Source organism: Blastococcus sp. URHD0036, from assembly GCF_000701365.1.
In the GTDB taxonomy this organism is placed as follows: Bacteria; Actinomycetota; Actinomycetes; order Mycobacteriales; family Geodermatophilaceae; genus Trujillonella.
In genome coordinates this window covers 228,735-283,630 of the sequence record NZ_JNIK01000018.1, presented here as the reverse complement: position 1 = coordinate 283,630, position 54,896 = coordinate 228,735, and the positions used below count along the sequence as shown (strand labels likewise).

At 75.0% G+C, this 54,896-nt stretch carries 63 protein-coding genes (2 of these 63 cut by a window edge); 38 read left to right on the top strand and 25 right to left on the bottom strand.

The annotated features are described in order from the left end of the window. The 3 genes from N555_RS0121770 to N555_RS0121760 all read right to left on the bottom strand — a co-directional run. On the bottom strand, positions 1–524 hold the 5' portion of the coding sequence (locus N555_RS0121770) for a sensor histidine kinase (protein ID WP_051684334.1). 976 nt of this gene lie to the left of the window's left edge; the window shows 524 of its 1,500 coding nt (coding positions 1–524); its start codon is at positions 522–524; its stop codon lies off the left edge, out of view. Beyond that, positions 521–1,261: a response regulator transcription factor gene (locus N555_RS0121765; RefSeq protein ID WP_034511861.1), complete on the bottom strand. Its 741-nt coding sequence runs from the start codon at positions 1,259–1,261 to the stop codon at positions 521–523. The genes N555_RS0121770 and N555_RS0121765 overlap by 4 nt, the downstream gene beginning before the upstream one ends. Positions 1,262–1,444: 183 nt before the next feature. Then, positions 1,445–2,221: a siderophore-interacting protein gene (locus N555_RS0121760; protein ID WP_034511857.1), complete on the bottom strand. Its 777-nt coding sequence runs from the start codon at positions 2,219–2,221 to the stop codon at positions 1,445–1,447. Between the two features lie 320 nt (positions 2,222–2,541). On the opposite strand from N555_RS0121760, the gene N555_RS0121755 reads away from it, so the two are divergent. Next, positions 2,542–2,751 carry a hypervirulence associated TUDOR domain-containing protein gene (locus tag N555_RS0121755; protein ID WP_029433602.1) on the top strand — a complete coding sequence of 70 codons (210 nt, stop codon included), beginning with the start codon at positions 2,542–2,544 and terminating at the stop codon, positions 2,749–2,751. Positions 2,752–2,791: 40 nt separating this feature from the next. Then, positions 2,792–3,223, top strand: coding sequence for a DUF2795 domain-containing protein (locus N555_RS0121750; RefSeq protein WP_051684333.1), 432 nt, complete (start codon positions 2,792–2,794; stop codon positions 3,221–3,223). A 22-nt stretch (positions 3,224–3,245) separates the two neighbouring features. On the opposite strand, the gene N555_RS0121745 is transcribed toward N555_RS0121750, so the two are convergent. Beyond that, positions 3,246–4,133: a hypothetical protein gene (locus tag N555_RS0121745; RefSeq protein WP_029433600.1), complete on the bottom strand. Its 888-nt coding sequence runs from the start codon at positions 4,131–4,133 to the stop codon at positions 3,246–3,248. Positions 4,134–4,683: 550 nt separating this feature from the next. Here N555_RS0121745 and N555_RS0121740 point away from each other — a divergent pair. After that, a complete protein-coding gene (locus tag N555_RS0121740) occupies positions 4,684–6,378 on the top strand; it encodes an LCP family protein (RefSeq protein ID WP_231503080.1) in 1,695 nt (564 codons plus the stop codon). A 62-nt stretch (positions 6,379–6,440) separates the two neighbouring features. On the opposite strand, the gene pstB is transcribed toward N555_RS0121740, so the two are convergent. The 6 genes from pstB to N555_RS0121710 form a co-directional block, all read right to left on the bottom strand. Further along, entirely contained in the window at positions 6,441–7,220 is a 780-nt protein-coding gene (gene pstB / locus N555_RS0121735) for a phosphate ABC transporter ATP-binding protein PstB (protein WP_029433598.1), read from the bottom strand. A gap of 25 nt (positions 7,221–7,245) precedes the next feature. Then, the gene (gene pstA, locus N555_RS0121730) at positions 7,246–8,325 is read right to left on the bottom strand and encodes a phosphate ABC transporter permease PstA (protein ID WP_029433597.1); all 1,080 of its coding nucleotides are present in this window, start codon (positions 8,323–8,325) and stop codon (positions 7,246–7,248) included. After that, positions 8,325–9,278 (bottom strand): phosphate ABC transporter permease subunit PstC, encoded by a 954-nt coding sequence (pstC, locus tag N555_RS0121725; RefSeq protein ID WP_029433596.1) that lies wholly within the window; start codon positions 9,276–9,278, stop codon positions 8,325–8,327. The genes pstA and pstC overlap by 1 nt, the downstream gene beginning before the upstream one ends. An 85-nt stretch (positions 9,279–9,363) precedes the next feature. Continuing rightward, the gene (gene pstS, locus N555_RS0121720; RefSeq protein ID WP_029433595.1) at positions 9,364–10,488 is read right to left on the bottom strand and encodes a phosphate ABC transporter substrate-binding protein PstS; all 1,125 of its coding nucleotides are present in this window, start codon (positions 10,486–10,488) and stop codon (positions 9,364–9,366) included. 242 nt (positions 10,489–10,730) lie between these two features. Next, entirely contained in the window at positions 10,731–11,633 is a 903-nt protein-coding gene (mshD, locus tag N555_RS0121715; RefSeq protein ID WP_029433594.1) for a mycothiol synthase, read from the bottom strand. Positions 11,634–11,676: 43 nt separating this feature from the next. Continuing rightward, positions 11,677–12,432, bottom strand: a complete 756-nt coding sequence (locus tag N555_RS0121710) for a winged helix-turn-helix transcriptional regulator (protein WP_029433593.1) — start codon at positions 12,430–12,432, stop codon at positions 11,677–11,679. 225 nt (positions 12,433–12,657) lie between these two features. On the opposite strand from N555_RS0121710, the gene N555_RS0121705 reads away from it, so the two are divergent. From N555_RS0121705 to N555_RS0121660, 9 genes are all read left to right on the top strand, one after another. Beyond that, entirely contained in the window at positions 12,658–13,500 is an 843-nt protein-coding gene (locus N555_RS0121705; protein WP_029433592.1) for a hypothetical protein, read from the top strand. A gap of 8 nt (positions 13,501–13,508) precedes the next feature. Continuing rightward, entirely contained in the window at positions 13,509–14,198 is a 690-nt protein-coding gene (locus N555_RS0121700; protein WP_029433591.1) for an LmeA family phospholipid-binding protein, read from the top strand. 41 nt (positions 14,199–14,239) lie between these two features. Continuing rightward, entirely contained in the window at positions 14,240–14,701 is a 462-nt protein-coding gene (locus N555_RS0121695; RefSeq protein WP_231503078.1) for a TlpA family protein disulfide reductase, read from the top strand. Positions 14,702–14,852: 151 nt separating this feature from the next. After that, positions 14,853–15,326 carry a DUF4395 domain-containing protein gene (locus N555_RS0121690; RefSeq protein WP_034511846.1) on the top strand — a complete coding sequence of 158 codons (474 nt, stop codon included), beginning with the start codon at positions 14,853–14,855 and terminating at the stop codon, positions 15,324–15,326. A gap of 36 nt (positions 15,327–15,362) precedes the next feature. Continuing rightward, a complete protein-coding gene (locus N555_RS0121685) occupies positions 15,363–16,190 on the top strand; it encodes a sulfurtransferase (protein ID WP_029433588.1) in 828 nt (275 codons plus the stop codon). Positions 16,191–16,201: 11 nt separating this feature from the next. Next, on the top strand, positions 16,202–16,489 hold the full coding sequence (locus N555_RS0121680; RefSeq protein WP_029433587.1) for a DUF1416 domain-containing protein: 288 nt from the start codon (positions 16,202–16,204) through the stop codon (positions 16,487–16,489). 212 nt (positions 16,490–16,701) lie between these two features. Next, positions 16,702–17,238, top strand: coding sequence for a heme-binding beta-barrel domain-containing protein (locus tag N555_RS0121670; protein ID WP_029433586.1), 537 nt, complete (start codon positions 16,702–16,704; stop codon positions 17,236–17,238). Next, complete coding sequence (locus N555_RS0121665) at positions 17,235–18,911, top strand: DUF885 domain-containing protein (protein ID WP_029433585.1); 1,677 nt, start codon at positions 17,235–17,237, stop codon at positions 18,909–18,911. The genes N555_RS0121670 and N555_RS0121665 overlap by 4 nt, the downstream gene beginning before the upstream one ends. 42 nt (positions 18,912–18,953) lie before the next feature. Continuing rightward, a complete protein-coding gene (locus N555_RS0121660; RefSeq protein WP_029433584.1) occupies positions 18,954–19,289 on the top strand; it encodes a VOC family protein in 336 nt (111 codons plus the stop codon). 9 nt (positions 19,290–19,298) lie between these two features. On the opposite strand, the gene N555_RS0121655 is transcribed toward N555_RS0121660, so the two are convergent. Both N555_RS0121655 and nhaA read right to left on the bottom strand, forming a co-directional pair. Then, on the bottom strand, positions 19,299–20,003 hold the full coding sequence (locus tag N555_RS0121655) for a hypothetical protein (protein WP_029433583.1): 705 nt from the start codon (positions 20,001–20,003) through the stop codon (positions 19,299–19,301). A gap of 337 nt (positions 20,004–20,340) precedes the next feature. Continuing rightward, a complete protein-coding gene (gene nhaA / locus N555_RS0121650; protein WP_029433582.1) occupies positions 20,341–21,660 on the bottom strand; it encodes a Na+/H+ antiporter NhaA in 1,320 nt (439 codons plus the stop codon). Positions 21,661–21,811: 151 nt separating this feature from the next. Here nhaA and murD point away from each other — a divergent pair, with 151 nt between their 5' ends. The 11 genes from murD (at position 21,812) to N555_RS0121590 (ending at position 30,946) form a co-directional block, all read left to right on the top strand. Then, positions 21,812–23,182, top strand: coding sequence for a UDP-N-acetylmuramoyl-L-alanine--D-glutamate ligase (gene murD / locus N555_RS0121640; RefSeq protein ID WP_081866400.1), 1,371 nt, complete (start codon positions 21,812–21,814; stop codon positions 23,180–23,182). Further along, a complete protein-coding gene (locus N555_RS0121635; protein WP_051684328.1) occupies positions 23,179–24,501 on the top strand; it encodes a hypothetical protein in 1,323 nt (440 codons plus the stop codon). The genes murD and N555_RS0121635 overlap by 4 nt, the downstream gene beginning before the upstream one ends. Positions 24,502–24,504: 3 nt before the next feature. After that, positions 24,505–25,467 (top strand): glutamate cyclase domain-containing protein, encoded by a 963-nt coding sequence (locus N555_RS0121630; RefSeq protein ID WP_081866399.1) that lies wholly within the window; start codon positions 24,505–24,507, stop codon positions 25,465–25,467. Beyond that, positions 25,398–25,856, top strand: coding sequence for a Fur family transcriptional regulator (locus tag N555_RS0121625; protein WP_029433578.1), 459 nt, complete (start codon positions 25,398–25,400; stop codon positions 25,854–25,856). The genes N555_RS0121630 and N555_RS0121625 overlap by 70 nt, the downstream gene beginning before the upstream one ends. Next, positions 25,853–26,956, top strand: a complete 1,104-nt coding sequence (locus N555_RS0121620; RefSeq protein ID WP_051684326.1) for a CAF17-like 4Fe-4S cluster assembly/insertion protein YgfZ — start codon at positions 25,853–25,855, stop codon at positions 26,954–26,956. The genes N555_RS0121625 and N555_RS0121620 overlap by 4 nt, the downstream gene beginning before the upstream one ends. After that, positions 26,953–27,693 carry a 3-keto-5-aminohexanoate cleavage protein gene (locus N555_RS0121615; protein WP_051684325.1) on the top strand — a complete coding sequence of 247 codons (741 nt, stop codon included), beginning with the start codon at positions 26,953–26,955 and terminating at the stop codon, positions 27,691–27,693. The genes N555_RS0121620 and N555_RS0121615 overlap by 4 nt, the downstream gene beginning before the upstream one ends. Beyond that, a complete protein-coding gene (locus N555_RS0121610; protein ID WP_029433575.1) occupies positions 27,690–28,250 on the top strand; it encodes an RsiG family protein in 561 nt (186 codons plus the stop codon). Before N555_RS0121615 ends, N555_RS0121610 begins: the two co-directional genes overlap by 4 nt. Next, complete coding sequence (locus N555_RS0121605) at positions 28,247–29,215, top strand: asparaginase (protein ID WP_029433674.1); 969 nt, start codon at positions 28,247–28,249, stop codon at positions 29,213–29,215. The genes N555_RS0121610 and N555_RS0121605 overlap by 4 nt, the downstream gene beginning before the upstream one ends. Before the next feature lie 78 nt (positions 29,216–29,293). Then, complete coding sequence (locus tag N555_RS0121600; protein WP_029433574.1) at positions 29,294–29,800, top strand: helix-turn-helix domain-containing protein; 507 nt, start codon at positions 29,294–29,296, stop codon at positions 29,798–29,800. Then, positions 29,797–30,549: a hypothetical protein gene (locus N555_RS0121595; RefSeq protein ID WP_029433573.1), complete on the top strand. Its 753-nt coding sequence runs from the start codon at positions 29,797–29,799 to the stop codon at positions 30,547–30,549. Before N555_RS0121600 ends, N555_RS0121595 begins: the two co-directional genes overlap by 4 nt. Before the next feature lie 112 nt (positions 30,550–30,661). Further along, on the top strand, positions 30,662–30,946 hold the full coding sequence (locus N555_RS0121590) for a DUF2516 family protein (RefSeq protein ID WP_029433572.1): 285 nt from the start codon (positions 30,662–30,664) through the stop codon (positions 30,944–30,946). Positions 30,947–30,953: 7 nt separating this feature from the next. Here the strand turns inward: N555_RS0121590 and N555_RS0121585 are convergent, their stop codons facing one another. Genes N555_RS0121585 through N555_RS0121575 form a run of 3 tightly spaced genes read right to left on the bottom strand, consistent with a single transcriptional unit; the run spans position 30,954 to position 32,901 of the window. Then, on the bottom strand, positions 30,954–31,145 hold the full coding sequence (locus N555_RS0121585) for a PspC domain-containing protein (protein ID WP_029433571.1): 192 nt from the start codon (positions 31,143–31,145) through the stop codon (positions 30,954–30,956). Between the two features lie 32 nt (positions 31,146–31,177). Continuing rightward, complete coding sequence (locus N555_RS0121580; RefSeq protein ID WP_029433570.1) at positions 31,178–32,038, bottom strand: spermidine synthase; 861 nt, start codon at positions 32,036–32,038, stop codon at positions 31,178–31,180. Further along, positions 32,035–32,901: a class I SAM-dependent methyltransferase gene (locus tag N555_RS0121575; RefSeq protein ID WP_029433569.1), complete on the bottom strand. Its 867-nt coding sequence runs from the start codon at positions 32,899–32,901 to the stop codon at positions 32,035–32,037. Before N555_RS0121575 ends, N555_RS0121580 begins: the two co-directional genes overlap by 4 nt. A gap of 34 nt (positions 32,902–32,935) precedes the next feature. On the opposite strand from N555_RS0121575, the gene N555_RS0121570 reads away from it, so the two are divergent. Beyond that, on the top strand, positions 32,936–33,943 hold the full coding sequence (locus N555_RS0121570; RefSeq protein WP_029433568.1) for a UDP-N-acetylmuramate dehydrogenase: 1,008 nt from the start codon (positions 32,936–32,938) through the stop codon (positions 33,941–33,943). Positions 33,944–33,985: 42 nt separating this feature from the next. Here N555_RS0121570 and N555_RS0121565 read toward each other — a convergent pair whose 3' ends face one another. Further along, positions 33,986–34,759, bottom strand: coding sequence for an SDR family oxidoreductase (locus N555_RS0121565; RefSeq protein WP_051684324.1), 774 nt, complete (start codon positions 34,757–34,759; stop codon positions 33,986–33,988). 99 nt (positions 34,760–34,858) lie between these two features. On the opposite strand from N555_RS0121565, the gene mshA reads away from it, so the two are divergent. Genes mshA through N555_RS0121550 form a run of 3 tightly spaced genes read left to right on the top strand, consistent with a single transcriptional unit; the run spans position 34,859 to position 37,479 of the window. Further along, positions 34,859–36,181 carry a D-inositol-3-phosphate glycosyltransferase gene (gene mshA / locus N555_RS0121560; RefSeq protein ID WP_231503076.1) on the top strand — a complete coding sequence of 441 codons (1,323 nt, stop codon included), beginning with the start codon at positions 34,859–34,861 and terminating at the stop codon, positions 36,179–36,181. After that, the gene (locus N555_RS0121555; RefSeq protein WP_029433565.1) at positions 36,178–36,705 is read left to right on the top strand and encodes a YbjN domain-containing protein; all 528 of its coding nucleotides are present in this window, start codon (positions 36,178–36,180) and stop codon (positions 36,703–36,705) included. The genes mshA and N555_RS0121555 overlap by 4 nt, the downstream gene beginning before the upstream one ends. A 15-nt stretch (positions 36,706–36,720) precedes the next feature. Next, on the top strand, positions 36,721–37,479 hold the full coding sequence (locus tag N555_RS0121550) for a phosphoglyceromutase (RefSeq protein ID WP_029433564.1): 759 nt from the start codon (positions 36,721–36,723) through the stop codon (positions 37,477–37,479). An 18-nt stretch (positions 37,480–37,497) separates the two neighbouring features. Here the strand turns inward: N555_RS0121550 and phoU are convergent, their stop codons facing one another. Beyond that, positions 37,498–38,151, bottom strand: a complete 654-nt coding sequence (gene phoU, locus N555_RS0121545) for a phosphate signaling complex protein PhoU (protein ID WP_029433563.1) — start codon at positions 38,149–38,151, stop codon at positions 37,498–37,500. A gap of 224 nt (positions 38,152–38,375) precedes the next feature. Between phoU and N555_RS0121540 the strand changes: the two genes are divergently transcribed. Next, positions 38,376–39,626, top strand: a complete 1,251-nt coding sequence (locus tag N555_RS0121540) for a sensor histidine kinase (protein WP_051684323.1) — start codon at positions 38,376–38,378, stop codon at positions 39,624–39,626. Further along, on the top strand, positions 39,623–40,303 hold the full coding sequence (locus tag N555_RS0121535; RefSeq protein ID WP_029433561.1) for a response regulator transcription factor: 681 nt from the start codon (positions 39,623–39,625) through the stop codon (positions 40,301–40,303). Before N555_RS0121540 ends, N555_RS0121535 begins: the two co-directional genes overlap by 4 nt. Before the next feature lie 126 nt (positions 40,304–40,429). Here the strand turns inward: N555_RS0121535 and N555_RS0121530 are convergent, their stop codons facing one another. Next, complete coding sequence (locus N555_RS0121530; RefSeq protein ID WP_029433560.1) at positions 40,430–40,651, bottom strand: DUF3072 domain-containing protein; 222 nt, start codon at positions 40,649–40,651, stop codon at positions 40,430–40,432. A 10-nt stretch (positions 40,652–40,661) separates the two neighbouring features. Next, positions 40,662–40,916, bottom strand: coding sequence for a hypothetical protein (locus tag N555_RS0121525; RefSeq protein WP_034511831.1), 255 nt, complete (start codon positions 40,914–40,916; stop codon positions 40,662–40,664). Positions 40,917–40,997: 81 nt separating this feature from the next. On the opposite strand from N555_RS0121525, the gene N555_RS0121520 reads away from it, so the two are divergent. After that, entirely contained in the window at positions 40,998–42,005 is a 1,008-nt protein-coding gene (locus N555_RS0121520) for a helix-turn-helix domain-containing protein (protein WP_029433558.1), read from the top strand. An 8-nt stretch (positions 42,006–42,013) separates the two neighbouring features. On the opposite strand, the gene N555_RS0121515 is transcribed toward N555_RS0121520, so the two are convergent. Continuing rightward, complete coding sequence (locus N555_RS0121515) at positions 42,014–44,203, bottom strand: bifunctional MFS transporter/dTMP kinase (RefSeq protein ID WP_051684322.1); 2,190 nt, start codon at positions 44,201–44,203, stop codon at positions 42,014–42,016. A gap of 60 nt (positions 44,204–44,263) precedes the next feature. Beyond that, positions 44,264–45,127, bottom strand: coding sequence for a hypothetical protein (locus N555_RS0121510; RefSeq protein ID WP_034511828.1), 864 nt, complete (start codon positions 45,125–45,127; stop codon positions 44,264–44,266). Between the two features lie 61 nt (positions 45,128–45,188). Between N555_RS0121510 and N555_RS0121505 the strand changes: the two genes are divergently transcribed. Together N555_RS0121505 and N555_RS0121500 are read left to right on the top strand one after the other, a co-directional pair. After that, positions 45,189–46,133, top strand: a complete 945-nt coding sequence (locus N555_RS0121505) for a Ppx/GppA phosphatase family protein (protein WP_029433555.1) — start codon at positions 45,189–45,191, stop codon at positions 46,131–46,133. Further along, positions 46,134–46,904: a hypothetical protein gene (locus N555_RS0121500; RefSeq protein ID WP_029433554.1), complete on the top strand. Its 771-nt coding sequence runs from the start codon at positions 46,134–46,136 to the stop codon at positions 46,902–46,904. On the opposite strand, the gene N555_RS0121495 is transcribed toward N555_RS0121500, so the two are convergent. After that, complete coding sequence (locus N555_RS0121495) at positions 46,901–47,479, bottom strand: type 1 glutamine amidotransferase domain-containing protein (RefSeq protein WP_029433553.1); 579 nt, start codon at positions 47,477–47,479, stop codon at positions 46,901–46,903. The genes N555_RS0121500 and N555_RS0121495 overlap by 4 nt on opposite strands. A gap of 72 nt (positions 47,480–47,551) precedes the next feature. Here N555_RS0121495 and proC point away from each other — a divergent pair, with 72 nt between their 5' ends. The 5 genes from proC to N555_RS0121470 all read left to right on the top strand — a co-directional run bounded on the left by proC (position 47,552) and on the right by N555_RS0121470 (position 51,351). Continuing rightward, positions 47,552–48,406, top strand: a complete 855-nt coding sequence (proC, locus tag N555_RS0121490) for a pyrroline-5-carboxylate reductase (RefSeq protein WP_231503074.1) — start codon at positions 47,552–47,554, stop codon at positions 48,404–48,406. Positions 48,407–48,786: 380 nt separating this feature from the next. Beyond that, complete coding sequence (locus tag N555_RS29290) at positions 48,787–49,002, top strand: helix-turn-helix domain-containing protein (RefSeq protein WP_029433551.1); 216 nt, start codon at positions 48,787–48,789, stop codon at positions 49,000–49,002. Between the two features lie 232 nt (positions 49,003–49,234). After that, entirely contained in the window at positions 49,235–49,333 is a 99-nt protein-coding gene (locus tag N555_RS27565) for a 30S ribosomal protein bS22 (RefSeq protein ID WP_012854759.1), read from the top strand. Positions 49,334–49,343: 10 nt separating this feature from the next. Next, positions 49,344–50,450, top strand: coding sequence for an NAD-dependent epimerase/dehydratase family protein (locus tag N555_RS0121475; RefSeq protein WP_029433550.1), 1,107 nt, complete (start codon positions 49,344–49,346; stop codon positions 50,448–50,450). Further along, positions 50,443–51,351 carry a lysophospholipid acyltransferase family protein gene (locus N555_RS0121470; protein ID WP_029433549.1) on the top strand — a complete coding sequence of 303 codons (909 nt, stop codon included), beginning with the start codon at positions 50,443–50,445 and terminating at the stop codon, positions 51,349–51,351. The genes N555_RS0121475 and N555_RS0121470 overlap by 8 nt, the downstream gene beginning before the upstream one ends. Positions 51,352–51,558: 207 nt before the next feature. Here the strand turns inward: N555_RS0121470 and N555_RS0121465 are convergent, their stop codons facing one another. The 3 genes from N555_RS0121465 to N555_RS0121455 all read right to left on the bottom strand — a co-directional run bounded on the left by N555_RS0121465 (position 51,559) and on the right by N555_RS0121455 (position 54,552). Further along, positions 51,559–52,503 carry an HAD family hydrolase gene (locus N555_RS0121465; protein WP_081866398.1) on the bottom strand — a complete coding sequence of 315 codons (945 nt, stop codon included), beginning with the start codon at positions 52,501–52,503 and terminating at the stop codon, positions 51,559–51,561. Positions 52,504–52,589: 86 nt separating this feature from the next. Further along, positions 52,590–53,726 carry a hypothetical protein gene (locus tag N555_RS27090; protein WP_051684321.1) on the bottom strand — a complete coding sequence of 379 codons (1,137 nt, stop codon included), beginning with the start codon at positions 53,724–53,726 and terminating at the stop codon, positions 52,590–52,592. Positions 53,727–53,877: 151 nt separating this feature from the next. Further along, a complete protein-coding gene (locus N555_RS0121455; RefSeq protein ID WP_231503072.1) occupies positions 53,878–54,552 on the bottom strand; it encodes a sigma-70 family RNA polymerase sigma factor in 675 nt (224 codons plus the stop codon). A gap of 321 nt (positions 54,553–54,873) precedes the next feature. Here N555_RS0121455 and N555_RS0121450 point away from each other — a divergent pair, with 321 nt between their 5' ends. Beyond that, positions 54,874–54,896 carry the 5' end (the start) of a class I adenylate-forming enzyme family protein gene (locus N555_RS0121450; protein ID WP_029433545.1) on the top strand. The gene runs 1,528 nt beyond the window's last position, so the window shows 23 of its 1,551 coding nt (coding positions 1–23); its start codon is at positions 54,874–54,876; its stop codon lies off the right edge, out of view.

The window sequence follows — 54,896 nt, the reverse complement described above, 5'->3', positions numbered from 1 at the left end:
ACGACGAGCCCGACGAGCACCTCGATGCGGACCAGCCGGGCGATCGCCTTCTGGTCGCCCTCCAGGTCGGAGCCGACCACGAGGGTGAAGCCGCCGGGCAGCTCTCCCGAGGCCATCCGCCACAGCTCGCCGTCCACCCAGACGTTCGTCGGCCGGGTGTGGCCGCGCAGCTCCGCCACCTCGCCGGCGTCGAGCGGGAGCATGTCGTCGCCGTCCGGCCCGCGGGGCGCGCTGAGCAGGACCGGCACGTCGTCGTCCGGCGTCAGGCAGGCGATGTAGAGGGTGGTGCTGGGGCGGGCGTAACCCGGGTTCAGGCAGGCGCGCACCACCTCGGGTCGCAGGTTCCGCTCGACGGTGGCCTGCAGCTCGTCGTCCTGCTGGTCGAGGAGGTAGCCCTTGAGCAGCGACGTCGCCGCGAAGCCCGTGGCGAGGAGGGCGAGCGCCACGAGCGCGACGAGCAGGGCGACGAGGGTGACCCTGAGCGGGACCCGCGGGCCCCGCAGTACGGGAGCGGGTGGCGTCATGCGCCCCGCGGCAGCCGCAGGGTGTAGCCGACCCCGCGGATGGTGTGCAGCAGCCGCGGCTCGGTCGTGTCCACCTTGCGCCGCAGGTAGGAGATGTAGGACTCGACGACGTTGGCCTCGCCGTTGAAGTCGTAGTTCCACACGTGGTCGAGGATCTGCGCCTTCGACAGCACCCGCCCGGCGTTGGCCATGAGGTAGCGCAGCAGCTTGAACTCGGTGGGCGACAGGCTGATCAGGGTGCCGGCCTTGAGGACCTCGTGGGACTCCTCGTCCAACTCGATGTCGGCGAACGTGAGCCGGGGCGCCTCCGCGGCGCGCTGGGCGGCCACGCTCGTCCGGCGCAGCACCGCCCGGATGCGGGCCAGCACCTCGTCCAGGCTGAACGGCTTGGTCACGTAGTCGTCGCCGCCGAGGGTGAGGCCGGAGACCTTGTCCTCGGGGGCGTCGCGGGCGGTCAGGAAGAGCACCGGCGTGTGCCGGCCGGTCTCCCGCAGCCGGCGGACCACGCCGAAGCCGTCGAGGCCCGGCATCATCACGTCGAGCACCAGCAGGTCGGGCCGGAACGACGCCGCCATGGCCAGGGCCTGCTGGCCGTCCGCCGCCGTCGCCACCTCGAAGCCGGCGTAGCGCAGGCTCGCCGACAGCAGCTCACGGATGTTGGGCTCGTCGTCCACCACGAGCAGCCGCGCCTCGGGCGCCCGCCCGGTCGAACCGCCCGTGTCCCGGGTCCCCTGCACTGACCCTCCCGCAGAACGCACCGATGCCGTCGTCATGGCCCCAGGTTCCGGTCGACGGCTGGCGTGGCACTGGACGCTACCTGTGAACTCCCTGGACGCCGCTCATCCCGCTCCGTACCCCGGCCGGCTTCCGCGCCGCGGTCCGCTCCTCGCTCGTTCCTCGCTGCGATGCTCCCGCGGCTGTCAGCCGGCGGGCGCCATCGCGCGGCCGCGGCGCCAGTAGCCGATCGCGTGGTGCCCGGCGCGGCCGAGGCCCCACCGCGAGCGCAGATCGGTACGGATCGCCCGGACGGCGGCGGACTCCGCGCCCACCCAGGCGAAGACGTCCTCCCCGGTCGGGGGCTCCAGTGCCGCGACCGCGTCGACGAGCAGCGTGGTCTCCCCGGGCGGCGTCCCCCCGCGGTGCAGCCAGCGGACGGTCACGCCCGGCGGCGTCACGAGCGGCTGCTCCTCCTCCGGCCCGGCCACCTCGACGAGCGCGAGCCCGGTGGTGGTCGGCTCCGCCTCGGCGAGGATGCGGCTGATCGCGGGGAGCGAGGTCTCGTCGCCGACCAGGAGCAGCCAGGACGCCGGCCGGAGGGCGAGGTCGCCGCTCCCGGCGACCCCGAGGAGGGCGCCGGGGCCGGCGGCGGCCGCCCAGGACGCCGCCGGACCGTCCCCGTGGAGGACGAAGTCGATCTCCACCTCGCCGCGCTCGGGGTCCTGCCGCCGCGCGGTGTAGCTGCGCAGGGCGACGCCGTGCGAGCCGGCCGGCCAGACCACCCGGCCGTCGCGCGCCACCTGCGGCCAGCGGGGGGCGGCGTCGTCCGCCCTCGGCACCAGCACGTTCACCGTCGGCCCCGCGGCGGCGACGGCCTCCGGCGACCCGGTGAGCGTCACGCGGCGGACCGTGGGTGTCACCGACGCCACCGAGACGACGGTCAGGACGTCGACGTTCCGCAGGTCGCCGGGAGCTGTCACACGGCAGAGCGTAGGCAGCCGGCGCCCCGGCGCGCCCGTGCGGTGCCCGGAACGGGCCGACCCGGCCGACCCCGGGGGAATGGAGTCGACCGGGCCGGCGATCGAGGACGACGAGGTGACGGTCGGTAGTGGTCGACCCTGCTCTGACCAGCTCCGACCGGGATGCACTCCGTGTCGATGGCCACGCTACGTGAGCGAGCCGCAGGAGGCAGCGCCCGCAGGAGTGAACCTGCGGTCCGTCCGGGTGATGTGTGTCCCCGCGTCTGCGGGGGCAGGCAGCGGAGGACGGACGCGACGGCGCCCGAACCGGGGAGGACGACATGGCGGACAACCTCAGCAAGGGCGACCACGTCACGTGGAAGAGCCACGGCGGCGAGGCCGAGGGCACCGTCCAGAAGAAGATCACGAAGGACACGGAGGCCGCGGGCCGGAAGGTCAAGGCCAGCTCGGACGAGCCGCAGTACGAGGTGAAGAGCGAGAAGAGCGGCGGCACCGCGGTGCACAAGCCGTCGGCGCTGAAGAAGAAGTGACGCCCGGATCCACCGCACGACCAGCACACAGGAGGCAACCGTGAGTGAGACCGACGACCAGTTCGCCGGCGTGTCATCACGCAGCACCAAGCACAACCCGCGCCTCGACGAGGAGCTCGAGCACGAGATCCAGGGGATGCTCAAGGCCGAGCACGCCACCCGCTCCCACGAGTGGCGCGAGGCCGAGCCGGTGGCCGAGGGCGAGCCCGACCTGACCAGCGACCCCGCCGGCACGCTGGTGGGCGGGGTGCCGGTCGGCATGACCGAGGACGCCGTCGTGGCGCGCGCCGAGCTGGCCCGCTGGCTGGACCGCGCCGACTTCCCCGCGGACGGCCCGACGCTGGTGGAGGCCGCGCTGGACCACCGCGCCACCGACGCGGTGGTCGACGAGCTGCGCAGACTCCCCGAGGGGGAGACGTTCGAGCGCATCGGCGACGTCGTCCGGGCGCTGGGCTACCCGACCGAGACGTGAGCCCCCGGAGGAGCGGGCCGGTTCAGGAGCCGGCCTGCTCCTCCTCCTGCTCCTCCTCGGCGATCTCCTCGGCCCCGCGGCGACGGAAGAGCCGCGACCCCGGGAAGCCCTTCACCACCTGACGCAGGTCCTGCATGGTGTCCAGCAGGTCGTGCACGTCGGGTCCGACCCCGTCGAGGGTCTTGAGGATCGGCAGCACGTCGTCGTCCAGGTGGCCGAGCAGGACGGGCAACCGGTCGATCATCGAGACCAGCGCCTCGACCTCGTCCGGCTCCATCGTCTCCGCCAGTCGCTGCACGATCGGCACGAGCTGCTTCAACGGGCCCTCGAAGCCGGCCAGGAGCGGGTCGACGCGGGAGACGAGGTCCTCCGCCCGCGTCACCGCCCCCTCCGCCTGACCGATGGTGTCGCCGACCGCGGAGATGGCCTGGTCGGCCTTCTTCTGGGTCTCGCCGACGGCGCTGATCGCCTCGTCGGCCTTCCGCTGGGTCTCCCCCACGGCGCTGATCGCCTCGTCGGCCTTCCGCTGGGTGTCGCCGACGGCGGAGATGGCCTCGTCGGCCTTCTTCTGGGTGTCCCCGACGGCGCTGATCGCCTCGTCGGCCTTCTTCTGGGTGTCGCCGACGGCGCTGATCGCGTGGTCGGCCTCCGCCAGCGTGTCGCCGGCCCGGGTGATGGTCTCGTCGGCGCGACGACGCGTCTGCTCGAGGTCCCCGACGGTGCGGTCGACCCGGGCGAGCAGGCCCTCGGCGGTGGTCACCACCGCGCCCACCCGGTCGAGCAGCCCCTCGATGCTGGCGACGGCACCCACCACGCGCGGGACGAGGGCGACGGCCTCCGACAGCCCCTCGCGGAGGCCGTCCACCGCGGCGAGGACGTCGGACGGACCGGGGATGGAGGGGAGTCGCACACCGGCGACGCTACGTCCGTGACCCATTCGACGCCGGACGATCTCCGCGCGTCACCCGTCGGGATGGTCGTGGGGACGTATCGTGAGGGGCCGCCCACGAAGCGTGTGCGGGGTGCTCGTGTGCGCGCGGGTAGGGGAACAGCACGGACCACGACGATGGGATGTCGACGCGGTGGGGGACTCGCGAGCGGGGGGCGGCGCCGGCGACGGCGCGTCCGGTCGTGACGGTGAGCCCCTGACCCTCGAGCAGTTCATCGCCCGACAGGGCGCCGGTCCCAGCGGCCGCCGCGCCGCCCGCCGCACCGGCGAGGTCCCGATCCCTCTGCTGCCGGGCGAGTCCCTGCCGGCGCATCGCGGTCCCCGCCCCGCGGTCCCGCCGCCCGGCCGGGGTCTGCCGGCGGTGCCGGCCGCCCCGTCCGTACCGGCCACCCCCTCTGTGCCCGCCACCCCGCCGCAGCGGCCGACCGTCGTCGGCTCCTCCGTCGGCACCGGGGCACCGGCCCGACCGCTGCCGTCCGCCCCGCCCGCCGGCGTCCGGTACAGCCAGCCCGTGCCCCCGCTGCCCGGTGGCGGGCCGGGGGTCCAGCGCAGCGGACCGGTGCCGCCGCTGCCGGGCGTGCGGCACAGCCAGCCGGTCCCGCCGCTGCCCGGCCGCCCCCCCGCCGGCGGGGAGCGGCTCGACCGCCGGGGCAGGCCCCTGCCCCCCATCCCCGGTCTCGAGGCGCCGGGCCGGTCCGGCGCGACGGCGGCACCACGGCCGCCCCGCAAGGAGACCCGCGCCGCCCGCCGGGCCGCGCGCAGCCCGGGCCGGCGGCGGATGGTGCGCCTGGCGCAGGGGGTCGCGGCGCTGATGGCGCTCGTGGTCGCCTACCACCTGGGCCTCTACGTCTACGTCGACAACAGCATCGAGCGCGTCGAGGCACTGGCCGTCGACGGTCCCGAGCTGGTGGCCCCGCAACTCCAGGAGGGGGCCGCCACCTATCTCGTGGTCGGCACCGGCCTCCCGGGTGCCGAGGGGCCCGGGAGGGTCGCGCCCCTGCTGGCGCGGGTCGCCCCGGACGAGGAGTCCGCGGTGCTCGTCAGCCTGCCGCCCACCGCACTGGTCGACACCCCGTCCTGCCGAACGTCCGACGGCGACATCCGGGAGCCGGCGACGGAGGCCCTGGGCGAGTCACTGCTCGACGGCGGCCCGGCCTGCATGGTGCGGGCGGTGCAGCAGCTCTCCGGTCTGCGGGTGGACCACTACCTCGGGGTCGACCTCGCCCGCCTGCCCGACATGGTGGACAGCCTGAACGGCATCCCGGTCTGCCTCCCGACCGTCACCGACGCCTGGGCCGCGGCCGCCGCCCCCCTGCCGGCCGGCGCCTCGGAGCTCGACGGCGAGCGGGCCGCCGGCTGGCTGGCTCCCGGCGACGCCACGGCCGACGTGGCCGGCACCGCGGTCGCCGAGCGTGCGCAGGTCCTGCTGACGTCGACGCTGCGGGAGGCGATGTCCTTCGGCGTGCTGGGCAACCCGGCCCGGCTCACCTCGTTCCTGACGACCGCGGCCGACGCCCTCACCGTCGACGAGTCCACCAACCTCGGTGACCTGCGCACCCTCGCCGGCACCCTCGGCGACCTCTCCGGGGACGCCGTCCAGCGGACCGCGCTGCCGGTGACCGAGGTGGGCTACGTGCCGGTCGGCCGCGACGAGCCCTACGTGCTGCTCGACCGCGCGGCCACCCGCACGCTCTTCGAGACCGTCATCGAGGACGGCCGGCTGCCCGCCGAGGCGCTGCCGCAGGAGACCGCACCGGCACCGGCCCCGGTGGAGGCGGCGCCCGCCGCGGCCCCGGCCGAGCCGCCGCCCGCGGCCCCGCTGCCGTCGGCGGTCACGCTCGACGTCCTCAACGGGACGGCGACGGCGGGACTGGCCGGCACGGTCGCCGACGCGCTGCGCGCCGAGGGCTTCGTCGTGGCGAGCGTCGGCAACCAGCAGGGCGGGGTGGACGCCACCGTCGTCCGGCACGGCCCCGGCGCCCTGGCGCAGGCCCAGACGCTGGCCTCCGCGGTGCCCGGCGCCGTGCTGCAGGCCGACGACGCCCTCGGCGACGGCGTGCAGCTGGTGGTCGGGCCCAACTACACCTCGGTCGTGCCGGTCCCGCCGCCGGCCCCGGCACCGGCTCCCGAGGCCACGGCGGCTCCCTCGGCCGACACCCTCGCCGCCCAGGCTGCGCCGGCGTCGGCCACCGTCAGCTGCGGCTGACCCCCACACGCCGACGGCCCGCCCCCCGGAGGGGACGGGCCGTCATCAGGGCGCAGCTCGGATCAGCCGAAGCGGCCGGAGATGTAGTCCTCGGTCGCCTTCTGGTCGGGGTTGCTGAAGATCTTCTCGGTCGGGTTGAACTCGATCAGCCGGCCGGGCTGGCCGACGCCGTTGAGGTTGAAGAACCCGGTCTGCTCGCTGACGCGTGCCGCCTGCTGCATGTTGTGCGTGACGATGACGATCGTGAACCGCTCCTTGAGCTCGGCCATCAGGTCCTCGATGGCCAGCGTGGAGATCGGGTCGAGCGCCGAGCACGGCTCGTCCATGAGCAGGACGTCGGGCTCCACGGCGATCGCCCGGGCGATGCAGAGCCGCTGCTGCTGCCCGCCGGAGAGACCCGAGCCCGGCCGGTCGAGGCGGTCCTTGACCTCGTTCCAGAGGTTGGCGCCGCGCAGCGACTTCTCGACCAGCTCGTCGGTGTCGGCCTTCTTCATCCGCTTGTTGTTCAGGCGGTTGCCGGCGATGACGTTGTCGTAGATCGACATGGTCGGGAACGGGTTGGGCCGCTGGAAGACCATCCCGATCTGCCGGCGGACGTCGACCGGGTCGACGTCGGCTCCGTAGAGGTCCTGGCCGTCCATGACGACCTTGCCCTCGACCCGCGCGCCGGGGAGCACCTCGTGCATCCGGTTGAGCGAGCGCAGGAACGTGGACTTGCCACATCCCGACGGGCCGATGAGCGCCGTGATGCTGCGCGGCTCGATGGAGACGTTGACGCCCTCCACGGCCAGGAAGTCGCCGTAGTAGATGTTGAGGTCGGAGACCTCGATGCGCTTGGCCACGTGGATGTCCTCCTGCTCGGTGCGGTCAGCGACCGGTCTTGGGGGCGAAGAGACGGCTGATCAGGCGGGCGACGATGTTCAGCGCCATCACGAAGATGATCAGGACGAGCGCCGCCGTCCACGCCCGATCGAGGAATGCCTGCGTGGCCGTGCCCGGCTGGGTGAGCTGGTAGTACGCGAACACCGGCAACGTCGCCATGCGTCCGTCGAACGGGTTCAGGTTGGTGCCGGTGATGAGACCGACCGTGATCAGCAGGGGAGCAGTCTCACCGATGACGCGCGCCACGGACAAGGTGATGCCGGTCCCGAGTCCGGCGACCGCGGTCGGCAGCACGACCTTGACCACGGTCCGCCACTTCGGGATGCCGAGGGCGTAGCTGGCCTCGCGGAGCTCGTTGGGGACGAGCTTGAGGACCTCCTCGCAGGAGCGGACGACGACCGGGATCATCAGCACCGAGAGCGCGACGGCGCCCATGATCCCGGCGCGGAAGTCGTTGCCGAAGAGCAGCGTGAAGAGCGCGTAGGCGAACAGGCCGGCGACGATCGAGGGGATCCCGGTCATCACGTCGACGAAGAACGTGATCGCCTTCTTGAGCCGGCCGGAGCCGTACTCCACCAAGTAGATCGCCGTGAACAGGCCGATGGGCACGGAGATGACCGTGGCCACCAGCGTGATGATCAGCGTGCCGACGATCGCGTGGTAGGCGCCGCCCCCCTCGCCGACGACCCGGAACATCGACATGCTGAAGAAGTCGCCGTCGAAGCGGGCCAGCCCCTTGGAGAGGACCGTGTAGACCAGCGAGGCCAGCGGGATCATCGCGACCGCGAAGGCGCTGGTGACCAGGCAGGTGACGAGCCGGTCGGTGGCCTTCCGGCGGCCCTGGACGACGCGGGTGGCGACGTACACGGCGAGCGTGCCCAGGACGACGCCGTAGACCGCCGTCGAGGTGATGCTGAACCCCGTGGCCGCCGAGAGGGCGGCACCGAGGGCGATGCCGGCCAGGTACAGCCCCCACAGGGCGAGGCGGGAGAGTCGCCGCTCGACGCGGACGGGTCCCTGGGCGGGGCTGGAGGTCTCGGGCGCGGAGCGGATGTCGGTGCTCATCAGTTGGCTCCGGAGAAGTCGGCGCGCCGGTTGACGATCCAGCGGGCGATCATGTTGACCGCGAGGGTGATCAGGAACAGCACCAGGCCGCTGGCGATGAGGGTGTTGACCCCGAGCCCGGTGGCCTCGGGGAACTTCAGCGCGATGTTCGACGCGATCGTCGACGGGTTGGAGTTGCTGATCAGGTTGACCGTCGCGGCTCCGCCGCCGGAGAGGATGATCGCGACGGCCATCGTCTCGCCGAGCGCGCGGCCCAGGCCCAGCATGGCGCCGGCGATCACGCCGGACTTGCCGTAGGGCAGGACCGCCATCTTGATCATCTCCCAGCGGGTCGCCCCGAGCGCGAGCGCGGCCTCGCGGTGCAGCGCCGGCGCCTGGCTGAACACCTCGCGGGAGATGGCGGAGATGATCGGCAGGATCATGACGGCCAGCACGAGGCCGACCGTGAGCATCGTGCGGCCGCTGGTCGATGCCGGACCGGCGAAGAGGGGGATCCAGGAGAGGTGGTCGGCCGCCCACTCGTGGAAGGGCACCAGCTTCGGCGCGAGGACCGCCAGGCCCCAGAACCCGTAGACCACGCTGGGGATGGCGGCCAGCAGGTCGATCACGTAGCCCAGGGCCGACGCGATCCGCCGCGGGGCGTAGTAGGTGACGTAGAGGGCGATGCCGACGGCCAGCGGCGTGGCGACCACCAGGGCGATCAGCGCCCCGAGCAGGGTGCCGACGATGAGCGGGCCGATGTAGGCGGCCAGGCCCTCGCCGCCGGGGATGTCCTCCGACGACGCGGTGAGGGCCGGGATCGCCTCGCTGATCAGGAAGGCGGCCACGCCGGCCAGGACGAGCAGGATGAAGATGCCGGAGGTCCTGGCGGCGCCGGAGAAGATGCGGTCCCCCGGCCGCCGGACGACGCGTTGCTGCGACGGGGGTTCGGTCGGGGCCTTCGTGGCGGTCACCGTTGCTCCGTGGACTCGGTGGGGATGCGGGCGGTGCGGCGGCCCGGGGCTGTGTGGCGCCCCGGGCCGCCGCGGTGAGCTGGGATCAGCCCGCGGAGATGGCGTCGACGGCGGACTGGCCCTCGTCGCGGATGGTGTCCGAGATCGGCGCGTTGCCGGCGTTCTCGGCGGCGGCCGCCTGGCCGTCCTCGCTGATCACGTACTCCATGAAGGCCTTGACGTTGTCAGCGGTCTCCTGGTCGTCGTAGGTGACGCAGCCGATGTGGTAGCTGACGAGCACCAGCGGGTACTCGGACGCGTCCTCGGTGGTGCGGTTCACCTCGATGGCGAAGTCGAACTCACCCCGGCCCTCGACGGCCGGCGAGTTCTCGACGACGGCCGCGGCGGCCTCGGCGCTGGGGGCGACGAACTCCTCGCCCACCCCGATGCTGGCGACGCCCAGGTCACCGGCGCGGCTGGCGTCGGCGTAGGTGACGGCACCGGCGGTGCTGGTCACGACCTCCACGACGCCGGACGTGCCGTTGGCGGCCTCGCCGCCGGGGAGCGGCCACTCGCCGTCGGGCTCGGAGGTCCACACGTCGCCGGCGGTCTGGTTCAGGTAGTCGGTGAAGTTCTGCGTGGTGCCCGAGTCGTCACCGCGGTGCACGGGCGTGATCGCCGTGCTCGGCAGCGTGGCGTCGGGGTTGTCCTCGGCGATGGCCGGGTCGTCCCACGTCGTGATGGCGCCGGTGAAGATGCCGGCGATGGTCGCGGGCGTCAGGTTGAGCTCGTCGACGCCGTCGAGGTTGAAGATCACGGCGATCGGCGAGATGTAGTTCGGCAGCTCGAAGACCTCGCCGCCGCCGCAGCGCTCGGTGGCCGCGGTCAGCTCGTCGTCCTTCAGTGCGGCGTCGGAGCCGGCGAAGGCGGTGGTGCCGGCGATGAACTGCTCGCGGCCCGCGCCGGAGCCGGCCGGGTCGTAGCTGAAGTTGACGTCCGGGTACTCACCCTGGAAGCCGGCCTGCCACGCCTCCATGGCGGCCTGCTGGGCGCTCGAGCCGGCACCGGCGAGGTCGCCGCTGAGGTCCGCGGGGGCGTCACTGCTGCCGCTGCTGTCGCTGCCGGAGCTGGAGCTGTCGTCCTCGTTGCTGGCGCCACAGGCGGCCAGGGCGAGGGTCGCGGCCAGAGCGGTGGAGAGCGCGAGGGTGCGCGTGCTGCTGCGCAGCTTCAAGTCAGTGCCTTTCGGAGGGTGCCCGGACGTCGTTGCCGGGCAGCGCGAATCCAACGTGGAGCGACGCTAGGCAGCCGAGGTGGCCGCCTCCGGGTTCCTCGGTGAACGCGAGGTGAACGCCGTCGAAGCGCTTCCCGACCGGGTGAGAAGCAGCTCACGTCGAGCGGGTGAACGACCCGCGTTTCGCGTCGCATCACGGTTCGGTAACGCGGATGGTGGGGGGTTGGACCGGCCCACCGGGCTCAGCTCGCGCGCCGCCAGGAGACGTCGACGGCGTGGCGGACGAAGCCGCGCTTCTCGTACAGGCCGACCGCGGGGACGTTGTCGCCCTCGACGTAGAGCAGCACGTCGCGCAGACCCCGCCCACGCAGGTGCGCCAGGCCCACGTCGGTCAGGGCACGGCCGAGGCCGCTGCCCTGCGCGGTGGGGTCGATGCCCAGGACGTAGACCTCGCCGATCGCCTCGTCGCCGGCGTCCCCCGGCGGGTGCACCTTGGTCCAGTGGAAGCCGAGCAGTTCGCCGCCGGCATCCGGCTCCCCGCGCCAGGCGAGGAAGAACCCGGCCGGGTCGAACCAGCCCTCGGCCTCGCGCAGGGCGAGGTCCGCCGCGGTCCAGCTGCCCTGCTCGGGGTGGGTGGCGAAGGCGCGGGCGTTGACCCGCAGCCAGGCGTCCTCGTCGCGGCCCGGGCGGAAGGGCAGCACCTGCACCCCGTCGGGGAGGGCCGGCCGCGGATCGGGGTCCACCCCCTCGAGCGGGCGGCGCATCTGCAGCAGCACCCGTGCGCGGTCGTACCCGCCGCCGGCGGCGAGCTCGGCCGAGCCGGGCAGGTCCCCGTGCGCCCAGACCCGCAGCGGCCGCGCGCCGGCCAGCTGCTCCAGCCGGCGGAGCAGGGCGGTGCCGATCCTGCGCCGTCGGGCGTCGGGGTGCACGACCAGCTCGCCCTCGGCGTCGCCGTCCCCGGTCCCGCCCTCGAAGCGGGCGTACCCGGCGAGGACGCCGTCGGTCTCGACGAGCACGTCGCGGCCGCCCGCGGGGCCGCCGTGCTGCAGCCGCAGCTCGGCCTCCTCCGACAGCGGACGGACGCCGTCGGCGGCCGTGGCGGCGCGCAGCAGCGCCAGCACGGCCGGTACCGCGGCGGCGTCCAGCCGGGCGACGTCCCGGACGGAGGGGTCGAGGGTCAGTGCGGGCTCAGCCCAGCGGAGCGGTGGTCCGGTCGGCCGCGGGCTCGGTGGCCTCGGCCTTCGCCGCCGCCGCCGTGGCGTCGGCGACCTGCTGGTCGAGCTTGTAGCCCACGTTGCGGACCGTGCCGATCAGCGCCTCGTGCTCGGTGCCGAGCTTGGCCCGCAGTCGGCGCACGTGGACGTCGACGGTGCGCGTGCCGCCGAAGTAGTCGTAGCCCCAGATCTCCTGGAGCAGCTGCGCCCGGGAGAAGACCCGGCCCGGGTGCTGGGCGAGGTACTTGAGGAGCTCGAACTCCTTGTACGTCAGGTCCAGCGGGCGCCCGCGCAGCTTCGCGGAGTAGCTGTGCTCGTCGATGACGAGCTCGCCGGCCTGCGTCACGCCGCCCTCGTGGCCGTCGGCCGGCGTGGCCGCGGCGAGGCGCCGGGCGGTGGCCCACTTGAGCCGGGCGTCGACCTCCGCCGGGCCGGCGGTGTCGAGCAGGACGTCGTCGACACCCCAGTCGGCCGACAGCGCGACGAGCCCGCCCTCGGAGAGGACGGCGACCAGGGCGGAGGCCACGCCCGTGGAGGAGAGCAGGCCGCAGAGCGTGCGGGCCTGGATGAGGTCGTGCCGCGCGTCGACGAGGACGACGTCCCCGGAGTCGCCGTCGAGCAGGCTGGAGAGCTCCGGGGCCACCACGCGCACCTGGTGACCGAGCAGCCCGAGAGCGGGCAGCACCTCGGTCGTGGCCTGGCGCGCCGCGGTCATGAGCACGAGTCGCATGTCGTCTCCTGACGGAGCCGGGGGACGGGAGGGCCGTCCGTGGGCCCGCGACGGCGCTGTCGCGTGAGCTCGCAGGATAACCGACCGGGTGCCGGGATCGCCGGTCCGTCCAGTGGAGGTCGTCACGTCTGGCGGCGCGACGTGCCCCGACCCGGGACACGCCGGGAGCCGTGTGCCTCCGCTCGGCGGGCCGACGGGGCGGGCGGTGTCTGCGACGATCGGGTCGTGAGCGCCGTGTCCGACGTCGACGTGCCGGCGCGGGTGCACCACCTGCCCGCGGCACTGGTCGCCGCCGTGGGCACGGCTCTGCTGGTGCTGCTGCCGGCGCAGTGGGGCGAGGAGGGGACCCTCGCCGCGGTCCTCGTGCTCCAGGCGGCGCTCGTCGCGGCCTGGGCTCCGGCGACCGGTGTCCGGGGCGGTGCCGGCGTGACCGCGCTCGGCCTGGCCGCCACGGCCGCCGCCGACCTCCTGCTGCTGCTCCCGGCCGACGCCGACCTCGGGGACCTGCTGGCGGTGCCGGGGGTGGCCTTCGTGGCCGGGGTGCTGCACCAGATGCTGCGGCGGGCGCCGCGCCGCGACGTCGTCGGCTCGCTGGCCGGCGGCCTGCTCCTCGTGTGCGCCGTCTGCGGGCTGGCGGTGCTGCTCCGGCTGCCCGACACGGCGGGCGGCGAGCGCCCTGCGGCGACCGCCGCCCTGGTGGTCGGCGCGGCGCTGGTCGCCGGCCGGTTGGTGGACTCCGTGCTGCCCCGCCCGCAGGTGGCCGCCGGCGTCGACGCCGGCGTCCTCGGGATCGTGGTGGCGCTGCTCGTCGGCGTGGGGGTCGCGCTGGTGCGGCACACGCCGGGCGGGCTGGGCGACACCCTCTCGTCGGTCACCGGCGGCCTGGTCCTGGCCGGCGTCGCCGCGCTGATCGGCCTGTCCGGCGCCTACGTAGCGGCAGGCGCTCCTCCGGCTCGGTCCGGGGCGCTGTCGCGCCCGGCCGTGGCGATGCCGGTGCTCCAGGCGGTGCTGCCCATGGCGGCGTGCGCGCCGGTCGCGTTCGCGCTCGCCGTCCAGACGGTGTTCTGAGTTCCTGGGTGAAGGCGCTCCTCGTCACGCTCGTCGTGCTGCTCGTCCTGGCGGTGGTCGCCGACCGGATCGCGGTCGGGGTCGCCGAGGACCGCGTCGCCGAGGCCATCGAGCAGCGCGGCGACCTCGCCGCAACGCCGGACGTCGACATCGACGGCTGGCCCTTCCTCACCCAGGTCGTGGCCGGCGACTACGAGGACGTCCGGATCCGGCTCAGCGCGGCGGACCTCGGCCAGCCCGAGGGCACCACGGCCGACGTCCGGCTGTCCGGGCTGCACGTGCCGCTGTCGGACCTCGTCGGCGGCTCGGTCGAGCAGATCCCGGTCGACCGCATCGACGGGACGGTCACGCTCTCCTACGAGCTGCTCTCGCGAGAGCTGGGCACCGACACGACGCTGGTGCCGGAGGGGGACGGGCTGCGGCTGACCAAGACGGTCCGGGTCCTCGGCCAGGACGTCCCGCTCACCGCGGTGGGCACGGTGACCCTCGACGGGCAGGACCTGGTCATCGCCGTCGACGACGCGGAGGTGGCCGGGGTGGACCTGCCCGGCGCCGTCGTCCGCGCGGCCAGCGACGCGCTGGACCTGCGGTACGGGCTGGCACTGCCCTTCGGTCTCGAGCTCACCGGGATCAGCCCGGGGGAGGACGGCGTGCTCGTCACCGGCGGCGCGGTGGACACGGTGCTCAGCGGCGGCTGATCGTCGGGAATGCCCCGCGCCGTTCCGCTGCTGCTGCCGCTGTGGACTCGACGGGGCTGCTCGTGCTGCTCGTGGCGCTGCCGGTCACGGCCGCGGTCGCGTGGTGGCTGCGGGTCCGCAGCGGCGCGTTGCGCCCGGCAGGCGGAGAGGGGCGGGACGCGGTGACCGGGACCCCGGCGGAGGAGCTGGTCGCGCTGACCGGTCTGGGGGTGCGCCCGGAGGAGGCCGACCTGACCGTCGTCCAGTTCTCCACGGCGTTCTGCGCGCCCTGCCGCGCCACGCGCGCCCGCCTGCAGCAGTTGCAGCGCGCCCGGCCGGGGCTGGCCTACGTGCACGTGGACGCCGAGAGCCACCTCGACGAGGTCCGCGCGCTCGACGTCCGCCGGACACCCACGCTCTTCTACCTGGACCGCGCCGGCCGGCTCCTCGGCCGCAGCAGCGGGGCGCCCCGCCCGGAGGAGCTGACGGCCCTGGTCGAGGCCCACACGGGGGTGCGCGAGTGATCGGTTACCCTCGCCTCGTGGGCCTCATGCTGACCTCTCGTCGCACAGTCGATCTGTGCCGCGTCGGCAGCTGCCTGTGTCCGACTCCCTGAGGGCCGGCCCTGCCTGCCCAGACGCGCCCTGACCGCCGTCTGAGAGAGATCGTCCACCCATGTCCCGATCGTCCGTGCCCGTCGGTGCGCCCGGCGCTGCTCCCGTCGACGACCCCGTCGTCGACGTGCGCGGGCCCCGCTTCGCCGCCTGGGTGACCAGCGCCGTCCTGGTGCTGGCCCTGCTGCTCGGCTCGGGCTGGGTGGTCGGCGCGCAGGCGGTCGTCTTCGCCGTCGGGGCGTTCGCCGGGATCCGGCGGGCCCCCTACGCGCTCCTGTTCCGGGTCCTCGTCGCGCCGCGGCTGGGCCCCGTCCGCGAGCGGGAGCCCGAGGCGCCGCTGCGCTTCGCCCAGCTCGTCGGGCTGCTCTTCGCCGTGACCGGAGCCGCCGGGTACCTGCTCGGCGCCCCCGTCCTCGGCGCCGTCGCCACCGGGTTCGCGCTCGTGGCGGCCCTGCTCAACGCGGCCACCGGCTTCTGCCTGGGCTGCGAGCTCCACCTGCTCCTCCGGCGGGTGCTGCCCGCCCGCACCGCCTGACCGCCTCGCACACCCCTACAGGGAGGAACACCCCCCATGAGCCGCAACGACGTGCTCGTCACCGCCGACTGGGCCCAGGAGAACCTGGGCGCCGCCGGCATCGTCTTCGTCGAGGTCGACGAGGACGCCAGCGCCTACGACGGCGGCCACATCGAGGGCGCCGTCAAGCTGGACTGGAAGAAGGACCTCCAGGACCCGCTGCGCCGCGACTACATCGACAAGTCCGCGTTCGAGGCCCTGCTGTCCAGCAAGGGCATCAGCAACGACGACACCGTGGTGCTCTACGGCGGCAACAACAACTGGTTCGCCGCCTACGCCTACTGGTACTTCAAGATCTACGGCCACCAGAGCGTCAAGCTGATGGACGGCGGCCGCAAGAAGTGGGAGCTCGACGGCCGCCCGCTGTCGAAGGACACGGTGGAGCGCCCGGCCACCCAGTACCGCGCCGGCGAGCCCGACCTGTCGATCCGCGCGTTCCGCGACGAGGTCGTCGCCGCCATCGGCACCAAGAACCTCGTCGACGTCCGCTCGCCCGACGAGTTCTCCGGCAAGATCCTGGCGCCCGCGCACCTGCCGCAGGAGCAGTCGCAGCGGCCCGGCCACGTGCCCTCGGCGATCAACATCCCGTGGAGCAAGGCGGCCAACGAGGACGGCACCTTCAAGTCCGACGAGCAGCTGGCGGCGCTCTACGCCGAGCAGGGCTTCGACGACAGCAAGGAGACCATCGCCTACTGCCGCATCGGCGAGCGGTCGAGCCACACCTGGTTCGTCCTGCAGGAGCTGCTCGGCAAGAAGAACGTCAAGAACTACGACGGCAGCTGGGTCGAGTACGGCTCGCTCGTCGGCGTCCCGATCGAGAAGTGAGCTGATCCCAGATGTGCGCAGCACCGAAGCAGGGCAACACCACGATCGACGTCGGTAACCAGACGGTCATCCAGGGCCAGGTGTGGCACGACGGCGCTCCGGTCGCGGGTGCCTACGTCCGGCTGCTGGACTCGACCGACGAGTTCACCGCCGAGGTCGTGACCAGCCCCGAGGGTGAGTTCCGGTTCTTCGCCGCGCCGGGCCAGTGGAAGCTCCGCTCGCTGGCCCAGGTGGGCAAGGGCGAGCGCGTCATCGACGCCGACACCGGTCTGAACGAGACCACGGTCGTCATCGACTGAGTAGGAGTTCCACAGCGCCCCTCCCCGCTCCGGCGGGGAGGGGCGCTGTCGTGTCCGTGGCCGGTGCAGTGCGCGGGGGTCGCCCTGCCCCGAGGTCCTACGGTGGAGCCCATGGTCTCCGCCTGGGTGCTCGTCGTCCTGACGTCGCTGGCTGCTCTCGGCACCGGCTACGGTGCCGTCCGCCTCGCCCGCCGCCCGAGGGAGGTGCGCCGATGAGCGCCGAGCCGACCCAGCTGCCGGTCGAGGACACCGTCGACGTCCGCTCCGGTCCCGAGGTCGCGCACGGGCTGCTCGGGCTGCTGCCCCTCCTCGGGGAGTGGCACGGCGAGGGCGTGCTGGCCGGCGCGGCCGGCGACCAGCGGTTCGGCCAGTGGGCGCGCTTCGCCCACGACGGCCGCGACTTCCTCGCCTACGAGTCGCGCACGTGGCTCATCGACGGCGACGGCAAGCCGGCCGGACCCGCCGCCCGCGAGGCCGGGTTCTGGCGGCCCCGCGGGGACGACGACGTGGAGCTGCTGGTCGTCGACCCCGCCGGGCTCGTCGAGCTCTACGTCGGGGCGGCGCGGACGACGACCAGCTGGGAGCTCACCTCCGACGTCCTCGCGCACACGCCCGACGGTCCGGACGTGACCCGCTCGGTGCGCCTGTACGGGGTCGTGGAGGGTGCGCTCATGTACGCCGTCGACCGGGCGATCGGTGGTGCACCGCCGCGGCCCACCATGTCGGCGCGGCTCGAACGGCTGAGGTGAGCGCCCCGGCGCCCACCCCGCGGCAGGTGGCCGACGCGCACGTCGCGGCGCTGTGCGAGCTGGACCCGCTGGTCGCGACGTCGCTGGGCGAGCCCTCCGACCGGCTGCCCGACACCAGCCCGGACGGCCTGGCGGCGCGCGCGGAGCTGGACCGCCGGTCCCTGGCCGCGCTGGCCGGGGCACCGGCAGCGGACCCGGGTGCCCGCCGGTGTGCCCGCCTGCTGCGCGAGCGGCTCGGCGCCGAACTGGCCTGGCACGAGGCCGGGGAGGGGCTGCGCGAGCTGTCCCACCTGTTCAGCCCGGTGCACGCGATCCGCCAGGTCTTCATGCTGATGCCGGCCGCCACCGAGGAGGACTGGTCCCTCCTGGCCCGCCGGATGACCCGCGTCCCGGCGGCGTACCACGGCTTCGTCGCCACCCTGCGCGAGGGTGCGGCACGCGGGTCGCTGGTGGCGCCGCGGCAGGTGGCCACGGTCGTCGGTCAGCTCGACGCCTGGCTGGCCGGGCCGTGGTTCGGCACCTTCGCCGCCGCGGGGCCGGCCCCGCTGCGCCGCGACCTCGACGCGGCCGCGTCGGCCGCGGACGCCGCCGTCGCCGAGGTCCGCGACTTCCTGCGCGACGAGTACCTCCCGCGGGCCGGGGGGACGCCCGACGCCGTCGGCCGGGAGCGCTACGCGCTCGCCGCCCGCCGGTGGACCGGCGCCGAGCTGGGTGCCGACGGACGGATGGACGAGGCCTACGCGTTCGGCTGGGAGGAGCACCGCCGGCTGCTCGCCGAGCAGCGGCGGGCGGCTGACGACGTGCTCGGTGGCTCGTCGCCCAGGGAGGCCATGCGCTGGGTGGTCGAGCACGGGCCGGCGGTCGACGGCGTGGAGGCCACCCGCGAGTACCTGCAGGGCGTCATGGACCGCGCGATCGAGGCCCTCGACGGCGTCTCCTTCGACATCGCCGGCCCGATCCGCCGGGTCGAGGCGGTCGTGTCGCCGCCCGGCAGCGCGGCCGGCGCCTTCTACACGCAGCCGTCGCAGGACTTCTCCCGGCCGGGGCGCACCTGGCTGCCGGTCCTCGGCCGCGAGCGCTTCCCGCTCTGGGACCTGATCTCGATCTGGTACCACGAGGGCGTTCCCGGCCACCACCTCCAGCTGGCCCAGTGGGTGCACCGCTCGGCGGACCTGTCCACCTTCCAGACGTCGGTGGGGATGGTCGGTGCCGACATCGAGGGCTGGGCGCTGTACGCCGAGCGGCTGATGGACGAGCTCGGGTACTTCGCGGAGCCCTGGGCGCGACTGGGCTACCTCGACGGCCAGCAGCTGCGGGCGATGCGGGTCGTCGTCGACCTGGGCATGCACCTGGGGCTGCCGGTCCCCGCCGACGCCGACGGCGTCCTCGCCGAGCACCGCGGCCGGCCGTGGACGCCGGAGCTCGCCCGCGCGTTCCTCGGCGAGCACTCGGGCAGCACGACCGCGTTCCTCGACAGCGAGCTGGTGCGCTACCTCGGCGTCCCCGGGCAGGCGATCAGCTACAAGCTGGGCGAGCGGGCCTGGCTGGCCGGCCGCGAGGCGGCGCGGCGGGCCCGTGGCGCGGACTTCGACCTCCGGTCGTGGCACATGGCCGCCCTGTCGCAGGGCTCCCTCGGCCTCGACGACCTCGAGTCCGAGCTGGCCCGCCTCTAGCCTCTCGCGATGAGTCCGCGTCCCGGCGGGGGTCCTACCTGCATGACCTTCGACTCCGTCCTCGCCCAGGCCACCGTCTCGGACCTGCAGGCCGCCGAGCGCTGGTACACCCAGCTGTGGGATCGCGCTCCGGACGCGCGGCCGATGCCCGGGCTGCTCGAGTGGCGCCTGCCGGGGTCCTCGGGGCTGCAGGTCTGGTCGGAGCCGGACCGCGCGGGGCGGTCCACGGTGCTCCTCGGGGCCGGCGACCTGGATGCGGTGCTCGCCCGGCTGCGCACCGCGGGTCTCGCGGCGGAGGAGCCGCAGCCCGGCGGCAGCGGGCGGGTCCTCGCGCTGGCCGACCCCGACGGCAACCGGGTCGTGCTCACCGGCTCCTGATCGGCTGCGTCAGGAGCGGGGAGCGACCCGGTTGAGCGTGTCCGCGGCGTAGCCGATCGGGTCGCCCGGCGCGGCGGGGTGCACCTCGAGCCGGGAGGTCAGCAGCGCGTCGACCAGTGCGGCCGGGCCCGCGACGTAGGTGCTCATCAGCTCCGGGTCTGTGGCCACGCACCAGGCGCGGTCCTCCGGCCACCACAGCGCCGGGCTCTGCTCCTGCGGCTCGGCGGCCATGTTCGCCGCGGCGAGGGTGATCGGCCCGGTCACCAGCAGCAGCTCGCACGAGGGCAGCACCAGGCGCGGCCCCGCGGCGGTCTCGTCGCAGGCCCCGAACCAGCAGCGGTCCGGGGTCGACGTCGCGCCGGCCAGGGCCGTCGCCAGCTCGACCGCCACGTGCGTCGGGAGGTGACCCGGCGCGGGGGTGTCGTTCCAGACGTCGGGCTGGTCCTCGTCACCGACGTAGTCCCAGGAGCCGGTGACGCCCGGCCACTGCATGAGCCGGTGGGCGGTGGTGCCGTTGTAGGCGGCCACCTCGTCCCAGCGGACGTCGACGTCGTCGTCGCCGGCGTAGCGGACGGCGGGGTGCAGCACCCGGGCGTGGGCCGGGAAGCCGGCGGGGACCAGGGACGCCACCGTGCCGCGGCGGGCCGGACGCAGGGCGTCGGCCAGCCACGCGGCGGGGGAGAGGTCGGTCTCGACGGGCCGGCCGGCCAGCATCACGGTCGGGAACCTACCGCCGCCGGGCCCGGAGAACGGACAACCCCCGGGCTGCTCCGCTGCGCCCTGCCCCGCGGGGCGGGGGAGCTGCACACGGGCCGACTGGACAAACGTCGGCAGCCCGGGGGTCGGGTGACTGTCCGGTTCTCGCTCGCCGCCGTACGACGGACGGGCGATCGTGCCGTCGTTCGGAGTCCCCTCCGAACGGGCGGCCCATCTGGACGGCGGCTAGCGGACAGCCACCTCACGTGTCCTGTAAGCGTGCAAGTTACGGACCACCTCCTCTCTCGTGTACCTCGACGGTACGACGCGATCGGGGGGTCGGCAACGAGCTTTTTCAGCCCTCGGCGGACGGCCGCTGGTAGACGTCCGGGATCGAGTCCTGGTCCGTGTCGACCTGCTCCTCCTCGTGGATCCGGCGGTAGCGCCGGTTGCGCAGCCGGAGCAGGACGGCCGCGAGGAGTGCCGCCGCGAGGGTGCCGGCGAGGATGCCGACCTTGGCGTGGTCGTAGCGCTCCGACCCCGCGCCGTAGGCCAGCTCGGTGATCAGCAGCGAGACGGTGAAGCCGATGCCGCCCAGCAGCGCCAGCCCGACGACGTCGGGCCACCCCAGGCTCTCGTCCAGCTCGGCGCGGGTGAAGCGGGAGACGGCCCACGTGGCGAGGGTGATGCCGATCGTCTTGCCGGCGACGAGACCGAGCACGATCCCGATCGCGACGCTGTCGCGCAGGGAGGCGCCGAGTCCGGAGAGCCCGCCCACCGCGACGCCGGCGGAGAAGAACGCGAACACCGGGACGGCGATGCCGGCCGAGATCGGCCGGATCCGGTGCTCGAAGTGCTCCGCCAGGCCGGGCCCGGCGTCGGGGCCGCCCGCGGCGTCGCTGCGCACCACCGGCACGGTGAACGCCAGCAGGACCCCGGCCACCGTGGCGTGGATGCCGGACTCGTGGACCAGCACCCAGGTGAGGGCGGCCAGCGGGAGGAGCAGCCACCACCGGCGGACCCGCCGCTGCACCAGGACGCCGAACAGGGCCAGGGGCACCAGGGCCAGCAGCAGCGGGGTCACGGCGAGATCGGACGTGTAGAAGATCGCGATCACGACGATCGCGAGCAGGTCGTCGACCACGGCCAGCGTCAGCAGGAAGGTCCGCAGGGCGCTGGGCAGGTGGGTGCTGATCACCGCGAGCACGGCGAGGGCGAAGGCGATGTCGGTCGCCGAGGGGATGGCCCACCCGCGCAGGACGCCGTCGGCGCCGCCGAGGTTCACCAGCACGAAGAACAGCGCCGGGACGGCCATCCCGCCGACGGCCGCCGCCACGGGGAGCGCCGCCCGGCGGGGGTCGCGCAGGTCGCCGGCGACGAACTCGCGCTTGAGCTCCAGCCCGGCGACGAAGAAGAAGATCGCCAGGAGCCCGTCGGCGGCCCAGGTGGCCAGGGTCAGGTCCAGGTGCAGCGACTCCGGCCCCACGCGGGTGTCGAGCAGCGTCTCGTAGGCCGCCGACCAGGGGGAGTTCGCCCAGACCAGCGCGACGGCCGCACCGATGAGGAGCAGCACACCGCCGACGGTCTCCTTGCGCAGGATGTCGGTGATCCGGCTCGCCTCGGCCCACGACCCGCGGCTGAGGACGGGGGGGACGGTGGACGCGGTGCTCGGCACGGGCGGCTCCAGGGGGGATCGCGGGGTCGGGTCGCCCCTGCCCCCTCAGGAGCAGGACGCCGACCAGACTTCCCGGCACACCGACCACGACCCTACCGGCGGGCCCCGCTCGGCGGCCGTCGCGACGGGCAGCGGTCCGTAGAGTGGCCGCGTGGAACCAGCCCCCGCAGCACCCCCGCGGGAGCGGTCGGTGCGGCTGGAGGAGCTGGCCGGCGTCCGGGTCGGCGTCTGGGGTCACGGCCGCGAGGGGCACGCCGCGGTCCGTGCGGCGCTGACCGCCGGCGCCGCGGGCGTGCACGTCGTCGACAGCCGGACGGTGGAGGTCCCCGACCGGGTCACCGCCTCCGCCGACGTCGCCGACCTGGGCAGCTGCGACGTCGTCTTCCGGTCGCCGGGGATCAGCCCCTACCGGCCCGAGGCCCGGGAGCTGGCCGAGCGGACCTGCGTGACCACCGGCACCGGTGTCGCGCTCGCCGAGTTCACCCGCCGGAGCGTGCCCACGCTGTGCGTCACCGGCACGAAGGGCAAGAGCACCACCAGCGCCCTGGCCGCGGCGGCGCTGGAGGCCGCCGGCCGCCCGGCCGTGCACGCCGGCAACATCGGCACGCCGCTGCTCGACGTCCTCCTGGACGGCGCCGCGGAGGGCCGCACGCTCGTCGTCGAGATCTCCAGCTACCAGGCCGCCGCGGTGCCGGACTTCGCCGGCCTGGGCGCGCTCACCTCGCTCGCGCCGGAGCACCTGGACTGGCACGGCGACGTGGCCACCTACTACCGCGACAAGCTGCGCGTCTTCGCGGCCTGCCCGCCCGGCTCGGTCGTCGTCGCCCCGCAGGCGCGTGCCCTCGCCGAGCGCTTCCTCGACCCCGCGCAGCTCGTCGACCCCGACGACGTCGTGGCAGGTGAGCTCGCCGCGGCGCTGCGCCCGGAGCACCTGCTGGGCGAGCACAACCTCGGCAACGCGCGGGTCGCGCTCGCCGCGTGCGCGCTGCTCGGCCTGGACCTCGCCGCGTCCACCGGGCAGGTGCTCGGCGCGGTGGGCGCCTTCCGGGCGCTGCCGCACCGGCTGTCGCCGATCGCGCGCCTGGGCGAGGTGACCGTCGTCGACGACACGCTGAGCACCACGCCCGTCTCGGTGCTCGCCGCCCTCGACGCGCTGGCGCCCCGCCCCGTGACGCTGATCGCCGGCGGTCAGGACCGGGGGCTGGACTACACGGGCCTGGCCGCGGCGTTGGCCCTCCGCAGCGGGAGCGTCGCGCTGGTCACCGTGCCCGACACGGGCGTCCGGCTGGCCGCCGACGTCCGCCGGGCCCCCGGCGGTGCGGCGGTGACCGTGACCGAGACGGCGACGCTGGAGGAGGCGGTCCGGGTGGCGCTCGCGACCACGGTGCCCGGCGGCGTCGTCCTCCTCTCGCCCGGCGCCCCCAGCTACAACCGCTTCCGCAACTACGAGGAGCTGGCCGCGCGGTTCACCGAGCTCGTGCTCGCCGCCGGCGCGACCGCCCTCCCAGGAGCCGCCCGATGACCACCCCACCGCCCTTCGAGATCACCGACCGCTCGCTCGACGTCGCCACCGGCGAGGCCGCGTTCACCTACCGGCTGGGCGAGGACGAGTTCACCGAGCGGCTCACGCTGGACCCCGCGCTGCTGCGCGAGACCGCGCCGGAGCAGCTCGACGCCGTCCTCGACCTGGTGCACCTGGTCATGGGCACCAGCTACTACAAGCTCGCCGCACCCGGCCGGGTCGTGGTGCGCCGCCCGGTCAGCAAGGCCCAGCTCGCCGTCGCCGAGGCCGCCTACGGCGCCGGGCTGGGCGAGTTCGCCGCCGTCAACCGGCTGCCGCTGCCGCACGTCGTCCAGTGGGACGTCGAGGTCCGCGACGCGGGCGCGGCCGTCCCGACGGCGGGGGAGCGGGGCGCGCTGCTGCCCGTCGGCGGCGGCAAGGACTCCGCGCTCGCCCTCGTCGTCCTCCCCGGGGGGACGGCGCTCGCGGTCAACCCGACCGACGCCCAGCGCGACGTGGCGCGCGCGGCCGGCGCCCCGCTGCTGGGCGTCCGCCGCCGGCTGGACCCGCTGATGATCCAGCGCACCACGGAGGGCGGGCTCAACGGGCACGTGCCGGTGACCGCCATCAACTCCGCGATCTCCACGCTGGTCGCCGTCCTCGGCGGCTACGACCCGGTGGTGTTCGCCAACGAGCGCTCCGCCGACGAGGAGACGATGTCGGTCGGCGGGGTGCCGGTGAACCACCAGTACTCGAAGTCCTACGAGTTCGAGCAGCTGTTCGCCGCCGCGACCGCCGAGGTGGGGGTCACCTACTTCAGCCTGACCCGCCAGCTGTCCGAGCTCGCCACCGTCGCCGCGGTGGCCGCGCTGCCGCTGCGCGAGCACATCCTGAGCTGCAACCGCTCCTACACCCAGCGGCACATGGGCGGCGAGGCGACGCAGCGCTGGTGCCTGCACTGCGACAAGTGCCTGTTCACCTTCCTGATGTTCGCGGTGTTCCTCACGCCGGCCGAGGCGCAGCGGATGTTCGGCGGCAACCCGCTGGCCGACCTCTCCCTCGCCGACGGCTTCCGCGTGCTGTGGGCGACGGACAAGCCGTTCGACTGCGTCGGGGAGCGGGCCGAGAGCGCCGCCGCGATGGCCTACCTGGCCGGCAGCCGCGCGTGGGCCGGCCAGCCGGTGGTGCGCGAGCTCGGCGACGAGGCGGCCGCGTTCGCCGCCGCCACCGGCTCCACCGTGGCCGGCTTCCTGCCGCCGCGGGGGCCGCACTCGGTGCCGGCGCAGCACCTGGCCGTGCTGCGGGGGGTCCTGGCCGACGCGCGTCCCCCCGTGGAGTAGCCGCTGGACGCCGGTGCCGCTCGCGACGCGATCGAGCGGGCACTGCTGCGCACTGCGGCCCGGGACGTCGCCCCGCTGGGTGCCGCCGTCCGGGGCCAGCTCGGCGACCTGGCTGCGCTCCTGGCCGGGGCCGCGACGGCCGGCCGCCGGATCGGGCTGGTCACCGGCGTGCACATCGCCTGGGCGCCGCGCCCGGCCGCGGAGACCGACGGACCCGTCGGCACCGCCGTCCTCGCCCGGGCGCTGGCCCTCCTGGGCGGGGTGCCGGTCGTGCTCACCGACGCCTGGTGCGGGCCGGTGGTCGACGCCTGCCTGGCCGCGGCCGGCTGCGGGCCCGCGGTGGTCCTCCCGGGGACCGCCACGGAGGACGACGTCCGGACGGCCGTCGCCGCGCTCGACCCGGCCGCGCTCGTCGCCGTCGAGCGGCTGGGCCCCAACCGGTCCGGCCGGGTCCTGACCATGCGCGCGGTCGACATCACGGCGTCCACCGCTCCGCTGCACGTCGCGTTCGACCTGCCGGGCCTGGCCACCGGCGCGGTCGGTGACGGCGGCAACGAGATCGGCATGGGCAACGTGCCGCTGGAGGTCGTCGCCGGGGCCGTCCGGCACGGCGCCGAGATCGCCTGCCGCACGGCGGTCGGCTCGCTCGTGGTCGCCGGGACGTCCAACTGGGGCTGCTACGGCCTCGTCGCCGCGCTGGCGCGGGCGGTCCCGGACCGGGCCGGCGCGCTCCTCGCGCTGCTGACCCCCGACCTGGACACGGCCCTGCTGGCGGCCGCGTCGGCCGCCGGGGGGATCGACGGGGTGACCGGGGAACCGGGGCTGTCGGTGGACGGCGTCGCGGTGGCCGACTACGCCGACCTGTTCGACGACCTCGTCCGCCTAGGCTCGGGGGCGTGGCAGACCGACCGGGCCCCGACGCCGCACCGCTCGCCGAGCGGTTGCGGGCCCGCGGCCTGCGGCTGACCACCCAGCGCACGCAGGTGCTGGCCGCCGTCGCCGCGCTGGAGCACGCCACGCCGGAGGCCATCGGGGCGCGGCTGCGCGAGGAGGCCGGGCCCGACGGCGCGGCTCCGGACACCTCGACCGTCTACCGCAACCTCGAGCTGCTGGAGCGGCTCGGCCTCGTGTGGCACACCCACCTGGGCAAGGGCGCGCCGGTCTACCACGCGTTCGAGCACCCGCACCTGCACGTCGTCTGCCAGGTCTGCGGGGGCATCGACTCCGTGGATCCGCACCTGCTCGACGCCGCGGCGGAACGTCTGACCGCCGACCTGGGTTTCAGGTTGGACATCGGTCACGTCGCCCTGTCCGGGACGTGCCGGTCCTGCCGCGCGACCGAGGAGACACCGTGAACGCATCCGCCCTGCTGGGCCGACCGGGCGCCGTCGCGACCGAGGCGGGCACGACCGCCGCCCACCACGGCGACCCGCTGCGCGAGCAGCGGCTGCTGGCCGAGGGCGCCGGGCTCGTCGACCGCAGCGACCGCGACGTCGTCACCATCCCCGGCGCCGACCGGCTGACGTGGCTGCACAGCCTGCTGAGCCAGCACGTGGAGCAGCTGGCCGACCGCACCGGCACGGAGGCGCTCCTGCTCTCCCCGAACGGGCACGTCGAGCACCACCTGGTGCTCACCGAGCTGGACTGCACCGTCTGGGCCGACGTCGAGCCCGGCACCGGCCCGGCGCTGCAGACCTTCCTGGACCGGATGCGCTTCATGCTGCGGGTCGAGCCGGCGCTGGTCACCGCCGACTGGGCGCTGCTGACGCTCGTCGGGCCGCGCGGGGACGACGTGCTCGCCACCGCCGGGCTGCCCGTGCCGGCCGCCCCGTACGCCGTCGAGCCGCTGGCGGACGGTGGCTGGGTGCGCCGGATGCCGCCGATCGGGGACGGCGCCCCGGTGGTCGACCTCCTGGTGCCCCGGCCGGCCGTCGACGCGACCGCCGACGCCCTGCTGGCCGCGGGCGCGGGCCTGGCCGGGATCGACGCGTTCGAGGCGCTGCGGGTCGAGGCCCGCCGTCCGCGGCTCGGCGTCGACAGCGACCACCGCACCATCCCGAACGAGCTGGAGTGGCTGAGCACCGCCGTCCACCTGCAGAAGGGCTGCTACCGCGGGCAGGAGACCGTCGCGCGGGTGCACAACCTCGGCCGCCCGCCGCGGCGGCTGGTCCTCCTGCACCTGGACGGCGTCAGCGAGGACCTCCCCGTGCCGGGGACGCCGGTGCTGGTGGGTACCCGCGAGGTCGGCCGGGTCGGGTCGGTCGTGCGGCACCACGAGCTCGGTGTGATCGCGCTGGCGCTGGTGAAGCAGTCCGTGGCGGCCGACGCCGAGCTCACGGTGGGCGGCTCCCGCGCCGCGATCGACCCCGACGACGCCCCGACCGCGCTCGACGACGAGCAGGTCGCGGCCCGGGAGCGGGTCCGCGCGGTCCGGTCTGCCACCATTCAGCGGTGACCTCGGGGACCGTCGTGACCCTGGCGCCGGCTCCGGCCGGGCCGGACGAGCTCGCCGGCACCGCCCGGGACTGCCAGGCCGTCGGCGCCACGGTGCTCCTGCTGCCCCCGCTGGGCGTCGCCGCCGCCGGTGCTGTCCTCGCCGCGGTCCGCGAGGAGACCGACCTGCTGGTGCAGGCGGCGGATCCGGGGCTCGGCGCCGACCTGGTCACCGTGCCCCTCGGCACGCCCGGACCGCTGCTCGCCGACCTGGTGGCCGCCGTCGGCTCCGGCGGCGGCACACCGGTGTACGAGGTCAGCGCGCCGGAGCACCTCGACGTCCTCGCCGACCTGCTCGACCGGACCGGCCCGCCGGCGCCGGTGCTCGTCTCCCTCGTCCTCGGGAGCCCCGGTGGTCTGCCCGGCACGCTCGTCGCCGTCGCCGACTGCCTCCGGCGGCTGCCCGCCGGAGCGGTGTGGAGCGCCGCCGGCCGCGGGGCCACGGCTCTGCCGGTGCTGCTGGCCGCGCTCTCGGCCGGCGGGCACGTGCGGGCCGGCGCCGCGGACGGGTCGGGGACGGTGCCCGGCGACCCCGGCCGGGCGGACCTGCAGCTGGTGGCCCGCGCCGCGGGCCTGGCGCGGATCGCCCAGCGCCCGCCCGTTCCGCCGGCCGCCGCCCGCGACCTGCTGCTCGGCCCGGCCCCCGGGCTGCTCGCACCCCGAACCGCCCCGTCCCCGACGTCCGTGGAGATCCGATGACGCCCAAGACTCCCCCCGCCGGCGGCGCCGACGTCGACGCGCTGCTCGACCCCGGCTTCCTCGAGGCCGCCGTCACCGCCCCGATGGCCGAGGTCCGCCGGCTGCGGCGGCACGCCGAGCAGCAGGAGGTCAACCTCTCCTACACGCGGCGGCTGCTGCAGGGCCGCCTGGACATCGTCCGGCGCGAGCTCCAGCGGCGCGCCGAGCACGACGGCCGGTCGCTGCTGGACCTGCTGCCGGAGATCCTCGCCGAGAAGGGCCGGGGCCCGGCGCACGGCCTCGGCCGGCACCAGACGGTGCAGCCGGCCGCCCCGGAGGAGTACGAGTCCTGGGTGAACGCGCTGACGCCCGGGGTCGACCTCCTGGCCATCAGCGAGCTGCCCGACGCCGACCTCGAAGGGGCCGCGCGCGCCCTCGCCGCGGCCGAGGGGTCGCTGTCGGAGCGCCGCCGCGGCGTGCAGCAGGTGATGGACGGGCTGGCCGGCGAGCTCGGCCGCCGCTACCGCAACGGCGAGGCCGACGTCGCCGCCCTGCTCGCCGACGAGGGTCGCCACTGAACGGGGACTGGCCCGTCAACCCGGTCCTCGTCGAGGTCTGGCGCTCGGGCTTCCTGGAGTCGGTGCACCGGGGCGGGCTCGTCGTCCTCTCGGCCGAGGGGGCGGTCATCGCCGCGGCCGGCGACGTCGACCGGCCGGTCCTGCCGCGCTCGTCGAACAAGCCGGTGCAGGCCACCGTGTACCTGGACGCCGGCTGGGTGCCGGCGTCGACGCAGGAACTGGCCATCGCCGCCGGGTCGCACACCGGCGAGGACGGGCACCGGGAGCTCGCCGCCGGGATCCTGGCCGCGGCGGGTCTGGGGCCCGACGCCCTGGGCTGCCCCGCGGCCCTCCCGTCGGACGAGCAGACCCGCGCCCGGTGGCTGACGGAGGGCCGCGCGCCGGAGCGTCCGGCCATGAACTGCTCGGGCAAGCACGCGGCGATGCTGGCCGCCTGTGTCGCCGCCGGCTGGCCTGTCGACGGGTACCTGGACCGGCAGCACCCGCTGCAGCAGGCGATCGAGGCCCGGCTGGGCGAGGCCGCGGGGGAGCCGGTGTCCGCCGTCGTCGTGGACGGCTGCGGCGCGCCCCAGCACGCGCTCTCGCTGACGGGGCTGGCCCGCGGCACGCTGTCGCTGGTGCAGGCCGCGGAGGGCAGCCCGGGACGGCGCGTGGCCGACGCCATGCGCGCGCACCCCTGGTACGTCGCCGGCACCGGACACGAGGACACGGACCTGATGACGGCCGTTCCGGGTGCCCTGGTCAAGCACGGCGCGGACGGCGTGCACGTGGCCGCGCTGCCCGGGCGGGGCGTCCTCGCGTTCAAGCTCGACGACGGCGGTCAGCGGGGCCGGACCGTGCTGCTGGCCGCCGGGCTGCGCCGCCTGGGCGTCGACGCCGATCTCCTCGCCCCGTGGGTGGTCACCCCCGTGACCGGCGGCGACGGCGTCGTGGGGGAGGTCCGGGCCGCCGCACTGCCGGCTTGAGGACGTGTGAGGCGACTCACGGCCGGGTGCTAGCTCCACCGCTTGCAGGAGCTAGCACCCGCGGTTAGCGTCGTATCCGTGCAGACACCGACCGAGTTCGTGCGCGAGCAGGTGACCACGGTCCGCGAGAAGGTGGACCAGCTCGCCGGCTCGGTCGCGGACACGGTCGCCGCCGAGAAGGAGAAGGTCTCGGCGACCAGCTCGCAGGTCGGGGACTTCATCCGGGAGCAGCGCAGCGCGGCCCGGGTGTCGCTCCGCGAGCTCGCCCGCACCGCCGGGGTGAGCAACCCGTACCTGTCGCAGGTGGAGCGCGGTCTGCGCAAGCCGTCGGCGGAGATCCTCGCGGCCATCGCCAAGGGCCTGCAGATCTCGGCCGAGACGCTGTACGAGCAGGCCGGGATCCTCGACCGCCGGTCGGGCAACCCGGACACGGTCGCCGCCATCCGCGGCGACGAGGCGCTCTCCGAGCGGCACCGGGCCGTGCTCCTCGAGCTCTACGAGACCTACGTCCGCGAGCACGCCGCGACCCAGAAGACCAGCACCCCGAAGACCACGACCCCTGACTCCACGGAGGAGACGGCATGACCACCACCGACACCCTGAAGACCTACGGCGAGAAGGCGTTCGAGGTCTACAAGACCCAGCTCCTCGCGACCATCGGCGCCGGTGACCTGGCCGTCGAGCGCGCCCGCGCCGTCGTCGGCCAGCTCCGCACCCGCGCCGAGGCGCTGCCCGGCGAGGCGCAGGTCCAGGCCGACCTGGCCGCCAAGGAGGCCCGCACCCGCGCCGAGGAGGCCGCCAACCGCGCCCGCGGCGCCGTGCAGACCGCCCGCACCACGGCCGTCCAGTTCGCGAAGGTCGTCGAGCCGGAGACCGTCCGCGCCACCGTGACCGGCCTCGTCGAGACCGCCCGCACCCAGGCCGTCGCCACGCTGGAGACCCTGGCCGAGCGCGGTGCCACCGTCGTCGACGAGCTCCGCCGTCAGCCGGCCTTCCGCAAGGTCGTCGCCCGCGCCGAGCGCGCCGTCGACGCCGTCGAGGACACCCTGGAGGACGTTCTCGAGGAGGGCGCCGAGGCCGTCACCGAGGCGTCGGACAAGGTCACCTCGGTCGCGCAGAAGACCGCGGCGAAGGCCACCAAGGCCGCCGCCAAGGCCGAGACCACCGTCGACGAGGCCGCCGACACCGCCAAGGCCGACCTCGAGGCCAGCGCGCAGCCGGCCACCAAGCCGGTCGCGAAGCGGACCACCCCGGCCCGCTCCAAGGCCACCGCCACCACCTCGGCGCGCGTCCCCCGGGCCCGCTCGACGAAGAAGACCGGGCCCTCGGCCTGATCCCGCCGCCGACCCCACGGTCGGCACCCTGACCAGGGCCCCGGAGCTGCTTTCGCGCTCCGGGGCCCTGTCACGTCCCGGTCCGGGGCCCCGGCGCGGGTACCCTGCCGCCATGGGGTTCCAGGCTCTCGTCCTCGAGGCGCTGTACTGGGGGACCGTCGCGCTCGCCCTCTGGGCGCTGGTCGACGCCGTGACCCGCCCCGCCCCGGGCTTCGTCGCCGCGGGCAAGCTGACCAAGCCGGCCTGGCTGGGCATCACCGCCCTGGCCGCGGTGCTCCTCTTCGCCATGGGGCCGATGAGCTTCCTCGGCCTCCCGGCGGTGGTCGCCGCCGCCGTCTACCTGGTCGACGTGCGCCCCGCCGTCCGCGGCCTGCACCGCGGCAACACCGGCTGGTAGCCCGCCGTCACCCGGCGGGGATCACCAGCCACAGCACCAGGTAGACCAGGATCTGCGGTCCCGGCAGGACGCACGACAGGACGAAGGCCAGCCGCAGGCCGCCGGTGGACAGGCCGTAGCGGCGCGCGATGCCGGAGCACACCCCGCCGAGCCGCTTGTTCCTGGTGTCGCGCCGCAGTCGGGGCGTAGGAGCTGTCATGAGCCGACCGTACGGCGGCCGCGCCGGCGGGGTCAGCGGCTGAAGACGCCGGCCGGTGGCTCCGGCGAGGGGACGGCGTCCGCGTCACCGACCGGCCGTGCGTCGCCGACGAACCGGTCGAGGTCCGCGCCCTCCACCACCCGGGACGGCATCGGGTCACCGGCGCAGCGCCGGGTGAGGCCGGCCACCGGCAGGGGCGCGTCGGAGGCGACGGCGACGAGGTTGCCGAACCGGCGCCCGCGGAACGTGCCGGGCTCGGCGACGAGGCACACGGAGGGGAACACCGACCGCAGCGTGGCCACCTGCCCGCGGGCGAACCGCAGCGGCGGACCGTCGGCGACGTTGGCCGCGTAGAGACCGCCGGGGCGCAGCACCCGCCGCACCTCGGTGACGAACTCGGTGGTGGTCAGGTGCGCCGGCGTGCGCGCCCCCGCGAACACGTCGCAGACGACGACGTCGGCGCTCGCCGTGTGCGCCGCCTCGAGCCCGGCCCGGGCGTCGGCCGCGCGGACCCGGATCCGGGCGTTGCGCGGCAGGGGCAGGTGCGCGCGCACCAGTTCGGTCAGGGGCTCGTCGAGCTCGACCACCCGCTGGCGCGACCCGGGACGGGTCACCGCGACGTAGCGCGCGAGCGTCAGTGCCCCACCGCCCAGGTGGAGGACGTCGAGCGGTGCGCCCTCGTCCGCGGCCAGGTCGAGCACGTGACCCATCCGGCGGACGTACTCGAACTCCAGGTGGGTGGGATCGGCGAGGTCGACGTGCGACTGCGGGGTGTCGTCGACCAGGAGCACCCACGCGCCGTCGCGGTCGGCGTCCCCGAGCAGCTCGGCGACGCCCCCGGCGACCGGCACGCGCCCCGGCGGCGGGGGTGGCTCGGCGGACCGGCGGCTCATCGCGGCGCCACCGCCGACCAGCGGACGGTCAGCTCGCCCTCGCGCCACCGGCGGGTCGAGCCGACCAGCGGCCACCCCTGGTCGGCCAGCGTCTGCGCGGCGGCCGCCCACCGCTGCCGTGGGCCGAACGTCGCGAGACCGGCCGCGGCGGCCCAGGCGGCGTCGAACGCGCGCAGCAGGTCGTGCACGGGCTCGCCGGGCACGTTGTGGTGGATGAGCGCCTTGGGCAGCCGCTCGGCGAGGTCGGAGGGGCGGTCCAGGTCGGCGACCCGCGCGGCCAGGGTCAGGGTGAGCGGGCCGTCGGCGTCCAGCGCGACCCACGCCGAGCGCCGTCCCCACTCGTCGCAGGTCCCCTCCACGAGCAGCCCGCCCGGCGCCAGCCGTGCGCACACCGTCTCCCAGGCCCGGGCCGCGGACGGCTCGTCGTACTGGCGCAGCACGTTGAACGCCCGCACCAGCACCGGCTGCAGCCCGGCGAGCTCGAAGCCGCCGAGCCGGAAGTCCAGCCGCGGCGGATCCCGGTCGGCGGCCACCGCCGCGACCCGCTCGGGGTCGATCTCCAGCCCGACCACCTGCAGGCCCGGCACCCGCGGCGCCAGCCGCTCGGCCAGCTCCACGGTGGTGACGGCCGAGGCGCCGTAGCCCAGGTCGACGACGAGCGGCTGGGCGGCGTCGCGCAGCCGGGGCACCTGGGTGGCGACCAGCCAGCGGTCGACCCGCCGCAGCCGGTTGGCGTTCGTGGTGCCGCGGGTGGGCAGTCCCAGCGCGCGGGCGCGGCCGGCGGCCAGCCGCGGGTTCGCCCGGCGCGGCGTGTCCGGGAGGACGGCGCGGCGCTTGTGGTCGCCGCCGCTCGTCTCGCTCACCGGGTCCGAGGGTAGTCGCGGCTAGCGTGGGTGCGTGCAGGTCCGCTCCGACGTCCCCCTCGCTCCGCTCACCACCCTCGGCGTCGGGGGGCCGGCCGCGCGGCTGGTCGAGGTCGCCGACGCCGCCGAGCTCGTGGCCGCGGTGCGTGACGCCGACGAGGCCGGCCGCCCGCTGCTGCTGCTCGGGGGCGGCTCGAACGTGGTCGCACCGGACGAGGGCTGGCCCGGCGACGTCGTCCTCGTGCGCTCGCGGGGCATCGCGCGCCGCGGGACCGAGCTCGAGGTGCAGGCCGGCGAGCCGTGGGAGGACGTCGTCGCGTATGCGGTGGGCGAGGGGCTGGCCGGCATCGAGGCGCTGGCCGGCATCCCCGGGTCGACCGGCGCAACCCCGGTGCAGAACGTCGGCGCCTACGGCCAGGAGGTCGCGCAGACCCTCACGACCGTGCGCGTCTGGGACCGGGCGGAGAAGCGCGAGCAGACGCTGACCACCGCCGAGTGCGGGTTCGCCTACCGGGACAGCCGGTTCAAGCGGGAGCCCGGCCGGTTCGTCGTCCTCACCGTGGGCTTCGCGCTCGAGGAGTCCGCGGTCTCCCGGCCGGTGGGCTACGCCGAGCTGGCCCGTGCCCTGGGCGTGGAGCTCGGGGAGACGGCACCGCTGGCCGCCGTCCGGGAGGCGGTGCTCGGCCTGCGCCGCGGCAAGGGGATGGTGTGGGACCCGGCCGACCCCGACACCCGCAGCGCCGGCTCGTTCTTCACCAACCCGGTCGTGCCCGCCGACCGCGCCGTCGAGGGCTGCCCGAGCTGGCCGGCCGGCGAGGGGCGGGTCAAGCTCAGCGCGGCCTGGCTGGTGCAGTCCGCCGGATTCGGCCGGGGCACCCGGCGCGGGCTGGTGGGGACGTCGCCGCGGCACAGCCTCGCGCTCACCACCGAGCCCGGCGCCACCGCCGCGGAGCTGCTGGCCTTCGCCGCCGACGTCGTCGCCACGGTGCAGGAGCGCTTCGGCGTCACGCTCGAGCAGGAACCGACCGCCGTCCGCCCCTAGTGGAGTGCGAGAGGCGAGGAAACCTCGCTCCGCGCACTCCACTCAGCCTTCGCGGTGGACCTTGTGCTGGGCGGCCTGCGCCCGGGGGCGGACGACGAGCAGGTCGACGTTCACGTGGTGCGGGCGGGTCAGCGTCCAGGCGATGCAGTCGGCGACGTCCTCGGCCACCAGCGGCTCGCGCACTCCGCGGTACACCGCTGCGGCGGCCTCCTCCGAGCCGGTGCGGTTCACCGCGAACTCGTCGGTGCGCACCATCCCGGGCGCGATCTCGATCACCCGGATCGGCTCGGCGACCAGCTCCAGGCGCAGCGTCCCGGCCAGCGTGTGCACCCCGTGCTTGGCCGCCGTATAGGACGCGCCGCCCTCGTAGCTGACCATGCCCGCGGTCGAGCCGACGAAGAGGACGTCGCCCGCGCCCGACGCCCGCAGCAGCGGCAGCAGCGCCTTCGTGAGCCGCACCGAGCCGAGCACGTTCACGTCGAACGCCCGGGCCCAGGAGTCGAGGTCGGCGTCGGCGACGGGCTTCGCGTCGAACGCGCCGCCGGCGTTGTTCACCAGGACGTCGACCTGGTCCAGCTCGGCGACGAAGGCCGCCACCGAGTCGGCATCGGTCACGTCGAGGGGGAGCGCCCGACCGCCGATCCGGTCGGCCAGCGCGGTCAGCCGGTCGAGCCGGCGGGCGCCCAGGACGACGTCGAAGCCCTCGGCCGCCAGACGCTCGGCGGTCGCGGCGCCGATGCCGCTGGAGGCGCCGGTGACGACGGCGGTGCGCCCGGATCCGGGCAGGTCGGCGGGGGTACGTGACACACCGGACATGTGGACATCCTGGCGCTGTTGCAGGATGGGAGGTCGACAGGGTGCCTCCCGGCCCCTCGTCCAGTGCCCCAGCAGGTCCGGTCAGGAGGTCGCAGCCGCGTGGTCTCCCGTCTGCACACCCCCGGTCCGCTGCGCCGGGTGGCCACGCTCTCGGTGCACACCAGCCCGCTGGACCAGCCCGGCGCCGGTGACGCCGGCGGCATGAACGTCTACATCGTCGAGGTCTCCCGCCGGCTGGCCGCCCGCGGCATCGCCGTCGAGGTCTTCACCCGCGCCACGTCCAGCGACCTGCCGCCCGTGGTGGAGATGAGCCCGGGTGTGCTCGTCCGCCACGTCACGGCCGGACCGTTCGAGGGCCTGGGCAAGGAGGAGCTCCCCGGCCAGCTGTGCGCGTTCACGGCCGCGGTGCTGCGCGAGGAGGCCCAGCACGAGCCGGGTCACTACGACGTCGTCCACTCGCACTACTGGCTCTCCGGGCAGGTCGGCTGGCTGGCGCGCGACCGCTGGAGCGTGCCGCTCATCCACAGCGCGCACACCCTCGCGAAGGTCAAGAACGCCGCCCTCGCCGCGGGGGACCGGCCCGAGCCGCGGGCCCGCGTCATCGGCGAGGAGCAGGTCGTCGCCGAGGCCGACCGGCTGATCGCCAACACCGAGGACGAGGCCGCCCAGCTGGTCGGCCACTACGGAGCCGACCCGCGGCGCACCCTCGTCGTCCCGCCCGGGGTGGACCTCGACCGCTTCCGGCCCGGCGACCGGGCCGCCGCCCGCCGTGCGGTCGGGCTGCCCGACGACGCCGTCGTCCTGCTGTTCGTCGGCCGCATCCAGCCGCTCAAGGCGCCCGACCTGCTGCTCGAGACCGCCGCGCGGATGCTCGCCGACGACCCGGCCCTGCGCGACCGGCTGCGCATCCAGGTGGTGGGCGCGCCCAGCGGGTCCGGCCTGGAGGCGCCGCGGCAGCTGCAGGAGCTGGCGGTCTCGCTCGGCATCGCCGACCTCGTGCAGTTCCTCCCGCCGCAGCCGCCCGACCGGCTGGCCGAGCACTACCGGGCCGCCGACGTCGCCGTGGTCCCGAGCCACAACGAGTCGTTCGGGCTGGTGGCACTGGAGGCCCAGGCCTGCGGGACGCCCGTCGTCGCCGCCGCGGTCGGCGGCCTGTCCACCGCCGTGCGCGACGGGTTCTCCGGTGTGCTGGTCGCGGGCCGCGACCCGGCCGACTACGCCGCCGCCGTCCGGTCGGTCCTCGCCCGCCGCGAGCTGCTCTCGGCCGGCGCCCGGCGGCACGCCGCGGCGTTCTCCTGGGACCGCACGGCCGACTCGCTGGTCGAGGCCTACACCTCCGCGGCGGCCGAGATGGCCGGGGCGTCGCGACGGCGGGGCAGCGGCTCGCTGCGGGCCGTCGGCGGAGCGCAGGTGGCCCGGTGACCCGGCGGCCGATCGAGGAGCTCGACGGCGTCATCGGCGCCGCGCTCCGCGACAGCGAGCTCGTGCACGAGCACCCCGGGCCCGGGCAGTGGCTGGTCGACCTCCCGGGGACCAAGAAGCTGAAGACGGTGTGCGGCCTGGTCGTGGGCGAGCACGCGCTGCGCGTCGAGGCGTTCGTCTGCCGCCAGCCCGACGAGAACCGCGAGCAGCTGTGGACCTACCTGCTGCAGCACAACGCCCGGATGTACGGGGTGGCCTTCTCGATCGACGCGGTCGGGGACGTGTACCTGACCGGCCGGCTCCCGCACGCCGCGGTCACCGCCGACGAGCTCGACCGGGTGCTCGGGTCGGTGCTCAGCTACGCCGACGACCACTTCAACACGATGCTCGAGATCGGCTTCGGCACCTCGATCAAGCGGGAGTGGGACTGGCGGGTCAAGCGCGGGGAGTCGCTGCGCAACCTGGAGGCGTTCGCCGAGTTCGCCGACCCCAGCCGCCGGTCCGGGGCGGGCCCTGGCTCCTGAGTCGTGTCGGGCAGGATGTGCGCCGTGACCGGGACTCTGGTGCTCCTCCGCCACGGTGAGAGCGAGTGGAACAAGGCCAACCTCTTCACCGGGTGGGTCGACGTGCAGCTGTCCGAGAAGGGCCGGGCCGAGGCCGCCCGCGGTGGGGAGCTGCTCGCCGCGGCCGGGCTGCTGCCCGACGTGCTGCACACCTCGCTGCTCCGCCGGGCCATCACCACGGCCGAGCTGGCGCTGGCCGCCGCCGACCGGCACTGGATCCCGGTCACGCGGTCCTGGCGGCTCAACGAACGGCACTACGGCGCCCTCCAGGGCAAGGACAAGGCCGCCACCCTCGCCGAGTACGGCGAGGAGCAGTTCCAGACCTGGCGGCGGTCGTACTCGACCCCGCCGCCGCCGATCGACCCCGGCAGCGAGTTCAGCCAGGACGACGACCCGCGCTACGCGTTCCTGCCGCCGGAGGTGCGACCGGCCACCGAGTGCCTGGCCGACGTCGTCGTCCGGATGCTGCCGTACTGGTACGACGCGATCGTCCCCGACCTCCGGGCCGGGCAGACGGTGCTGGTCGCCGCGCACGGCAACAGCCTGCGCGCGCTGGTGAAGCACCTGGACGGGATGGGCGAGGACGAGGTCGTCGGCCTCAACATCCCCACCGGCGTGCCGCTGCGCTACGACCTGGACGACGACCTGCGGCCGCTGAAGCCCGGCGGTGAGTACCTCGACCCCGAGGCCGCTGCCGCCGCCATCGAGGCCGTCAAGAACCAGGGGAAGAAGTAGAGACACAGCGCAAGAGGGTCACACCCCTCGCATCTCCATCTCGCCGGTCACGAGGTAGACGACGCGGCGGGCGACGCTGACCGCGTGGTCGGCGAAGCGCTCGTAGTACCGGCCGAGCAGGGTGACGTCGATGGCCTGTTCCATGCCGTGCGGCCAGGTGTCGGACAGCAGCTCGGAGAACAACTGCCGGTGCACCTGGTCCATGAGGTCGTCCTCGGCCTCCAGCTGGGCGGCGGCCTCGACGTCGAGCTTGGCGATCACCGTCGCGGTCTTGCTGACCAGGCTCTCGGCGATGTGGCCGGCCTCGAGGAACAGCGGCCGCACCTCCTGGGGGACCGCCGGGTCGGGGAACCGCATCCGCGCGACCTTGGCCACGTGGACGGCGAGGTCGCCCATCCGCTCCAGGTCGGCGACGATCCGCATGGCGGCGGTCACCGTGCGCAGGTCGGTGGCGACCGGCTGCTGGCGGGCCAGCAGGGCGAAGCACCGCTGCTCGATGCTCTCCCGTACCGCGTCGATGTGCTCGTCGCCGGCGATCACCCGGTCGGCGAGGGCGACGTCGGCGTCCAGGAGCGCGGTGGTGGCCGTGCTCATGGCCGAGCCCGCCGAGTTGGCCATCTCGACCAGGCAGGCGTTGATGTCCTCGAGTTCCTCGCGGTAGTGCTCGCGCACGGTCGTCCCTCCTCGTCGGCCCGTCCCCGGGCCGGGGTGGTGCTGGGCGGCGCCGGTTGCTCCGGGGTCCGCGCTCCGGAGCCGAGGGTAGGCCGGGCTCCCTGACGTCGTCCGGCCCGCGAGGTGAACGAGGGGGCACGGGGACGTGAACAGATCCGCGCGGGTGCCGTGGCACCACTCGCACGGGGGATGACGGGGGGTCCTCCCGGCCTAGCATCGGCCTCGTGAGCCCGACGGTCGCCCTCGTGACCGGCCTCGTCCTGGGTGCTGTCCTGGTCGCGGCCGTCGTCGTCACGCGTCGTCGGCTGGCCGAGGAGCCGGTGCGCGTGGAACCCGACCCCACCCTGGAGCAGCTGCTCGCCCGGCGCCTGGTGGACCTCATGGACCCGGCGGTCGTCGTGGTCGACGTCGACGAGGCGGTCCTCCTGGCGAACCCCGCGGCACGGGCCCTGGGCATCGTGCGCGGCACGCGCCTGCTGGTGCCGGAACTGCTCCGCGTGGTCCGCGAGGTCCGCGACGGCGGGAGCCGCCGGGCCGACGTCTCCCTGCCGGGTGACCTCGTCGGCTCGGGGCCGCGGCGGGTCGGCGTGCACGGCGTCCGGCTGGAGAGCGGCTCGGCTCCGCTGCCCGGACCCGTCGCGCTGGTGCTGCAGGACGTCACCGAGGCCCGCCGGGTCGAGGAGGTGCGGCGCGACTTCGTCGCCAACGTCGGGCACGAGCTGAAGACGCCGGTCGGCGCGCTCGCGCTGCTGGCCGAAGCGGTGCAGGACGCGGCCGACGACCCCGAGACCGTGCAGCGCTTCGCGGCCCGCATGTCGCACGAGGCAGACCGGCTGGCCCGCCTGGTCCGCGAACTGATCGACCTCTCCCGACTGCAGGGCGGCGAGCCGCTGCCGGACCTCGTCCCCGTCGACGTCGACACCGTGCTGCTCGAGTCCACCGACCGCACCGGGCTCGCCGCCGCCGCGAAGCACATCGACCTGGTGGTGGGCGGCGAGCGCGGGCTGGTCGTGCGCGGCGTCGAGGCGCAGCTGGCCACCGCGGTCACCAACCTGCTCGCCAACGCCGTCCACTACAGCCCCGAGGGCACCCGCATCGCGGTGGCCGCCCGGGCGCGGTCGGGCTTCGCCGAGATCGCGGTCACCGACAGCGGGATCGGGATCCCGCGCGAGGACCGCTCCCGCGTCTTCGAGCGCTTCTACCGCGTCGACCAGTCGCGGGCCTCCAGCACCGGCGGAACCGGCCTCGGTCTGGCGATCGTCAAGCACGTCGCCAGCAACCACGGCGGCTCGGTCACGGTGTGGAGCGAGGAGGGCCTGGGGTCGACCTTCACCCTGCGGATCCCGCTGGCCGCCGCGCCCGACGTCCCGCCGGCCGGCGAGCCCCCCACAGACACCGGCAGCGAACCCGCGGCCGCGCACCAGTCCCCGTCCGCGGTCTCGCACGTCGGTGGACACACGGAAGGACGATCATGACCCGGGTGCTCGTGGTGGAGGACGAGGAGTCCTTCTCCGACGCGTTGTCGTACATGCTGCGCCGGGAGGGCTTCGACGCGGTCGTGGCGTCGACCGGCCCGCAGGCGCTCGACGAGTTCGACCGGCAGGGCGCCGACATCGTGCTCCTGGACCTGATGCTGCCCGGGATCCCCGGCACCGAGGTCTGCCGGACGCTGCGCAGCCGCAGCAACGTGCCGATCATCATGCTGACGGCGAAGGACGGCGAGATCGACAAGGTCGTGGGCCTGGAGCTCGGCGCCGACGACTACGTCACCAAGCCCTACTCGGCGCGCGAGCTCGTGGCCCGCATCCGGGCGGTCCTCCGCCGCCGCGGTGAGCCCGAGGCGACCGCCGACGGGGCGCTGGAGGCCGGTCCGGTGCGCATGGACGTCGACCGGCACGTCGTCGCGGTCGGCGGGCAGCCGGTGTCGCTGCCGCTGAAGGAGTTCGACCTGCTCGAGCTCCTGCTGCGCAACGCGGGACGGGTGCTCACCCGGGCCCAGCTCATCGACCGCATCTGGGGCTCCGACTACGTCGGCGACACCAAGACCCTCGACGTCCACGTCAAGCGGCTGCGGGCGAAGATCGAGCCGGACCCGGCCAACCCCGAGTACCTGCTGACCGTCCGGGGCCTGGGTTACAAGTTCGAGGCGTGACACATCGTCGGCCTCCGGCCGACACCGCGGCCAGGAGCCGGGTCGAGCTGCGCTGAGCCCTGCCCCGTCGTCTCGGGGGAGGACCCTTCGGGCCCGCCGCCCGAGGCGACCGCCTCCGGCGTCCGTTCACTGGCCGCGGCCGGTCTCCTCCTGCAGCTCGTCGATCTTGATCGACGCGTCGGCCTTGGAGATGTCGTCCGGCACGTCCTCGCCCGCCTCGCGGGCGAGCGTGTTCAGGTAGCTCTTCTGCGCCCCGGTGGCCGGCTCGTCGCCGGTCACCCAGTCCTTCGGGTCCTTCTCGGCGGTCGGGTCGCCGGGCTGGCCGCTGTTGACGTTCGATTCGCTCATGTGTTCGAGCCTAGGCCCGGCTGAGCTCCTGCGCAGTGCGAGCCGAGGCGGCGGTCGCCGCGGCGGTGACCGCGCGGGCGTCGGCCTCGGCGACCCGGCGGCGGGCCTCCTCCCACCGGCGACCCGTGCGGTAGACGTGCACGCTGCCGCAGGTGGGGCACTCGACGGAGAGCGCGACGTGCGTCGGGTGGTTGACGATCGACCGGATGCGCCGGTCGGGGACGAGTTCGTCGGTCTGCGCGACGGGGCAGGTGATCAGCAACATGGGAACAGCCTGATCGCCGGGACCCCCCGCGACGAGTGGCCGGAGTGACACGGACCGCGTCATTCCTGCCATAGTGGTCCCGTGACCACCACGGAGCGCCCGGTCGTCGTCAGCGCCATCGTGGCCGACGGGCTCGTCGGCACGTTCGGCATCGGGGTCGTCGCCGAGGTGTTCGGCTACGACCGCACCGCCATGGGCCTGCCGCCGTTCGACTTCGCGCTGGTCAGCGACGCGCCGGGGATGATCCGGACGGACATCGGGTTGCCGATCCAGGTGGAGCACGGGTTCGAGCGGCTGGCCGTCTCCGACGTGATCCTGATGACCGCGTGGGAGGGCATGTACCACTCGCCGCCCGACGCGCTGCTCGACGCGCTGCGCGCCGCCCACGCCCGGGGCGCGATCATCGTCAGCCACTGCACCGGGGCCTTCGCCGTCGCCGCGGCGGGCCTGCTCGACGGCTGCCGGGCCACGACGCACTGGAAGTACGCCGGCGAGCTGGCGGCCCGCTACCCGGCGGTGGACGTCGACCCGGCGGTCCTCTACGTCGACTGCGGCCAGGTCATCACCGGCGCGGGCACCGCGGCCGGCGTCGACGCGATGCTGCACCTCGTGCGCCGGGAGTGGGGCCCGGCCGCGGCCAACGCCCTGGCCCGCGAGATGGTCGTCCCGCCGCACCGCGACGGCGGCCAGGCCCAGTTCATCGACGCCCCCGTCGCCGCGTGCGAGGACGACCGGCTCGGCGTCGTCCTCGAGTGGGCCCTCGGCCACCTGGCCGAGGACATCTCCGTGGAGGTGCTCGCCCGGCGGGCCCTCATGAGCCCGCGCAGCTTCGCCCGGCGGTTCAAGGCCACCACCGGGACCACGCCCCACGCCTGGCTGCTCGGCCAGCGGCTGGCCGCGGCGGAGACCCTGCTCGAGGAGAGCGACGCCCCGATCGAGGAGATCGCCCGGCTCGTCGGGTTCGGCACCGCCGCGGGCTTCCGCGACCAGTTCGCGCGCCGCCGCGGCGTCTCGCCGCGGGCCTACCGGCAGACCTTCCGGTCGGTGCGTCCCGTCGTCGTCGCCGCGGAGGACGACGCCGCCGCCTGACCCACCCGTCAGCGGCGACCGGCGGGGCTGCCCTCGCGCACCTCGACCGGGGGCACCGGGACGTCGGGGGGAGCGGCCGGGGGCACCGGTGCCCCGGTGGCGAAGCGCAGGCCCAGCAGCGTCCCGACCCGCTGCCGCACCAGCGGGGAGACCAGGCCGACGCCGGTCTCCCGGGCGACGGCGTCGAGCTCCTCCCCGGCGACGACGACGTAGCGGTCCGGCGCGGCATCGGCCCGGCCGACGAACGCGCGGCGGACGGCGTCCGGATCGGCGTCGGCGGGGGCCTCGGTGACCGGCGCGTCCACGACGACGGTGAGGTCGGGGAGGAGGCCGCGGGTGGCCCACATCGACGTCCGGAGGATGCGCTCGGCGTCCAGCCCCTGCCCGGCGCCGTGGAAGGCGATCGAGGCGTCGACGTAGTGGGAGCTGATCACCACCTGCTGGCCGGCCATGGCCGGGCGGATGACGGTCGCGACGTGCTGGGCCCGGTCGGCCGCCGCGAGCAGCGCCGCGGTGTAGACCTCCACGCGGGGGCCCTCGTCCTCGTCCCCGGGTGCGGGGCGGGGGGCCGGTGCCGGCCAGCCCGGCTCGTGGGAGGTCACGGCGGGCCGCGGCGGGTACAGGAAGCGGCGGACCCGGCGGCCCAGGTCGGTGTCGCTGGGCTCGGACGTGACGACGACGGGGCAGCCGCGCTCGCGGACCACGTCGGCCAGCGCCTCGGTGTACCGCCGGGTCAGCTCCCGGTCGGCGCCCTCCACGACGAGGAAGAGGCCGGCCGACTGCGGGGTGGCGGTCAGGATGTCGGAGTTGCCCCAGAGCAGGCGCAGCAGGTCCTTCGCGCCGCTCCGGTGGCGGGGGGCCACCTGCCGCGTGGCGTACACGCTGACCAGCAACGCGATCACGCTGCCGACCAGCAGCGTCAGACCGGGACCGGTGACGCTGAAGACCAGGTCGCCGATCTGGATCTCGTGGGACCCGAGGACGCCGGCGAGCCCCGGACCGACCGCCACGGCGAGCAGCAGCACGATGCGGACGGAGGAGACGACGAAGGAGAAGACCCGGCCGCGGAGGCGGTCCTCGACCTCCAGGCCGATCAGCGTGTAGCCGATGATCCAGCTCATCCCCGCGAAGAGCCCCACGAGGAAGGCCGACGCGGTGGCCAGGACGAAGTCCTGCAGCACCGACATCGCCAGCAGCGCCAGGCCGGACATGCCGATGGCGCGGCCGAAGAGGGTGCGCCGCGGGACCGTCGGGAGGATGCGCGGGCCCACCAGCATGCCCAGCGCCAGACCGGTGAAGACGGTGCCGAAGAGGATGCCGTAGCCGGCCGGACCGGCGTCCAGCGTGGCGATGTAGAGCTGGGCGACGCCGATGATCAGGCCGCCGGCGGCGAACGCCCCGACGGTGCCGATGTACAACGCGCGCATGCTCGGCTGGCTCCGGAGGAACGAGATCCCCTCGGCGATCAGCGAGAAGACGTTGGTCCCCTCGCTGCCTCCGGCGGCCCGTCCGGGCAGCAGGTGCCGGGACAGGAAGATGGTGGCCGCCGTGACGCCGTAGGTCAGCGCGTCGAAGACCAGCGCGATGACGATCGCCGTCTGCTCGGCGCCGGGCCCGTCGGAGACCGCGCGGGTCAGCGTCGACAGCAGCGCGAAGACCAGCGCCGCGATCGGGACCGCGCCGTAGATGGAGAACTGCATCAACTGGTTGGACGTCGCCAGCTTCTCGCGCGGGACGATCGCCACCTGCATGGCCTGCTTGGCCGGGTTGGTGAACAGGCCGACCGCCTCGACCAGGAACTGGGCGACGTAGAGCCAGGTCAGCTCGTAGGTGAAGGCGATCGAGAGGTACAGGCCCAGCGCGAGCAGGTCGCCGACGACCGCGGTCACCCGCCGGTCGAGCTTGTCGGCGAGCGCCCCCGCCAGGGGTGCCAGCAGCAGGTCGGGCAGCAGCCGGGTCAGGATCACGCCGGAGATGGCTGCGCCCTGCACCGCCAGGGACTCCTGGCGGGTGAGCTGCGCGGCCATCGCGGTGGTCGCCAGCAGGCCGAGCCAGTCGCCGAAGCTGGAGACGGTGACCGCCAGCCACAGCCGGCGGAAGACCGGGATGCGCAGGAGCCCCCGGAGGCCGCTGTCGGACGGCGCCCCCGGTGGGGCGGGAGCCGAGTGAGAACCCGCGGTCGCGTGGTCCTCGGTCACTGGCCTCGCCGTTCGCTCGTCGGTCGGTACGTCGAGAGGGTAGTGGCGGAGACCGTCGGGTCAGGGCTCTCCGAGCTCGGCAGAGCCGATTACACCCGGACGACGGACCTGCAGCGTCACCGGACGGGGGTGCCGCCGCGGCGGTGGGCTGGCCGGGTGCGGGGCCACCATGCCGAGGTCCAGGCGCGCCTCGGCCAGCCGTCGGAGCTCGGCGTAGGCCGGGGCGCCGATGAGCGCGGTCAGCTCCGCGGCGTAGGTGAGCACCATCGGCTCGGGCGAGACGTGCGCCACCGGTGAGCCGCTGCACCACCAGTGCAGGTCGGCTCCGCCGGGCCCCCATCCGCGGCGGTCGAACTCGCCGAGCGTCGTCACGAGCACCCGGCTGCCGTCGGGGCGGTCCACCAGCTCCTGCTCCCGGCGCACCGGCAGCTGCCAGCAGACGTCGGGCTTGGTGGTCAGCGGGTGCAGGTCCTCGCGCAGCGCCATCCGGTGCAGGGCGCAGCCGGCCCCACCGGGGAAGCCCGGCCGGTTCAGGAAGACGCAGGCGCCGTCGACCAGCCGCGTGCGCAGGGAGCGGGCGCCCTCCTCGGCGTCCTCGGCGTCATCTGCCTCGGTCCAGTCGCCGCGGCCCACGGGGGCCAGCTGCCAGTCCTCGTCGGTGAGCTCGGCCACGGCGGCGGTGACCCGCAGCAGGTCGTCCTCCTCGCTGAAGAAGGCGCCGTGGCTGCAGCAGCCGTCGTCGGGCCGGCCCTCGACCACCCCGGCACACCCCCGGCCGAAGACGCACGTCCAGGCGGAGTTCAGCCAGGTCAGGTCGGCCCGCACGACCCGCCCCGGATCGGCCGGGTCGGGGAACTCCAGCCACTCCCGGGCGTGATCGGGGTCGACCTCGGCCGGGACCCCGGGGACCTCCTCGTACGGCACGGACCCAGGGTAGGGAGTGCCCCCGCGGCCGCGCCGACGAGCGCCCGGCAGACTGACCCGCATGCGGCTCGGGGTGCTGGACGTCGGCTCGAACACGGTCCACCTGCTGGTCGTCGACGCCCACCGCGGCGGCCACCCCACCCCCACGCACGACGACCGGTGGCTGCTGCGCCTGGCCGAGCACGTCGGCGAGGACGACCTGCTCTCCGAGGCGGGGGAGGAGGCGCTGATCCGGGCCGTGCGCGAGGCCTGCGCGCAGGCCGACGAGCTGGGCTGCGAGGAGCTGCTGGGGCTGGTGACCTCGGCGATCCGGGAGGCCGGCAACGGCCTGGAGGTCCTGGAGCGCGTCCGTGCCGAGACCGGCGTCGACCTGCAGGTGACCAGCGGGGAGGACGAGGCGCGGCTGACCTTCCTCGCCGTCCGCCGCTGGTTCGGCTGGAGCGCCGGCCGGCTGCTCGTGCTCGACATCGGCGGTGGCTCGCTGGAGCTGGCGGCCGGGATGGACGAGGACCCGGACGTCGCGCTGTCGCTGCCGCTGGGGGCCGGCCGGATGACCCGGCGCTTCCTTCCGGCGGCGGCCTCGGGTGGCCGGCCCGACCTGTCGGCGCTGCGGGCGCTCCAGGACCACGCGGAGGACCGGCTGGCGCCCGCGGCGAAGAAGCTCCGCGCGGTCGGGCCGCCGGACCTCGTCGTCGCCACCAGCAAGACCTTCCGGACCCTCGCCCGGCTGACCGGCGCGGCGCCCTACTCCGCGGGTCTCCGGGTGCCGCGGCAGCTGACCGCCGACGGGCTGGGGCAGCTGATCGGCTTCGTCTCGCGCATCGAGAGCTCGGCGCTGGCCGAGTTGCAGGGCGTGTCGCCCGACCGCGCGCACCAGGTTCCGGCCGGCGCCGTGGTGGCGCAGGCCGCGATGCGCGCTCTGGAAGTACCGTTCGTCCGCATCTGTCCGTGGGCGTTGCGGGAGGGCGTCATCCTCCGGCGGCTGGACTCCTTGGGAGGCGTCTGAATGTCCGCTCCGCGCAGGGACCCCGAGACCGGGGGCCGGTCGCTGGCGGACATCCTCCGGGAGGCCGGCGTCGAGTCGCCCAAGACCGGCCGGCGCCGCCGCGGCGACAGCGGTGAGCAGCCCGTCGTCCGCCAGCGCGGCTCCCGCGCCGGTGACGCCGACACGGGCCGGGTGGAGGAGGCGCCGGCGTTCGGCCGTCGGGCCGGGGACACGGGCAAGACCCCGCCGGTCGAGCCCGCCGACCCCGTCAAGGCCCGCGGACGGGTCCCCGCCGACCCCCTGGCCGGGCGGCCCCGTCCGTCCGCCCCGGCGCCCCGGGCCCGCGGCGCCGACGGCCCGTCCACGGCGGCGATCCCCGGCCTGCGACCCTCGCGCAAGCCCGGCGTCCCCGGCGCGCCGGCCACGGTCGGCACCGACGACGCCGGACCGTCGACGGGTCCGATCCCCGTGGTGCGCGACGACGACCCGCCGCTGCTGGAGGACGAGCCCGCCGGCGGCCCGCTCGCCTGGCTGCGGTTCGCCGGCGAGCTGGTCGTCGCGCTGGCCGCCGGCGTGGGCATCTACCTGTTGTTCACCGTGCTCTGGGAGCAGCTGCCCCGCGCGACCGTCGTGATCGCCCCGCTCGCGGTCACCGCGCTGGTCGGTGCGGTGGGGGCCTGGCGCCACCGGTTCGGCGGCGAGGCCCTCGGCCTGCGCCTGGTCGTCGTCCTGGTCTTCGCCGGGACGCTGCTCACCGTGGCGCCGGCCGCGGCGCTGCTCGGCGGCGCCTAGCCCTCCTCGTCGGCGTCGGCGTCGGCGTCCTCCTCGGCCTTCGCGAACACCTCGAGGATCGCCGCACCGAAGGCGTCGAGGTCGTCGGGCTTGCGGCTGGTGACCAGGACCCCGTCGACGACGACCTCCTCGTCGACCCACGTCGCTCCCGCGTTGCGCAGGTCGGTCTGCAGCGACGGCCACGACGTCATCCGCCGTCCGCGGACGACGTCGGCCTCGACGAGGACCCAGGGCGCGTGGCAGATGGCGGCCACCGGCTTCCCGGCGTCGAAGAAGGCCTTCACGAAGGCGACGGCGTCGGCGTCGGCGCGGACGAAGTCGCCGTTGATGACCCCGCCGGGCAGCACCAGCGCGGCGTACCCGTCGGGGTCGGCGTCGGCCACCGTGGTGTCGACCTGCTTCGGGTCGCCCTTGTCGATGTGCTGGTAGGCGGTGATCTTCCCCCGCTGCAGCGACACCAGCTCGGGCTCCGCCCCGGCCTCCTCGAGGGTCTGCCACGGCCGCTCCAGCTCGACCTGCTCCACACCGTCGGTCGCCAGGACGGCGACCCGCATCCCGCTCAGCTCGTTGGACATGGGGCGGCGGCTACCCCGCGGTCCCGGGCGGCACACCCGGTCCGCGCGGCCCTCCCGGCTACGGTTCGGCGCGTGACGAGCGAGGGAGAGCAGGCGTTGGGCGGAGCGATCGGGGGGCGGACCGGGGTGGCCGTCGTCGGCGGCGGCCGCATGGGCGAGGCGCTGCTGGCCGGCCTCGTGCGCCGCCGGGGCGCCGCGGACGTCGTGGTCTGCGAGTCCAGCGAGGAGCGCGCGGCCGAGCTCGTCTCCCGCTACGGCGTACAGGTCGTCGGCCTGGCCGAGGCGGCCGTGCGGTCGCGCGTGCTGCTGCTGGCGGTCAAGCCGCAGGACGTCGACGCGGTGCTGGCAGCGGTGGCCGGCTCGGTCGACGACGGCCACCTGGTGGTCTCCGTGGCCGCGGGCGTCCCGACCGCCCGGATCGAGGCGCCGCTGCCGGCAGGGGTCCCGGTCGTGCGCGTCATGCCGAACACCCCCGCCCTGGTCGGCGAGGGCATGAGCGTGGTCTCGGCCGGTGCGCACGCCGGGGAGGAGCACCTGGCCGAGGCCGAGGAGCTGCTGGCCGCCGTCGGTGCGGTCCGCCGGGTGCCGGAGGCGCAGCAGGACGCCGTCACCGCGCTCTCGGGCAGCGGGCCCGCCTACTTCTTCTACGTCGTCGAGGCACTGGTGGACGCCGGTGTCCTGCTCGGGCTCTCCCGCGCCCTGGCGACCGACCTGGTCGTGCAGACGGCGGTGGGCGCCGCGGTGATGCTGCGCGACTCCGACCAGCACCCGGTGACGCTGCGCGAGGCGGTGACCAGCCCGGGCGGGACGACGGCCGCGGCGATCCGGGAGCTGGAGCGCCACGGCGTCCGTGCGGCGCTAGCCTCGGCGGCCGAGGCGGCACAGGCCCGGTCGCGGGAACTGGGCGCGGCCAACCCCTCAAGCTAGCGACTGCGCCGGGCATCGGAGGCTCACTGCAGGGCGTGTCGCGGTCACGATCCGCGCGACGCGCCCGGGGCACATGTCGACAGAGCTACATAGGTGCAATTCTGCCCAGTACGGAGCGGTCCGCATGTCCGTTTCATACGTCGCATCTGTCACGCGGGCCCCCCTACTCTCTGTGTCAGCACGTGCGTGTCCCGTAGTCGGTGGGGAAGCCGGCGCCCGATACGTGCTAGTCCGGAGACGAAGTCATGACCATGCCCCAGCAGCGTCACGCCGCTCACTACGCCGCCCCCCGCCAGGGTGTGCCGGCCCCGCGGCCCGTCGGCCGGCCGATCTCGGCCGCCACGATGGCCCGCCCCGTCGGCCCGCAGCACCCGGCCGCCATGCCCGTCGGCCGCCCGGTCGCTCCCGCCCCCCGCGCGTCGGTCACCTTCCTGACCGTCGCCGAGGTCGCCAGCATGATGCGGGTCTCCAAGATGACCGTGTACCGCCTCGTCCACGCCGGCGAGCTCTCCGCCGTCCGCGTCGGCCGGTCCTTCCGCGTGCCGGAGCGCGCCGTGCAGGACTACCTGCGCGACGCCTACACCGACATCGCCTGATCGCGACCCCGCCCCAGGGCGGGACCACGGGACGGGTGCTCTGGTCGGCACCTGGCCCGCACGGGGTGTCTCCGGCTCCCGCGGCAACGTCGCCGCGGGGGTGCCGGGTACTCTCGGCTCGATGCGGCTCGGGGGTGCGCCCTCGCAGGGTCGCGCACGAGCTGATCACCCCACGCGGCGCTCTCGACCTCCGGTCGCGGCGCCGTACCAGCAGACCTCAGGAGCACAGACCATGGGTTCGGTCATCAAGAAGCGCCGCAAGCGGATGGCGAAGAAGAAGCACCGCAAGCTCCTGAAGAAGACCCGCGTGCAGCGTCGCAACAAGAAGTGAGCTGACGCTCGTGCCGCCTGCGGTCGTCCTGGTCACCGGTGTCAGCCGGTGGCTCGGTGGTGCGCTGGCGGCCGAGCTCGCAGCCGATCCCGCCGTCGGGCGGGTGATCGGGGTGGACACCGTCCCCCCGTCGGCCGAGATGCTGCGCCGGCTGGGTCGCACGGAGTTCGTCCGCGCCGACATCCGCAACCCGCTGATCGGCAAGGTGATCACGACGGCGTCGGTCGACACCGTCGTGCACATGAACATCAGCTCCACCCCGGCCGGGTCCGGGGGTCGCGGGCCGATGAAGGAACTCAACGTCATCGGCACGATGCAGCTGCTGGCGGCGTGCCAGCGGGCGCCCTCGGTGCGCCGGCTGGTGCTGAAGTCGACCAGCGCCGTCTACGGCGCCTCCCCGCGTGATCCCGCCGTCTTCACCGAGTCGATGCCCGCTCGCCGGGTACCCTCCGGTGGCTTCGCGAAGGACAGCCTCGACATCGAGAGCTACGTCCGCTCCTTCGCCCGTCGCCGCCCGGACGTGGGCGTGGCCGTGCTGCGCTTCACCAACTTCATCGGGCCGCGGATCGACTCGCTGCTGACCGGTTTCCTGCGGATGCCCGTCGTCCCCACGGCGCTGGGCTACGACGCCCGCGTGCAGCTGCTGCACGAGGACGACGCCCTGGCGGTCCTCACCCGCGCGACCACCGGCGACTTCGCCGGGACGGTGAACGTCGGCGGCGACGGGACGCTGCTGCTCTCCCAGGTGATCCGCCGGCTGGGCCGCCTCCAGGCGCCGCTGCCCTCGCCGACCCTGGGGTCGCTGGGCCGGCTCACCCGCCGGTTCGGCTTCATCGACTACTCCCCGGAACAGATGCGCTTCCTCAACTTCGGCCGCGTCGTCGACACCTCGGTGCTGCGCGACGAGTTCGGCTACACGCCCCGGTACAGCACCGAGGAGGCGCTGGCCGACTACGCGCGGACGGTCTCCCCGGTGGTCTCCTCCGACCTCGTGGCGGGGGTTGCGGGCCGCGCCGAGCGGCTGATCGGGCGGCTCGGGCACACCGCTGCGTCGGTGGGGGAGCGGTTGCGGCCGGCTCCGCCGGCGCCCGGGCTGCGGGCGGTGCGCGATGCCTGAGGCGCGGGTCATCCCGCTGCGGCCCGACGACGACGAGCCGCACGTCCCGCCGTCGTCCGCACCGAGCTGGGACCAGCAGCTCACCGAGACGCTGGAGTTCCTGCAGCGCCGGCTCACGGGGGAGTACGCGACCGACGAGTTCGGGTTCGACCCCGACCTCACCGACCACGTCCTGCTGCCCATGCTGCGGCCGCTGTTCAACCGGTGGTTCCGGGTCGAGACCCACGGCGTCGAGAACGTGCCGCAGACCGGCGGCGCTCTCGTCGTCGCGAACCACTCCGGCACCATCCCGGTCGACGCCCTGATGACGACCGTCGCCCTGCACGACGACCACCCGGCGCAGCGCCGGTTCCGGCTGCTCGGCGCCGACCTGGTCTTCGAGATGCCGTTCATCGGCGCCATGGCCCGCAAGTTCGGCGCGACGCTGGCTTGCAGTGAGGACGCCGAGCGGCTGCTCACCGGTGGCGAGCTCGTCGGCGTCTTCCCCGAGGGCTTCAAGGGGATCGGCAAGCCCTTCCGCGACCGGTACACCCTGCAGCGGTTCGGCCGGGGCGGTTTCGTCACAGCGGCTCTGCGCACCGGTGTGCCGATCGTCCCGTGCGCCATCGTCGGGGCGGAGGAGATCTACCCGATGCTGGGCAACGCCAAGACGGCGGCGCGGCTCTTCGGGCTGCCCTACCTCCCGATCACCCCGACCTTCCCGCTGCTGGGGCCCCTCGGCCTGGTGCCGCTGCCGTCGAAGTGGCTCATCGCGTTCGGCGAGCCCATCGAGACCGCGTCCTACGGGCCGGCCGCCGCCGAGGACCCGATGCTCGTGTTCAACCTGACCGACCAGGTGCGCGAGACCATCCAGCAGTCGCTGTACCAGCTCCTCCTGAAGCGCGCCTCCGTCTTCGGCTGAGTCCGACGAGGGGGACCCGGAGGGTTCCCCGAGGAGGACTCGCGGGCGCGGCCGTCAACGGGGGGACGGCTCGGAATCGCGTGACGCGAGGTGACCACCGGTGTCCCGAGGAGCGGGGGCCCGGAGGGTCCCCCGACGAGGGGCGGGGAAGCGCTCAGCGCAGGTCGGGGACGGCTCGTGGCCGCGGTGTCGGCCGGAGGCCGACGATCAGAAGAATCGGAGGCGCTTGGGGGGCGCGACCGGGGGCGGGGGCTGGTTGCGCCGGCGGATCGCGAGGGCGCCGCCGACCACTCCACCGGACAGTGCCGCCGCGCCGAGCGCCGGGAGCCCGATCTTGGCGGCCTTGCGGCCGGTCCGGAAGTCGCGGATCTGCCACCCCCGTGAGCGGGCCACCGCCCGCAGCTCCGTGTCCGGGTTCACCGCGACCGCGGTCCCGGTGAGCGTGAGCATCGGCAGGTCGTTGGACGAGTCGCTGTAGGCGGTGCAGCGGGAGAGGTCCAGCCCCTCGCGCTCGGCCAGCGCCCGGACAGCCTCCGCCTTCGCCTCACCGTGCATCATCTCGCCGACCAGCCGCCCGGTGTACCGGCCGTCCTTCACCTCGGAGACGGTGCCGAGCGCCCCGGTGAGCCCGAGCCGCTGGGCGATGATGCTGGCCAGCTCGACGGGCGTCGCCGTCACCAGCCACACCCGCTGGCCGGCGTCCAGGTGCTTCTGGGCCAGCACCCGGGTGCCCGCCCAGATGCGGTCGGCCATCAGCTCGTCGTAGATCTCCTCGCCGGCCTCGATGATCTCGCTGACCGGCCGGCCGGTGACGAAGGCGAGGGCGTTCTCGCGGATGGTGTGCATGTCGTCGGCGCTCTCGTTGCCGGCCATCCGGAACTTGGCCTGCTGCCAGGCGAACAGCGCCAGGTCGCGCGCGGTGAAGTACTTGCGGGCGGCCAGGCCGCGGGCGAACCAGAACAGCGACGCGCCCATCATCATCGTGTTGTCGACGTCGAAGAACGCGGCCGCGGTGTTGTCCGGGACGACGGCCGGCGGCGGCTCGACGTCGGCCGCGGCGGCGGACGCGGCGCCGGCCACCACCGCGGGGGACTCGTCGCCGGGAGCCGGGTTCTCCGGAACCCGTCGGCCGCGGAACGGCAGGACCGGCACGGTCGACCTCCAGGGCTCGTCAACCCGCCGCCGGATGCGGCAGACGCTCGCCCTCGACCCTAGTGGGCCTCCTCCGGTGACTCAGCTCATCGTGTGCAGAGCAGTCCGAGGATGCAGGGCAGCGGCAGGTCGATGAGCGGGGGCCTCGCCGAGGTCGGTGCGGCGGTCGGGGTGGGCGCGGCGAGCGTCGGCAGCGGCTGGCTGCCGCCGCTCCCGGTGCCCGGCAGAGGCAGCGGCAGCGCCGGCACCGACGGAGCCGTGGACGGGACGGAGCCGGTCCCGCTGCCGACCCCGGAGCCCGCGTCGGGGGCTGGGGCTGGGGCGGGGGCTGTCGTCCCGCCGCCGGGCCCGGCCGGAGCCGTGGGCGCCGCCGGCGTCGACTGCTGACCGGTCGGGGGCGCCGGGTCGGTCGCCGCGGTGCCGCCCGGGGACGGCGCCACGACGACGGGCTCGCAGACCCCCGGGACGGGTCCCAGGTCGTCGCTGCCCCGGCTGGGCGGGACGGTGGCGCACCCGAGCGCGGCCTCCACCGCGGCGACGCGGGCGTCGACGGCGTCCAGGAGCTCGAGCGACGCCTGCGCCGCGCCGACCGTGGCGGGGGGCAGCGTGGGCTGCAGCCCGGCCAGCTCGGCGGACTGGTCCTCGCTCCACTCGGCCAGCTGCTGGACCGGGGCCGCGGACCCCGATCCCAGTGCCGAGCCGACCAGCAGCGCGGCACCCTCGGTGGTCTGGGCGTCCATCGTCGCGAGGGTCTGGACCACGAGGGCGGGGTCGTCGGGAGCCGCGCCCAGCTCGTCGAGCCGGGTGCTCGCGAACTGCAGCAGGGTGAGCCCGCGGTCGTCGCCGGCCAGCGCGAGCTGGGTCTGCTCGGTGCCCCGCTTCAGCGGGTACAGCAGGTCCCCCGGCTGGGCATCGGCGGACAGGGCGACGAGCGCGCCCAGCGCGCTGACGGCGAGGGCACCGCCGGCCAGCCCGGCGGTGAGCCGGGTCCGCCAGCGCGACCGCGGCGCCTCCGGGGTGCGGCTCCGGAGCAGGCGCCGCGCGAGGCCGGGCCGAGCGGGCTCGGGGGACCGGACCGCCGCCATGGCCACGAGCCGGGCCCGCGTCGCGGCACGGAAGTCGGCGCCCGGCTCGTCGTCCAGCGCGGTGCTGAGGCTCTGCAGCCGGGTGACGACCGCCTCGTCCCGGTCGCGCGCGACGGCGGAACGGGAGTGCGCGGGCACGGCACCGTCCTCCGTCCTCATCGCGAACCCCCCGGACCCCGGCGGGTCCGACCGTCCGGGACCCGCATCAGGACGACCAACGACGCCTCCCGGGGCGCCGTTACGGGGTACTGGCGGGTAACCAGCGAGATTCCCCCGCTCGTGGCCGCGGTCACCGCAGACCGTCCGGGAGCAGGCTCGCCAGCCGGCGGACCGCCCGGTGCTGGAGGGCCTTGATCGCGCCGTCCTTCTTGCCCATCACGGCGGCGGTCTCCGCCACCGACAACCCCTGCAGGAAGCGCAGCGAGATGCACTCCTGCTGCTCGCTGCCGAGCTGCCGGACGCAGGCGAGGAGCTGCTCGGAGGTGAGCCGGGAGACGACGGCGTCCTCGGGGCCCTCGGTCGTCCGGTCGGCGTCGCGCATGTCCGCCGTCGTGACCTCCAGCCGGTACCGGCTGCTCTTCACGTGGTCCCGCACGATGTTGCGCGCGATGGTGACCAGCCAGGCGCCCACGTCCCGGCCCTGGAAGGACAGCGAGTCGATCCGGCGGAGCGCCCGCACGAACGTCTCGCTGGTGAAGTCCTCGGCGAGGGCCCGGTCACCGACGCGGTGGTAGAGGTACCGGAAGACCATCGTCACGTAGTGGTCGTAGAGCCGGCCGAACGCCTCGGCGTCCCCCTGCTGGGCCTGCGCGACCAGGCCCCAGACGTCGACCTGGTCGTCGGGGAGGGCGTCGGCGAACGCCGCGACCTCCTCGGCCAGCACCGCGTCCTCGGGCTCGGCCTCCGGGACGGTGGCCGCCACGTCGGGCGGGCGGACCGCCCGCGCGGCGTCCTCCCCGCTCACCCGGGGATGCGGCGTGGGCCGGGGTCGCGGGCTCGGCCGGCGGGGCACGGGCGCCAGCCCTGCGGCCCCCTCCGGGACGGCGGCGGACCGCTCGTCCAGGGGTCGGGAGGAGGCCATGCGCGGCGTCGACCTCCTCGTCTGCCCTGGTGGATGGGGACCGGCTCGTCCGCGGCGCGCCCCGTCCGGGGGCCGCGCGGGTGCTGCGGTGCTCGTCACATGGTGACAACATCGCGAGAGCCCGTCCACGCGACCCGGGGAGCCGCCCCCTGCGGGTGTCCCTCCCGAGAGTGGACATCCGCGCGCCACCGGAGGAGATGCCCAGTGTCAGGAGCACCGCCCTCGCT

What these genes read in the sequence shown, in the direction of transcription:
- N555_RS0121755 (WP_029433602.1), top strand. Translation starts at nt 2,542, where the DNA reads ATGGCGGACAACCTCAGCAAGGGCGACCACGTCACGTGGAAGAGCCAC.
- pstA (WP_029433597.1), bottom strand. Translation starts at nt 8,325, where the DNA reads ATGAGCACCGACATCCGCTCCGCGCCCGAGACCTCCAGCCCCGCCCAG.
- N555_RS0121710 (WP_029433593.1), bottom strand. Translation starts at nt 12,432, where the DNA reads ATGCGACTCGTGCTCATGACCGCGGCGCGCCAGGCCACGACCGAGGTG.
- N555_RS0121690 (WP_034511846.1), top strand. Translation starts at nt 14,853, where the DNA reads ATGTCCCGATCGTCCGTGCCCGTCGGTGCGCCCGGCGCTGCTCCCGTC.
- N555_RS0121685 (WP_029433588.1), top strand. Translation starts at nt 15,363, where the DNA reads ATGAGCCGCAACGACGTGCTCGTCACCGCCGACTGGGCCCAGGAGAAC.
- N555_RS0121680 (WP_029433587.1), top strand. Translation starts at nt 16,202, where the DNA reads ATGTGCGCAGCACCGAAGCAGGGCAACACCACGATCGACGTCGGTAAC.
- N555_RS0121670 (WP_029433586.1), top strand. Translation starts at nt 16,702, where the DNA reads ATGAGCGCCGAGCCGACCCAGCTGCCGGTCGAGGACACCGTCGACGTC.
- N555_RS0121660 (WP_029433584.1), top strand. Translation starts at nt 18,954, where the DNA reads ATGACCTTCGACTCCGTCCTCGCCCAGGCCACCGTCTCGGACCTGCAG.
- N555_RS0121655 (WP_029433583.1), bottom strand. Translation starts at nt 20,003, where the DNA reads ATGCTGGCCGGCCGGCCCGTCGAGACCGACCTCTCCCCCGCCGCGTGG.
- N555_RS0121635 (WP_051684328.1), top strand. Translation starts at nt 23,179, where the DNA reads ATGACCACCCCACCGCCCTTCGAGATCACCGACCGCTCGCTCGACGTC.
- N555_RS0121610 (WP_029433575.1), top strand. Translation starts at nt 27,690, where the DNA reads ATGACGCCCAAGACTCCCCCCGCCGGCGGCGCCGACGTCGACGCGCTG.
- N555_RS0121595 (WP_029433573.1), top strand. Translation starts at nt 29,797, where the DNA reads ATGACCACCACCGACACCCTGAAGACCTACGGCGAGAAGGCGTTCGAG.
- N555_RS0121590 (WP_029433572.1), top strand. Translation starts at nt 30,662, where the DNA reads ATGGGGTTCCAGGCTCTCGTCCTCGAGGCGCTGTACTGGGGGACCGTC.
- N555_RS0121585 (WP_029433571.1), bottom strand. Translation starts at nt 31,145, where the DNA reads ATGACAGCTCCTACGCCCCGACTGCGGCGCGACACCAGGAACAAGCGG.
- N555_RS0121580 (WP_029433570.1), bottom strand. Translation starts at nt 32,038, where the DNA reads ATGAGCCGCCGGTCCGCCGAGCCACCCCCGCCGCCGGGGCGCGTGCCG.
- N555_RS0121565 (WP_051684324.1), bottom strand. Translation starts at nt 34,759, where the DNA reads ATGTCCGGTGTGTCACGTACCCCCGCCGACCTGCCCGGATCCGGGCGC.
- N555_RS0121550 (WP_029433564.1), top strand. Translation starts at nt 36,721, where the DNA reads ATGTGCGCCGTGACCGGGACTCTGGTGCTCCTCCGCCACGGTGAGAGC.
- N555_RS0121535 (WP_029433561.1), top strand. Translation starts at nt 39,623, where the DNA reads ATGACCCGGGTGCTCGTGGTGGAGGACGAGGAGTCCTTCTCCGACGCG.
- N555_RS0121530 (WP_029433560.1), bottom strand. Translation starts at nt 40,651, where the DNA reads ATGAGCGAATCGAACGTCAACAGCGGCCAGCCCGGCGACCCGACCGCC.
- N555_RS0121525 (WP_034511831.1), bottom strand. Translation starts at nt 40,916, where the DNA reads ATGTTGCTGATCACCTGCCCCGTCGCGCAGACCGACGAACTCGTCCCC.
- N555_RS0121505 (WP_029433555.1), top strand. Translation starts at nt 45,189, where the DNA reads ATGCGGCTCGGGGTGCTGGACGTCGGCTCGAACACGGTCCACCTGCTG.
- N555_RS0121500 (WP_029433554.1), top strand. Translation starts at nt 46,134, where the DNA reads ATGTCCGCTCCGCGCAGGGACCCCGAGACCGGGGGCCGGTCGCTGGCG.
- N555_RS0121495 (WP_029433553.1), bottom strand. Translation starts at nt 47,479, where the DNA reads ATGTCCAACGAGCTGAGCGGGATGCGGGTCGCCGTCCTGGCGACCGAC.
- N555_RS29290 (WP_029433551.1), top strand. Translation starts at nt 48,787, where the DNA reads ATGCCCGTCGGCCGCCCGGTCGCTCCCGCCCCCCGCGCGTCGGTCACC.
- N555_RS27565 (WP_012854759.1), top strand. Translation starts at nt 49,235, where the DNA reads ATGGGTTCGGTCATCAAGAAGCGCCGCAAGCGGATGGCGAAGAAGAAG.
- N555_RS0121470 (WP_029433549.1), top strand. Translation starts at nt 50,443, where the DNA reads ATGCCTGAGGCGCGGGTCATCCCGCTGCGGCCCGACGACGACGAGCCG.